We start from the raw sequence: 56,507 nt of genomic DNA, 5'->3' as shown, positions 1-56,507 counted from the left end.
CTTCCATCCCAAGGGCGGGATCATCCGCAAGGAGATGGAAGACTACATGCGGGCGCGGCAGGCCGAGGCGGGCTACGAGTTCGTCAACACGCCGCACATCACCAAGTCGTCGCTGTTCGAGACCTCCGGCCACCTGCCGTGGTATGCCGACGACATGTTCCCGGCCTTCGAGCTGGAGGGCGTCGAATACCGGGTCAAGCCGATGAACTGCCCGATGCACAACCTGATCTTCCGGGCGCGTGGGCGCTCCTACCGCGACCTGCCGCTGCGGCTGTGCGAGTTCGGCTCCGTCTACCGCTACGAGAAGTCCGGCGTGGTCCACGGCCTGACCCGGGTGCGCGGCATGACGCAGGACGACGCGCACATCTACACCACCCGCGAGCAGATGGCCGACGAGATCAAGTCGCTGCTGCGGTTCGTGCTGAGCGTGCTGCGCGACTTCGGCCTGTCCGACTTCTACCTGGAGCTGTCCACCCGTGACGACTCCGAGAAGTTCATCGGCGACCCCGCCGAGTGGGAGGAGGCCACCGAGGCGCTGCGCCAGGTGGCGACCGAGTCGGGGCTGACGCTCAAGGACGACCCGGGCGGTGCCGCCTTCTACGGGCCGAAGATCTCCGTGCAGGCCAAGGACGCCATCGGCCGCACCTGGCAGCTGTCCACCATTCAGCTCGACCTCAACCAGCCCAAGCGGTTCGGCCTCGAATACCAGGCCGCCGACGGCAGCCGCCAGACCCCGGTCATGATCCACCGGGCGCTGTTCGGCTCCGTCGAGCGCTTCCTCGGCGTGCTCACCGAGCACTACGCGGGCGCCTTCCCCCCGTGGCTGGCGCCGGTCCAGGTCGTGGGCATCCCGATCGCCGACGCGCACGTCCCCTACCTTCAGGACGTGGCCAAGAAGCTGCGCGAGCGCGGCGTCCGGGTCGACATCGACGCCTCCGACGACCGCATGCAGAAGAAGATCCGCAACGCGCAGAAGTCGAAGGTCCCGTACATGCTGCTCGCGGGCGACGACGACATCGCCAACGGCGCGGTGTCGTTCCGCTACCGCAGCGGGGAGCAGAAGAACGGCGTGGCGGTGGACGAGGCGATCGCCGAGATCGTCAACGCGGTCGAGAGTCGCGTCCAGGTCTGACCAGCCGCTGATCGGCCGCTGGCCGGCGGCCGACCGGTCAGCGGCTGAAGAGCCTGAACGGGATCGCCGGGCGGCCACCGAACCGCCCGGCCGTCTCGGCGGCGAACCCCTCGACGAGCGAGCGGGCGTAGTCCTGCGGCGGCTGGTCGGTGAGGGCCTCGATGTAGGCGCGGTGCTCGGCCAGCGACCGGACGCCCGCCTCGAGGCCCGCGGTGACGTCGACCGCGTGAGTGGGGTCGTCGTCGCCGGCCACGGCGACCCAGCGCACGCCGTCCCAGGGCTCGGCCTCGATGTCGGGGAAGATCCACCGGTTGCCCGCGTCGCCGGCGGCGTCGAGCGCGGCCCGGCCGACGGCCCGGTGGTCGGGGGTGTTCCAGGCGGTGCCGCCCCAGGTGTCGGCGAAGTTGAGCGTGATGAGCAGCTCGGGCCGGTGCCTGCGGATGGCCGCGGTGATGTCGCGGCGCAGCGCGACCCCGTACTCGATCACCTAGTCGGGGTGGTCGAGGAACTCCACGGACGTCACGCCGACGACGGCGGCGCCGGTCCGCTCCTCGCGCTCGCGCAGCGGGGCGGCCTCGGCCGGAGGTAGCGTGTCGATGCCCGCCTCGCCCCTGGTGGCCACCAGGTAGGAGACCTCCCGGCCTTCGCCGGTCCACGTCGCCACGGCCGCCGCGCAGCCGTACTCCAGGTCGTCGGGGTGCGCGACCACGGCGAGGGCGCGCCGCCAGTCGCCGGGCATGGGTTCCAGCTGCTCCATGAGCCCACCCTAGAACGTACGATGGCCCGCGGAGCGGAGGAGGCACGAGCATGGACGAGACGGCCAAGGCGATCGCGGCGGGTGACCAGGCGGCGTTCGCGCGGCTGGCCGAGCGCCACCGGCACGAGCTCCAGGTGCACTGCTATCGCATGCTCGGCTCCTACGCCGACGCCGAGGACATGGTGCAGGAGGCGCTGCTGAAGGCGTGGCGCAGGCGCGACACGTTCGAGGGCCGCTCGTCGCTGCGGGCGTGGCTCTACCGCATCGCCACGAACGTCTGCCTCGACGCGCTGTCCGGCCCGGCGCGCTCCCGCGAGGTCGTGGTCACGATGGGCGGCACGCCCGCCGAGGTGCCGTGGCTGCAGCCGTACCCGGACCGGATGCTCGACCTGGCCGGGCCGGGGGAGGGCGAGCCCGACGCGCTCGCCGTCGCCCGCGAGACGATCGAACTGGCCTACCTGGCGGCCATCCAGCACCTGCCGCCGCGCCAGCGGGCGGTGCTCATCCTGCGTGACGTGGCCGGCTGGCCGGCCGAGGAGACCGCGCAGGCGCTGGAGCTGAGCGTGGCCGCGGTCAAGAGCGCGTTGCAGCGCGCCCGCGCGACGCTGCGCACCCACCTGCCCGAGCGGCGCGCCGAATGGGGTCCCGCCACCGAGCCGAGCGCCGAGGAGCGGGCGGTGCTGCGCCGCTACATGCGCGCCTCGGAGACGGGCGACCTCACCGCGCTGGCCGAGCTGCTGCGCGAGGACGCCCGCCAGACGATGCCGCCCGCGACCCGCCTGTACGACGGCCGCGCCGCGATCCTCGGCCTGTGGGCCCCGGTCCTCGAAGGACCCGAGGCGTGGGGCGAGTGGCGCGCGCTGGCGGCGACGGCGAACCGGCAGCCCGCCGCCGCCAACTACGTGCGGCGGCCCGGCGAGACCGTCTTCACCGCGGTCAACCTCGACGTGCTGCGGGTGGAGGACGGGCGGATCGCCGAGATCATCACGTTCGGCCCGGAGGTGTTCGCCGCCTTCGGCCTGCCCGCCACCCTCTGAGAAATTTCTCCCGCCGGACCGATTCCTTTTCCCGCGCCGCGCCGTCATACGGGCATGACTGAAGACATGCAGCTCAAGGCCCTTGACCGGCTCGTCGGCACCTGGCACGTGACCGGTGGCGCGGAGGGCACCGTCACCTACCGCTGGCTCGACGGCGGCTTCTTCCTCGTCCAGGACGTCGACCTGGTCCAGGAGGGCCAGCCGGTCAAGGGCGTGGAGATGATCGGCCGCGAACGCCCGTTCGGCGCCGACAAGCCGAGCGAGGACATCAAGTCCCGCTACTACGACAGCAACGGCAACACCCTCGACTACGTCTATGAGCTGGAGGGCGACACGCTCACCATCTGGGGCCTGGAGAAGGGCTCGCCCGCCTACTACCGGGGCACGTTCTCCGCCGACGGCGACACCGTCACCGGCGCCTGGGTGTACCCGGGCGGGGGCGGCTACCAGTCGGACATGACCCGCGTGAAGTGAGGCCCCGGCCTGTGGTGAACTGGGCCCGTGCGCGTCGCCCTCGGAGCCCTTGTCGTCCTGGCCGTGCTCGCGCTGCTCACCGGGCTGCTCTGGCTGTTCCAGCGGAAGCTGGTCTACCTGCCCGACCGCGGCCCGGTGCCGCCGGCCGGGCAGGTCGTGCCGGGCGCCCGTGACGTCGTGCTGACCACCGGCGACGGGCTGCGGCTGGGCGCCTGGCACGTGCCCGGCGACCACCCGGTGACCGTGCTCGTCGCGGGCGGCAACGCGGGCAACCGGCTGCACCGGGCGCCGCTGGCCAGGGCGCTGGCCGCGCACGGTCTGCCGGTGCTGCTCATGGACTACCGGGGCTACGGCGGCAACCCGGGCAGCCCCGACGAGGAGGGGCTGCTGCGTGACGCGCTGGCGGCGCGCGAGTTCGCCGGCGACGGGCCGGTGATCTACTTCGGGGAGAGCCTGGGGGCGGCCGTGACCACCCGGCTGGCCACCGTCCGGCCGCCCGCCGGGATGGTGCTGCGCTCGCCGTTCACCGACCTGGCGGCGGCCGGGCAGGTCAGCTACCCGTTCCTGCCGGTGCGGGCGCTGCTGCGCGACAGCTTCCCGGTCAGCGGGCTCCTGGCCGGCGTGCGGGCGCCGGTCGTGGTCGTGTACGGCAGCGCCGACACGATCGTGCCGCCGGAGCAGAGCAGGGCGGTCGCCGGGGCGGCGGGCGGGCCGGTCACCGTCGTCGAGGTCCCCGGGGCCGGCCACAACGATCCGGCCCTGCTGACCGGGCCGGAGCTGATCGGCGCCGTCGTCGACCTGGCCGACCGGATCCGCGACACCTCCTGAGCCGGCCGGGCCTCCCGGCGCGCGGTCAGAACGGCTCGTCGCCGGCGGGGTCTGGCGCCGCGCGGCCCTCGCCCGGCAGGCGGACGTCGTCCACGGTCACGTTGACCTCCATGACGCGCATGCCCAGCATCCGGCTCACGCTCCGCGCCACGTTCGCCTTGACCTCGGCGGCGACCTCCATCACCACGTGGCCGTACTCGACCACGATCGTCAGGTCGATCGCCACCTGCCGGTCGTGGATCTCCGCGCTCACGCCCTGGTTGCCGCGCCGCGACCCGATGCCGACGCGGTCGCGTACGGACTCGAAGGCGCGGGCGAGGTCGCCGCCCATGTCGGCGACGCCCGCCACCTCCTGCGCCGCCAGCGCGGCCACCTTCTCCACCACCTCGTCCGCCACCGTGATGCGGCCCTTGACGACGGGCGCGGCGGGCGGCTGGACGGGGCCGGCGGCCTCGGCGGGTGCGGGAGGGTCGGCGTGCTCGGCGATGGCTTCGCTCATGGCTGCCTCCTAGACGGCGTGTCTGGATTGTGCCGGATGTACGCCTCGTTTGTCCGCCAAGTCGTGGCCCTATGCTGCTACGTATGCACGATCAGGCAGGGGCCGGGGCGCCCGACAACTTCCAGCGTCTGTGGACCCCGCATCGCATGGCCTACATCAAGGGCGAGAACAAGCCGACGGGGGAGGGGCCCGGCGACGGCTGCCCCTTCGACGCGATCCCCAAGATGAGCGACGAGGAGGGCCTGATCGTCGCCAGGGGCGAGACGGTCTACGCCGTGCTCAACCTCTACCCGTACAACTCCGGCCATCTCATGGTCGTGCCGTACCGTCACGTCTCCGACTACGCCGACCTCGGCGCGGCGGAGCTGACCGAGCTCGGCGACTTCACCCAGCGCTCGCTGCGCGCCCTGCGCGCGGCCAGCGGCGCGCAGGGCTTCAACGTCGGCATGAACCTGGGCCACGTGGCGGGCGCCGGCATCGCCGCCCACCTGCACCAGCACGTGGTGCCCCGGTGGGGCGGCGACACCAACTTCATGCCGGTCGTGGCCCAGACCAAGGTGCTGCCGCAGCTGCTGCGCGACACCCGCCAGATGCTGGCCGACGCCTGGGTCTGATCCCCGGGGCTAGACGGGGTCGACCTTGACCTTGACGGCCTTGCTCTCGTTGTGCAGGCGGTCGAGCGAGGTCACCAGGTAGGTGCCGGCCGAAGGGGCGGTGAACGACGGGCCGTTGACGACCGCGACCAGGTTGCGGGCGTCGGTGGTGTGGCAGTCGTCGCCCGACTTCGGCACCCGGTAGACGGCGTAGGAGCGCGCCCCGGGCGAGGCCGTCCAGGTGACGGCCGTGCCCGCGGCCTTGACCCCGGCGGGCTTGGCGGGCGCCTGGCCGCCGCGCTCCTTCATCAGGGGCAGCAGCGCCGGGCGGCGGTAGTGCGTCTTGGCGACCTGGTCGATCGCGCCGAGCGGGTTGGTGAGCAGCTGCTTGGCGCTGAAGTAGACGTCGCCCCTGATCTGCTCATGCCGGCGGTTGAGCGTCAGGTGCGCCGACAGCTCGCCGGGCTTGGTCCAGGCGGCCTCGTCGCGGGCGCCGACCCGGTAGAGGGCCTGGCCGATGTACAGGTGCACGCCGCTGCCCTCGACGGCGTCGGCCCACCACGGCGCCAGCGCCTTGTAGCCGGCCGTCTTGTGGCCGCGCGACCAGTAGAGCTGCGGCATCACGTAGTCGACGGTGCCCGCCTTGATCCAGGCGCGGGCGTCGGCGAAGATCGAGTCGTAGGCGGACATGCCGCCCGTCGCCGACCCGCTCGGGTCGTCGGACTTGTTGCGCCAGATGCCGAACGGGCTGACGCCGAACTTCACGTGCTGCTTGGTCGCGTGCACGGCCTCGTCGACCTGGGCGATGAGCTTGTTGACGTTCTGCCGCCGCCAGTCGGCGAGCTTCTTGCCCTTGCCATACTTTGTAAAGGCGGCGGCATCGTCGAACGTCCCGCCCTCACCCGGGTACGGGTAGAAGTAGTCGTCGAAGTGGACCCCGTCGACGTCGTAGCGCTTGACCACGTCGGTGACGACCTTGGTCACGTGCTCGCGGACCTGCGGCAGGCCGGGGTTGTAGTAGAGGCGGTCGCCGTACTTGACGGTCCAGCCGGGGTGGCGCTTGGCCGGGTGGCTCGCCGGCAGCTTGGACATGTCGGCGTCGTAGGAGGCCCGGTACGGGTTGAACCAGGCGTGGAACTCCATGCCCCGCTTGTGCGACTCCTCGATGAGCCACGGCAGCGGGTCCCAGCCCGGGTCCTTGCCCGCGGTGCCCGTCAGGAAGCGCGTCCACGGCTCGATCGACGACTTGTACAGCGCGTCGGAGGCGGGCCGCACCTGCACGAACACCGCGTTGAACTTGCGCTTGGCGGCGGCGTCGAGCAGCTTGACGTACTCGGCCTTCTGCCGCTCGGCGGACAGGCCGGTGCGGGAGGGCCAGTCGATGTTCTGCACGGTGGCGATCCACACGCCGCGCAGCTGGCGCTTGGGGTGGCGGGCGTCGGGCGTGCACGCGGCCGTCACGACGGTGTCGGCGGCCGGCTTCTTCTGGGCCTTGGCCTTGCCCTGGTCGGCCACGGCGCCTGGCCCGAAGGTGTAGGCGGCTCCGGTGGCGACGACTGCGAGGGCGGCTGCGGCTAGGAGGGGGCGTCCGGTTCGCATAGTGCCCACCAGTGTGGCATCCCCGCTGACGTGCTCTGACCGGAAAAACGAAATCGGGCCGTGACACTTCTGTTATCCCCGGGGCAGGTGGTTCCCGGGAGGGCCGTGCGCCCTCCCGGGACGCCGGTCAGTCGGCGGCCGCCACCTTGTCGGCCAGGTGCGACGGCAGCGGCTCGTAGCGCAGGAACGTGCGCTGGAAGGTGCCCGTGCCGTGCGACATCGAGCGCAGGTCGATCGCGTAACGGGTGATCTCCAGCTCGGGCACCTCGGCCTTGACCAGGGTGCGGCCGGTGCCGACGGGCTCGGTGCCGAGCACCCGGCCGCGCCGCGACGACAGGTCCGACATCACCGGGCCCACGTAGTCGTCGGCGACCAGCACCGACAGCTCGTCGACCGGCTCCAGCAGCAGCGTGGGCACCTTGGCCGCCGCCTCCTTGAGCGCGAGCTGGCCGGCGATCTGGAAGGCCATGTCGGAGGAGTCGACCGAGTGCGCCTTGCCGTCGTACAGGGTGACGCGCACGTCCACCATCGGGTAGCCGGCCACGACGCCGCGCTCCATCTGGGCCCGCACGCCCTTCTCGACCGACGGGATGAACTGGCGCGGCACCACACCGCCGACGATCTTGTCGACGAACTCGAACCCGCCCCCGGACGGCAGCGGCTCGACCTCCAGGTGGCAGATCGCGTACTGGCCGTGGCCGCCGGTCTGCTTGACGTTGCGCCCCATCGCCTGGCAGCGCCCGCCGAACGTCTCGCGCAGCGGCACCCGCAGCTCGATCCGCTCGACCTCGACGCCGTGCCGCCTGGCCAGGCGGTCGAGCAGCACGTCGGTGTGCGCCTCGCCCATGCACCACAGCACGAGCTGGCGGGTCTCGGCGTTGTTCTCCAGGCGCAGCGTCGGGTCCTCGGCGACCAGGCGGCCCAGGGCCTGGGCGAGCTTGTCCTCGTCGGCCTTGGACTTGGCGCGGATGGCGACCGGCAGCAGCGGCTCGGGCATCGCCCAGGAGGTCATCAGCAGCGGCCGGTCGACCTCCGACAGGGTGTCGCCGGTCTCGGCGCGCGACAGCTTGGCCACGGCCACGATGTCGCCCGCCATGCCCTTGGCCGCGGGGCGCTGCTGCTTGCCGAGCGGGCAGGTCAGGGTGCCGATGCGCTCGTCGACGTCGTGGTCCTCGTGGCCGCGCTCGGCCAGGCCGTGCCCGGAGACGTGCACGGTCATGTCGGGGCGCAGCGTGCCGGAGAAGACGCGCACCAGGCTGATGCGGCCCACGTACGGGTCGCTGGTGGTCTTGACGACCTCGGCGACCAGGGGGCCGTCGGGGTCGCAGGCGATGCCGGTGACGGGCTTGCCGTCGAGCGTGGTGATCTCGGGCATCGGGTGTTCGAGCGGGGAGGGGAAGCCCTGCGTGATGAGCTCCAGCAGCTCCTGGGCGCCGACGCCGAGCCCGGTGCAGAGCACGGGGTAGAAGCTGCCGCGGGCGACGGCCTTCTCCAGGTCGTCGACGAGCACGCCGGTGTCGATCGGGTCGCCCTCCAGGTAGCGCTCCATGAGCGACTCGTCCTCGCTCTCCTGGATGATGCCCTCGATCAGCGGGCCGCGGTACTCCTCGATGCGGGTCTCGTACTCGGGGCCGGGGGCGTTCTCGGTGCGCGAGCCGGTGGCGTAGTTGTAGAACTTCTGCGTCAGCAGCCCGATCAGGCCGTTGACGCGCCCGTTGGTGATCACGGGCAGGTAGAGGGGGGCGACGCCGTCGCCGAAGACGTCCTGGCAGGTGGCGAGCACCTCGTCGAAGTCGGCCCGCTGGTGGTCGATCTTGGTGATGACGACGGCCCTGGGCATGCCGACGCGCGAGCACTCCTCCCACAGCATCTGGGTGAGCCCGTCGACGCCGTCGCAGGCCGACACGACGAACAGCGCGGCGTCGGCGGCCCGCAGCCCGGCGCGCAGGTCGCCGACGAAGTCGGCGTAGCCGGGGGTGTCGAGCAGGTTGATCTTGATGCCGTTGTGCGTCAGCGGGGCCAGGGCCAGGTTGACCGAGCGCTGCTGGCGCACCTCGACCTCGTCGAAGTCGCTGACGGTGTTGCCGTCCTCCACGCGGCCGGCCCGCTGGATGGTGCCGGTGGCGGCCAGGAGCTGCTCGACGAGGGTCGTCTTGCCCGATCCGGAGTGGCCGACCAGGACGACATTGCGTATCGCGTCCGCCTTGTCGGCCGCTGGTGCCCTGCCCGCGGCTCCCATGGCCGCGTTCGCGTTCTTGTCCGCCACTTCGCCTCCCGCGTCGTCGGTGCGTGCCAACGCCGCGCCCGCGCGGAGGGGTTCTGGCAACCGCATGGACGCGGTGTGTTCACCAAATACCCCTGTGGCGAATATCACAAGGGGGACAGGGCAAAGAAAGTCGCCGCCCTCAGGATGGCCTACGATCGACAGCGCGATGCTGAAACTCCTGCGCCCGGCCATGACCCGGATACTCACCCCGCTGGGCAGGGCCCTGGTCCGCCGCGGGATCGGCCCCGACGCCGTCACGGCGATCGGCACCCTCGGCACTGTCGTGTCCGCCCTGCTGTTCTTCCCCCTGGGCCTGCTCACCGCGGGCGCTCTGGTGATCACCGTGTTCGTGCTGTTCGACCTGCTCGACGGCGTGGTGGCGCGGCTGGGCGGGGGAGGGGGCAGCACCTGGGGGGCCTTCCTCGACTCCACGCTCGACCGGGTCGCCGACGCGGCGATCTTCGCCGGGCTGATCCTCTACTTCATCTCCACGGGCGACGCGCTGATGGCGGCGGTGACGCTGTTCTGCCTGGTGGCGGGGGCGCTGGTGTCCTATGCGAAGGCGCGGGCCGAGGGCCTCGGGCTGACCTGCGACGTGGGGCTGGCCGAGCGGCCGGAGCGGCTCGTGGTCGCGCTGGTGGCGACCTGCTTCTCCGGGCTGGGGGTGCCCTACGTCCTGGAGGCCGGCATGTGGTTGCTCGCGGCGGCCAGTGCCGTCACCGTGGTACAGCGCGTGGTTCACGTCTACCGGCAGACGAGGGAGCGATGAGCGGCAAGCCGTCTTTCACCGATCGAGTCGTGGCCGCGGGGTTCGCGGCAGGCTGGACCGTGGTCCCGCTGCTGCCCGAGCGGCCCACGGCGGCGGTGTTCCGGTTCCTGGCGGACCGGGTGTGGGCCAGGGGCGGCCGGTCGGTGCGCCGGCTGGAGTCCAACCTGGCCAGGGTGACCGGGCTCGCGCCCGGCAGCGCGGAGCTGCGGGAGCTGACCCGGGCCGGGATGCGCTCCTATTTCCGCTACTTCCACGAGATCTTCCGGCTGCCGTCGATGACGACGGAGGAGATCGTGCGGCGCAGCCACACGGTCGGCGCCGAGCACGTGCACGACACGGTGGCGGCCGGGCGCGGCGTGGTGCTGGCGCTGCCGCACATGGGCAACTGGGACCAGGCGGGCGCCTGGCTGGTGGCGGTCGGCCACCCGTTCACCACGGTCGCCGAGCGGCTGCGGCCGGAGTCGCTGTTCCGCCGTTACGTGCGCTTCCGCGAGGGCCTGGGCATGGAGGTGCTGCCGCTCACCGGCGGCGACGGCCACAACTTCGGCACGCTGGCGACCCGGGTGCGCAAGGGCGGCGTGGTGTGCCTGCCGGCCGAGCGCGACCTGACCAAGAGCGGCGTCGAGGTGGAGTTCTTCGGCGCGACGACGAAGATGCCGGCCGGGCCGCCGCTGCTGGCGGTGCAGACGGGCGCGGCGCTGCTGCCGGCGATCCTGTCGTTCGAGGGCGACGACTGGCGCATCCACATCCACGAGGAGATCCCGGTCCCGGCCGAGGGCAGCCGCAAGGAGAAGGTGGCGGCGGTGGCGCAGAGCCTGGCCGCGGTGTTCGAGAAGGGCATCGCCGAGCATCCGGAGGACTGGCACATGCTGCAGCGGCTCTGGCTGGAGGACCTGCGGCCATGAGGGTCGGGATCGTGTGCCCGTATTCGTGGGACGTGCCCGGCGGGGTCAAGCAGCACGTCGACGACCTGGCGCAGGCGCTGATGGCGCAGGGGCACGAGGTGTCGGTGATCGCGCCGGCCAGTGACGACGACGAGCTCCCGCCGTACGTGACGGGCGCGGGCCGGGCGGTGCCGGTGCCCTACAACGGGTCGGTGGCGCGGATGTCGTTCGGGTTCATCTCGGCGGCGCGGGTGCGGCGCTGGGTGCGCACCGGCGGCTTCGACGTGCTGCACATCCACGAGCCGCTGATCCCCAGCCTGGGCGTGCTGGCCTGCTGGGCGGCCAGGGGGCCGATCGTGGCGACGTTCCACGCGTCCTTCACCCGCTCGCGGGCGATCGCGGTGGCCGAGCCGCTGCTGCGCAGCGCGCTGGAGAAGCTGAGCGGGCGCATCGCGGTCTCCGACGCGGCCCGCAAGAGCCTGGTGGAGCAGTTCGGCGGCGACACGGTGCTGATCCCCAACGGGGTGACCGTGGGCCGCTACACCGAGGCGGAGCCGCTCGACGGGTGGGGGCCCGACGGGGCGACGATCGGCTTCCTGGGGCGGATGGACGAGGAGCGCAAGGGGCTGCCGATCCTGCTGGAGGCGTTCAAGCTGCTGGCGGCCGAGCGGCCGGAGCTGAAGCTGCTGATCGCCGGGCCGGGCGACGCCAAGGACGTCTACGACAAGGTGCCGAAGGCGTTCCGCGACCGGGTGACGGTGCTGGGCATGGTGAGCGAGGCCGACAAGATCCGCGCCTACCATTCGGTCGACGTGTTCTGCGCGCCCAACACGCGCGGGGAGAGCTTCGGGATCGTGCTGGCCGAGGCGATGGCCTCCGGGGCGACGGTGCTGGCCAGCGACATCCCGGCGTTCCGGCGGGTGCTGGGCGAGGGGCAGGCGGGCGCGCTCTTCGCCAACGGCGACGCGGCCTCGCTCGCGCGGGAGGCGGCCGCGCTGCTCGACGCGCCGGAGCGGCGGGCCAAGCTGGCGGAGGAGGCGCTGGTCGCGGTCATGAAGTACGACTGGTCGACGGTGGCGCGTGACGTGGTGCGGGTGTACGAGACGGTGACGGCCGGCGGGGCGGGCCGGGTGGAGGAAGACCTGTGACATCCACCATGATCGTGCTGATCGTGGGCATCGTCGTGGTGCTCACGGCGGTCTACATCTCCTGGCGGGCGGGCCGCCTGGACCGGCTGCACATCCGGCTGGAGCTGGCCCGCGAGGCGCTGGAGGCGGCGCTGACGCGGCGGCGGGCGGTGGTGCTGGAGCTGGCCGGCTCGCGGCTGCTCGACCCGGCGACGTCGCTGGTGCTGGCGGCGGCGGCGCACGAGGCCAGGACGGCCGGGCCGGAGGAGCGCGAGCACGCCGAGAGCGACCTGTCGCGGGCGCTGCGGGCGGCGGTCGACCAGGAGCGCTTCCGGGAGAAGCTGGCCGAGGCTCCCGGCGGCGAGGACCTGCTGGAGGAGCTCGACGCGGCCGTGGCCAAGGTCGTCTACTCGCGCCGCTTCTACAACAACGCGGTCGGGGTGACGCGCACGGCGCAGCGCCGCTGGCTGGCGCGCACGCTGCGCCTGGCAGGGCACACCGAGTACCCCGACTTCTTCGAGATCGACGACGATCCGCCGGCAGCCATGGCAACTGAATGACCCGATTTTGGGTAGACCGGTAAGCTTCCTTCCGTTTCAGGCAAGAGCGGAGGAGATTTCAGGTGCGGCTACCCCGGATGATCACGGTGACGCTGGCCGGAGCGGCCGTCCTTCTCCCGCTGGCGGCCTGCTCGTCGGAGGAGCCCGCGCCCGGAAACGTGCCGCAGGCCGCCACGTCGCAGGCGCCGGTCGAGGAGCCGACGCCGGAGAACCTGCACCCGTTCACGGGCCTGCCGATGACGGGCGGGGCCAAGCCGGTGGTCGCCGTCAAGATCGAGAACACTGCCGCGGGCAAGCCCCAGATGGGGCTCAAGAGCGCGGACATCGTCTACATCGAGCAGGTCGAGGCGGGCCTGACGCGGCTCATGGCGATCTTCTCGTCGAAGATCCCGGCCAAGGTCGGCCCGGTCCGCAGCGCCCGCATCTCCGACCTGCACATCGCGCCCATGTTCGGCAAGCCCGCGTTCTCCTACTCGGGCGCGCAGACCAAGATGCTGCCGTTCATCGCCGAGGCGTCGCTGTTCGACGTCTCCGACAGCCGGGTGCCCGGCGCGTACTTCCGCCAGCCCGGCCGCTTCGCCCCCTACAACCTGTTCGCCCACACCAAGAAGCTGCTGGCCGCCGCGCCGAAGGCGAGCAAGGCCAAGGACGTCGGCTTCACCTTCGGCGACCCGCCCGCCGAGGGCGGCGTCGAGCGCAAGTCCTACACGGTCAGGTGGCCCGCGGCCCGCTTCACCTTCGCCTGGTCGGAGGCCAAGAAGCAGTGGCTGATCTGGCAGGACGGCAAGAAGGACATGGCGGCCGAGGGCGGCCAGCTCGGCGCCCCGACGATCGTCATCCAGTACACCAAGACCGAGCGCTCGCAGTTCCACGACAGCAACCAGAGCTACACGCCGCTGGTGCACACCACCGGCAAGGGCTCGGCGATCGTGCTGCGGGACGGCAAGGCGTACAAGGCGAAGTGGGAGCGGGAATCGGAGGACGGCGGCACGACGTTCACCACTCAGAGCGGCGAGCCGATGAACTTCGCGCCCGGGCAGGTCTGGGTGGCGCTCGCCAGCCGCAAGCCTGTGACTCCTTGACGTACAAAACTCCCCGCCGAAGCTGACATCGTGGCAGGCGGGGAAGTGCCACATCAGGACCTACCATGGGTTTGATAACTTACCGTTGCCCCCCAGAGCCTCGTGAGGATGACCGTGTCCAGCAGCACGCCCGAAGCCCAGAAGACCGCCGGCCCCGAGACCGGCACCGCCCGTGTGAAGCGCGGCATGGCCGAGATGCTCAAGGGCGGCGTCATCATGGACGTCGTCACCCCTGAGCAGGCCAAGATCGCCGAGGACGCCGGAGCGGTCGCCGTCATGGCCCTGGAGCGGGTGCCCGCCGACATCCGCGCGCAGGGTGGCGTCTCGCGGATGAGCGACCCCGACATGATCGACGGCATCATCGCCGCCGTGTCGATCCCCGTCATGGCCAAGGCCCGCATCGGCCACTTCGTCGAGGCCCGCGTGCTCCAGGCGCTGGGCGTCGACTACGTCGACGAGTCCGAGGTGCTCACCCCGGCCGACTACGCCAACCACATCGACAAGTGGCAGTTCACCGTGCCGTTCGTGTGCGGCGCGACCAACCTGGGCGAGGCGCTGCGCCGCATCACCGAGGGCGCGGCCATGATCCGCTCCAAGGGCGAGGCCGGCACCGGCGACGTGTCCAACGCCGTCACCCACATGCGCACGATCCGCGCCGAGATCAAGCGGCTGACCTCGCTGCCCGAGGACGAGCTGTACGTGGCGGCCAAGGAACTGCAGGCCCCGTACGAGCTGGTCGCCGAGGTGGCCAGGACGGGCAAGCTGCCGGTCGTGCTGTTCACCGCGGGCGGCATCGCCACCCCGGCCGACGCCGCGATGATGATGCAGCTCGGCGCCGAGGGCGTGTTCGTCGGCTCGGGCATCTTCAAGTCGGGCGACCCGGCAAAGCGCGCCGCGGCGATCGTCAAGGCGACCACCTTCTACGACGACCCGGACGTCATCGCCAAGGTGTCGCGCGGTCTGGGCGAGGCCATGGTCGGCATCAACGTGGACGAGATCCCGCAGCCGCACCGGCTCGCCGAGCGCGGCTGGTAAGGCGAAAACTTCCGTAAAAGGCGGCATCCGCGAAGGATGTCGCCTTTTACGTGTCGCATGGCGTTCACTCATGAGTCATGATCCTGAGTCAGGCTACGCTCGTCCCCGGCCTTGATCGTCTCAAGGAGCAGCCATGCCCGAGCTCAACCGACGGCACTTCCTCGTCACCGGACTGGCGGCGGGCGCCGCGGCGGCCGTTCCCGCCGGCGCCGCCCACGCCCAGCCCGATCCCGTGCCCGACCCCGCCGCCGAGTCCGCCCAGTCCCTCGCCTCCCGCGGCCTGCGCACCGACCCCTTCACGCTCGGCGTCGCCTCGGGCGACCCCGACCACGACGGCTTCGTGCTGTGGACCCGGCTCGCCCAGGAGCCGCTGGCCGAGGACGGCATGGGCGGCATGCCGAACCGCCCCTTCCCGGTGCTGTGGCAGGTGTACGCCGACGAGCGCTGCCGCCGCCTCGTGCGCGCCGGCGTGGCCGTGGCCGCGCCCGAATGGGGGCACAGCGTGCACGTCGAGGTGGGCCACCTCAGCTCCGGCCGCGAATACTGGTACCGCTTCCGCGTCGGCCCGTACGTCTCGCCCGTCGGCCGGGCGCTGACCGCGCCGCACCCGCTGTCGTACGGCGGCGCGCTCACGATGGCGTTCGCCTCCTGCGCCCAGTACGAGCACGGCTACTTCACCTCCTACCGCCGCATGGCCGAGGACCGCCCCGACATCGTCCTGCACCTGGGCGACTACCAGTACGAGTACAAGCGGGAGACGTACAACAGCCCCGGCGGCAACGTGCGCCACCACGAGGGCCCCGAGACCGAGACGCTGGCCGGCTACCGGCAGCGGCACGCCCAGTACAAGGCCGACCCCGACCTGCAGGCCGCGCACGCCGCCTCGCCGTGGCTGGTCGTGTGGGACGACCACGAGCTGGACAACAACTGGGCCGACGAGGTGCCGGAGAAGCCGGAGATCCCGCAGCCGGGCTTCCTGTCCCGGCGCGAGGCCGCCTTCCGCGCCTACTACGAGAACATGCCGCTGCGCCGCAGGTCCGTGCCGCGCGGCATCGACATGCAGCTCTACCGGCGCGTCCGGTGGGGCCGGATGGCCACCTTCCACATGCTCGACACCCGCCAGTACCGCGACGACCAGGGCTGCGGCGACGGCTACCGCGACTGCCCGGCCGCCGTCGACCCGGCCCGCTCGATCACCGGGGCCGAGCAGGAGGCGTGGCTGCTCGACGGCTTCCGCCACTCGCGCGCCCAGTGGGACATCCTCGGCCAGCAGGTGTTCTTCGCCCAGCGTGACAACAACGCCGGACCCGCCAAGATCACCAGCCAGGACGCCTGGGACGGCTACGTGGCCTCGCGCCGGCGCATCACCCAGGGCTGGATCGACGCCGGGGTGCGCAACCCGGTGGTGCTGACCGGCGACGTGCACGCGCACTGGGCCAGCGACCTCAAGCTCGACTACGACGACCCGACCGGCCCGTCGGTCGGCTCCGAGCTGGTGGCCAGCTCGATCTCCACGGGCGGCGACGGCGCCGACTCCGACCCGGCGGCGCACCCGTTCCTGAAGATCAACCCGCACCTGAAGTTCTACAACAACCAGCGCGGCTACGTGCTGACGCGCATCGAGCGCGACCTGCTCACCGCCGACTTCAAGGTGCTCCCGCAGGTGCGCGAGGCCGGCGCGGAGGCGTACACGCGGGCCACGTACGTGGTCGAGGACCGGGTGCCCGGCGTGCAGCAGACCTACCTGCGCCCGCTCGACCCGGCGCTGCGCAGCCGCACGATGACCGCCGAGGAGACGGTCCGCCTGGAGACCGAACGCCCGTAAGGAGAAGAAGGCGGCCTCCGTGCCGCCTTCTTTCGTTTGTCATACTTAGCTTAGCTAACTTAGACTAGCTAAGTATGAAGGACGCCGAACTCGCGCTCGCCGAACAGGTCTCCACCGTGCTGCGCCACCTGGTGCTGCTCCTGCGGCGCAGCGCCGCGGGCCAGCCGGTCACCAGCCAGCAGTACGCCGTGCTCGGCTCGCTGGAGCCCGGCCCGCGCCGCATGACGGAGCTGGCCGAGGAGCACGCCGTGCAGCTGCCGACCATGAGCGTGCAGATCAACCGGCTGGAGGAGGCCGGTCTCGTGGCCCGGGGCGCCGACCCGGCCGACGCCCGCGTCAGGACCGTCGAGCTCACCGGCGAGGGCCGCGAGCGCCTGCTCGCCGTGCGCCGCGCCAGGATCGCCGCCATCGCGGAGGAGCTGGCCGAGCTCACCGGCGACGAACGCGACACGCTCGCCGCCGCCCTCCCGGTGCTCGCGAAGTTCGGCAGGAAAAATCGGTAAGGAGCATCATTTGTCAGGCGGAATCCTCCGCCAGCCGATGTCCGTGTGGGCCACCGCGTTCGCCGCGGTCGTCGCCTTCATGGGCATCGGGCTGGTCGACCCCATCCTGCCCGCCATCGCCCAGGGCCTCGACGCCACCCCGAGCCAGGTGTCGCTGCTGTTCACCAGCTACTTCCTGGTGACCGCCGTCGCCATGCTCGTCACCGGCTGGGTCTCCAGCCGCATCGGCGGCAAGCGCACGCTGCTCGCCGGCCTCGCCCTCGTCGTCGTGTTCGCCGCCCTGGCCGGCACCTCCGGCAGCGTCGCCGAGCTCGTCGGCTTCCGCGCCGGCTGGGGCCTGGGCAACGCCCTGTTCGTCGCCACCGCCCTGGCCGTCATCGTCGGCGCCGCCACCGGCGGCGCCGAATCGGCCGTCATCCTGTACGAGGCCGCGCTCGGCCTGGGCATCTCCCTCGGCCCGCTGGCCGGGGCGCTGCTCGGCGACTGGAACTGGCGCGCCCCCTTCTTCGGCACCGCCACCCTCATGGCCGCCGGGTTCCTGCTCATCCTCACCCTGCTCAAGGCCACCCCGCCGCCCGCCACCAGGACCCGGCTGAGCGCCCCGCTGCGCGCCCTCGCCCACGGCGGCCTGTCCACCACCGCCTTCACCGCGCTGTTCTACAACTTCGCCTTCTTCACCGTGCTCGCCTTCACCCCGTTCATCCTCGGCATGAGCCCGTACGGCATCGGCGCCGTCTTCTTCGGCTGGGGCGTCTGCGTCGCCCTCGCCTCGGTGCTCGGCGCGCCCGCGCTGCGCCGCCGCCTCGGCCCGGTCGGCGTGCTCCACCTGGCGCTCGCGCTGCTGGCCGTGGGCCAGATCGGCATCGCCGTCACCGCCTCGGCCGGGCGGCACGCCGGAATCGTCGCCTTCACCGTGCTGACCGGCGTCCCGATCGGGCTCTGCAACACCGTCTTCACCGAATCGGCCATGGAGGTCTCCGACGCGCCCCGGCCCGTCGCCTCCGCCGGCTACAACTTCGTCCGCTGGATGGGCGGCGCCCTGGCCCCGTACCTCGCCACCAAGCTCGGCGAGGACCTCGGCACGCCCGTCCCGTACCTGCTCGGCGCGCTGTGCTGCGGCGTGGGCATGGCCGTGCTGTTCACCCGCAGGCACCACCTCGGCGCGCTCGCCCCCGCCGTCGTGTAGGAAGATGTCCGGGGCCCGTGACGTTGAAAGCGGTGTCGGCTCATCAGGCGGAAGGAAGAACGTGCCCTCGATCGGTGTACTCGCCCTGCAAGGAGACGTGCGCGAGCACGTGCGCATGCTCCAGGAAGCGGGCGCGACGGCCACAACCGTGCGCCGGCCCGCCGAGCTCGACGCCGTCGACGCGCTCGTCATCCCCGGCGGCGAGTCGACCACCATCTGGAAGCTCGCCGACACCTTCGACCTGCTCGAACCCCTGCGCCTGCGGATCAAGTCCGGCATGCCCGCCTACGGCTCCTGCGCCGGCATGATCATGCTGGCCGACCGCATCGAGGACGGCATCGCCGGTCAGCAGACGTTCGGCGGCATCGACATGGTCGTGCGCCGCAACGCCTTCGGCCGCCAGGTCGACTCCTTCGAGGCCGATCTCGACTTCGCGGGCGAGCCCGTGCACGCCATCTTCATCCGCGCGCCGTGGGTCGAATCCGTCGGATCGGGCGTCACAGTGCTGGGCAGGGCCGAGCCTGGGGATAGGATCGTCGCGGTCCGGCAAGGATCGCTGCTCGCGACCTCGTTCCACCCGGAGCTCACGGGTGACACGCGCGTGCACCGGTATTTCGTAGACATGGTTGTATCGACAGTGAGGGACTAGTAGCCGATGTCCGGCCACTCCAAATGGGCGACGACGAAGCACAAGAAGGCCGCACTCGACGCCAAGCGCGGCAAGCTGTTCGCCAAGCTCATCAAGAACATCGAGGTGGCGGCCAGGACCGGCGGCCCTGACCCGGACGCCAACCCGACGCTCTTCGACGCCATCTTCAAGGCGAAGAAGAACTCGGTGCCCAACGACAACATCGAACGGGCCCGCAAGCGCGGCGGCGGCCTGGAGGCGGGCGGCGCCGACTGGCAGACCATCATGTACGAGGGCTACGCGCCCGGCGGCGTCGCGGTGCTCATCGAGTGCCTCACCGACAACCGCAACCGCGCCGCCTCCGAGGTGCGCGTCGCGCTCACCCGCAACGGCGGCTCCCTGGCCGACCCCGGCTCGGTGTCCTACATGTTCAACCGCAAGGGCGTCGTGCTCGTCCCCAAGAACGGCCTCGACGAGGACACCGTCCTCATGGCCGTGCTGGAGGCGGGCGCCGAGGAGGTCAACGACCTCGGCGACTCCTTCGAGGTCGTCTCCGAGGCAGGTGACCTCGTCCCCGTCCGCAAGGCGCTCCAGGAGGCCGGGATCGACTACGACTCGGCCGAGTCGAGCTTCCTGCCGACGATGAGCGTGCCCCTCGACGAGGAGGGCGCCAAGAAGGTCTTCCGCCTCATCGAGGCGCTGGAGGACAGCGACGACGTGCAGAACGTCTTCGCCAACTTCGACGTCTCCGACGAGGTCATGGAGAAGCTCGACGCCTGACGCGCGCCCCCGCTCCGCGCGGGGGCCGGCGGGCGCTGTGACATTCGCCCGTCGCGTAGCCGCGCCGCCGCGAGTCGGCGTAAGGTCGGGCGTCGTGACCTCCCGCACCGCCACCGAACCCCCGCCGCGCGCACTGGGCTGGCTGCTCCTCATGCCCGCCGTCATCGGCATGCTGATCACGCTGGTCCTGCCCACCGTGCAGACGATCGCCTTCAGCTTCGAGAGGGGCGGGCTGACCGGGCCCAGCACGTTCGTCGGACTGGACAACTACGGCACGGTCCTCGACGCCGAAGGCCCGTTCTGGCCGGCCCTGGGCTTCACCCTGTCGATCACGCTCATGCCGCTCCTCGTGGCGCTCGTGGTCGCCCCGCTGCTGGCGCTCGCCCTGGACCGGGCCGGCACCTGGCCCCGGCGCGCCGGGCGCGTCGCGCTGTCGCTGGCCCTCGTGACGTTCTCGCCGACGGCCGTGGCCGCCTCCTGGCTGCGCGGCCTCGACCCGCGCACCGGCGGCCTGACCGCCGTGGCCCGCGAGCTGTCCCGGCCGGACACCGCCCCCGGGGCCTTCCGGCTGATCTTCGCGGCGGCCATGTTCGGCGTCGTGTGCGCGCTCGCCGTGATGGCGTTCCTGCCCGCGCTGCGCGGCGGGACCGTGACCCGCTCGATGCTCGCCGTCGGCGCCCTGGTCGCGCTCGCCGCCGTCGCCGCCGGGCTCCAGACGTTCACGATGAGCCTCACCCTCACGCAGGGCGGGCCGCTCGACTCGACCCAGACGCTCGCACTGCTGCAGCACACCTTCGCCTTCAAGACCATCCGGCTCGGCCTCGGCGCCTCCGTCGCGACCGTCCTGGGCGTCCTGCTCGGCGTCCTGGGCGTTGCCGCCGCCGTCATCGCCGCCGCGAGCGGCCTGCGCATCACCCTCACCCCCCGCCGCCCCCTGACCCCCGCCTCGGCCGCCGCCGGGCAGGGGCTCGGGCTCGGGAAGATCCCGAGCACCGTCCCGCCCTCCGCGTACGCACCCGCCCCCCGCCCGGGGGACACCCCAGCGGCCGCCGGGCCCGCGCCTGGCACCGGGCCGGGCAGCGCCCCCTCCGCCGGATACGCGCCCGGCGGCGGGCCGGGGAACGTCCCCTCCTTCGGGTACGCACCCGGCGCCGGCCAGGGGGGCGCCTCCGCCCCCGCAGGGCACGCGGCCGGGGGCGGGTTCTTCACGCCGGGCGGTGGCGCGTCCGCGCCCGGCGGCGGTTTCCCCGGTGGGCCTTCAGCTCCCCGCGACGGCTTCCCCGGTGGGCCTTCCGCTCCCGGTGGCGGCCCGTTCCCGTACGGCGCCGAGGCTTCCGGGCCCGGGGCGGGGGAGCGGCGGGCGTCGCCCGCGGCGGTGGCCGTGGGCGTGGCGGCGCTGGTCGTCGTCACCGCCGTGACGCTCTGGCTGACCTGGCCGTGGGTGGCGGCGCTGTTCGAGCCCGGGGAGGAGCGCGGCCTGCCGCCGGGGCTGCGCACGCACCTCAACACCTGGGTCCCCGCCCTGGTGGGCGCCGTGGTGTCGGTCGGCGTGGCGTACCTGGCCGCGCTCGGCATCGGCGGGCTGCGGCCGCTCGGCCGGGGCAGCGAGTGGCTGCTGCTGCCGTTCGCGCCGTGGCTGTTCGTCGGCGACGGCCCACTCAGCATCGCCAACTGGAACACCCTGCGCGGCCTCGGCCTCATCGACACGTTCGTCGCGCTGATCCCGCCGCTGCTCGTCAGCGTGCCCGCGCTGCTCGTGCTGACGCTGCTGTGCAAGGGCCTGGCCGCCGCGAACGAGCGCGACTTCCTCAGCGGCGTCCTGCTGCCCTCGCTGCCCATGGCGGGCATCCTGGTGCTGGCCGTCACGTTCGTGAACGCCCAGGACCTGCTGTGGCCCCTCCTGGCGGTCCAGGATCCGGCCCTGGCCACCGCCCCGGCCGTCCAGGCGATGGCGCTGTCCCAGTTCGCCGGCGGACCGGCCCCGGCCGGGCTCGCCACCCCGCTGGTCGTCGTCGTGCTCATGCTGGCCGCCGCCGTCGCCGCGCAACTGCTCTACCTGGACCGGCTGGCCGTCACCACCGGCCGCGAAACCCGTTCGCGGGGGAGTGCCCCGGCTGCGTAGGTTGGGGCACTGTGGAGATCCGTGACCTGACGGCCGACGACCTGGACGCCGCCCTCGACATCCGTAAGCGCTCCTTCGGGCTGCTGTCCGCCGCCGACGTGCGGAGCTGGCGCGCGACCGTGCTGCCCGGCCTGCCCGAAGGCCGCTACCTCGGCGCCTTCGACGGCGACCGGCTGACCGCCACCACCCGGCTGAGACCGTTCACCCAGTGGTGGCACGGCAGGCCGCAGTCACTGGCGGGGGTCGCCAGCGTCACGGTCAGCCCGGAGGACCGGGGCCGCGGCCTGGGCACCATGATCATGCGCGCGGCCCTGGACCGCGCCGTCACGCTCGGCGACGCCGTGGCCGCCCTCTACCCGGCCACGACGCCGATCTACCGCAAGCTCGGCTTCGAGCACGCCGGGGCGCGGCACATCGTGACGCTGCGCGCCGAGGATCTGCGCGTCCTCGCGCCGTCGCAGCAGGTCAAGCTGCGCCGCATGAGCCCCGACGACGCGGCCGAGGTGATCTCGGTCCTGCACCGGGTGCACGGCGCCGCCCGCTCCAGCGGCCCCATCTCCTGGGACGAGACGATCTGGCGGCAGTGGCTCGCCGAGGAGGACGACTTCCTCTACCTGGCCGCCGACGGCTTCCTCGTCTACCGCTGGAGCGGCGGCGACATGGAGGTCGACAACCTGGTGGCGGGCTCCGCCGACACCGCCGCCGCGCTGTGGTCGCTGGTGGGCACTGCCTCCTCGATCGCCAAACGGGTGGTCGCCACCGTCGCCCCCGACGACCCGGTGCTGTGGCTGCTGCGCGAGCGCGGCAAGGAGACGGTCGAGCAGACCCGGTGGATGTTCCGGGTGCTCGACCTGGCCGCCGCGATCGAGCGAAGGGGCTATCCGGCGGGCGTGTCGGCGGCCGCCGTGGTGCGGGTGGACGACCCGCTGCGCCCGGCCAACTCCGGCGTCTGGCGGCTGGAGTTCTCCGGCGGCTCCGGCGCGGCCACCCGGCTCGACCGCGACCCCGGGGACGGCGTCCCGCTGCTCGGGATCAACGCCCTGTCCGCCCTCTACTCCGGCGTCCCGGCCGCCACGCTGCGCCGCAGCGGCCTGATGTCCGGCGACGAACGCCACGACGAGGTGCTCGACACCGTCTTCGCCGCCAAGCCGTACATGCTGGACTACTTCTAACCCGCCCACCTCGCCGGGCTCGCCCACCCCGAGGGGTTGCCATCCCGGAGGGGCCCGCACTCCCGGAGGGGTTTGCCCGCCCGGAGGGGAGTTCGCCCCATCCTGAGGGGCTCGCCCACCCGAGCGGCCTGGCGGACCCGATGAACCCCCGGCGGCCCCGATAGGCCACGGCGGGCCACTCGACCGGACCCGGGGGCCTCGACCGGCCCCGGGGGCCACGGCGGGTCAGTCGATCAGCCCCCGGGGCCCCGACTGACTGGCCGGGCCACCCCCCGATGGGCCACGGCGGGCCACTCCCGATGGCCACGGACGGCCGCCAGTTCGGTGGACCGGGTGCTTCCGGCGGGCGTTTCCCGGTGCGCGACCGGGCCCGCCGGGGTAGAGTCTCGTGCCGAACAGGTGTTCGGCGAACGGAGGCAGACCGGTGCGGGTGTTGGGCGTCGATCCGGGGCTGACCCGGTGCGGCATCGGGGCCGTCGAGGGCCGCCCCGGCGCGCCGCTCGGGCTGGTCGCCGTCGGGGTGATCCGCACGGGCGCCGACGAGGAGCTGGGCGCGCGCCTGGTGGGCATCGAGGCGGGGATCGAGAGCTGGCTCGACGACGTACGCCCCGACGCGGTCGCCGTGGAGCGCGTCTTCAGCCAGCACAACGTGCGCACCGTGATGGGCACCGCCCAGGCCGCCGGCATCGCGGTGCTGTGCGCCGCCCGGCGCGGCCTCCCGGTGGCGCTGCACACGCCCTCCGAGGTCAAGGCCGCCATCACCGGGAGCGGCACGGCCGACAAGAAGCAGATCGGCGCCATGGTGACGCGGCTGCTGCGCCTCAAGGAGATGCCCAAGCCCGCCGACGCGGCCGACGCGCTGGCGCTGGCCATCTGCCACGTGTGGCGCGGCGGCCCGCAGCATCGCCTGGCCGAGGCCCTGGCCACCGCCCGCCGCCGCACCACCGCCCAGCCCGCCCCGGCACGGCAGCCCGTACGGCCCCGGCAGTCCGCCCCGACGCGGGAGCCCGCCCCGACACCAGAGTCCGCCGCGCCCCGGCAGTCCCGCCCACCCGTGCAGCTGGGCCAACCCGTAGAGCCCGGGAAGCACGTGCAGCCAGGGCAGCCCGTACAGCCTGGACAATCCGTACAGCCGAATCAGCCCGAACAGCCCGGACAGCCCGTCGTGGCGCGGCGGTCCGGTGGGCGTGGCGAGGGGAGCGCGTCGTGATCGCGTCGGTGGCCGGCCGGGTGGCCGCGATCGCTCCCGACGGGGCGGTCATCGAGGTCGGCGGCGTCGGCATCCTGACCCACTGCACCCCCGGCACGCTTGCCACGCTCCGTCTGGGCGAGGAGGCCCGGCTGGCCACCTCGCTGGTGGTGCGCGAGGAGTCGCTGACGCTGTACGGGTTCGCGACCGACGACGAGCGGGCCGTGTTCGAGCTGCTGCAGACGGCCAGCGGCGTCGGGCCCAAGCTGGCGCTGGCGATGCTCGCCGTCCACACGCCCAACGCGCTGCGGGTGGCCGTGGCCGCCGCCGATCTCAAGGCGCTCACGCAGGTCCCGGGCATCGGGCAGAAGGGCGCGCAGCGGATCGTGCTGGAGCTCAAGGACCGCCTCGGCACCCCGGAGGAGGCCGTCAACGCGGCGATCCGCGGCGAGCGGCGCGTGGCGCTGTGGCGCGACCAGGTGCACTCGGGCCTGGTCGGGCTGGGCTATTCGGCGCGCGACGCCGACGAGGCCGTCGCCGCGGTGGAGCCCGAGGCCGACGCCGAGGTGGCCGCCGGGCGCACCCCGCAGGTGGCCGCGCTGCTCAAGTCGGCGCTGCGCGCGCTGAGCGTGCGATGAAGCTTGGTGGCGCGGGCGGTCCCGGCGCGGTGGGATGCTGGAGGGCGACGCGGGAGGCGGGTGAGACGTGAGTTTCGAACGGGAGCTGGTGTCGCCCGACGCCGGCGGCGACGAGCTGCAGATCGAGGCCGCGCTGCGGCCCAAGCGGCTGGCGGAGTTCATCGGCCAGTCCCGGGTCAGGGAGCAGCTGTCGCTGGTGCTGGAGAGCGCGCTGCGCCGGCAGCGCCCGCCCGACCACGTGCTGATGAGCGGCTCGCCGGGGCTCGGCAAGACGACGCTCGCCATGATCATCGCGGCGGAGCTGGGCGCCCCGCTGCGCATCACCTCGGGCCCGGCGCTGGAGCGGGCCGGCGACCTGGCGGCGATCCTGTCGACGCTGGCCGAGGGCGAGGTGCTGTTCATCGACGAGATCCACCGGATGGCCAGGCCCGCCGAGGAGATGCTCTACCTGGCGATGGAGGACTTCCGGGTCGACATCGTGGTCGGCAAGGGGCCGGGCGCGACCGCGATCCCGCTGGAGATCGCGCCGTTCACGCTGGTCGGCGCCACGACCCGGGCGGGGCTGCTGCCCGCGCCGCTGCGTGACAGGTTCGGCTTCACCGCGCACATGGACTTCTACGAGCCCGAGGAGCTGGAGCTGGTGCTGCACCGCTCGGCCGGGCTGCTGGGCGTCGACCTGCCGGAGGAGGGCGCCCGCGAGATCGCCGGCCGCTCGCGCGGCACGCCCCGCATCGCCAACCGGCTGCTGCGCCGGGTGCGCGACTTCGCCGACGTGCGCGCCGGCGGGGTCATCGACCGGGAGATCGCGGCGGCGGCGCTCAATCTTTACGAAGTCGATGCCGAAGGGCTCGACCGGCTCGACCGGGCGGTGCTCGGCGCGCTGCTGCGCAAGTTCGGCGGCGGGCCCGTCGGGCTGTCGACGCTGGCCGTGGCCGTGGGCGAGGAGCCGGAGACCGTGGAGGTGGTGGCCGAGCCGTTCCTGGTGCGCCAGGGGCTGCTCGCGCGCACGCCGCGCGGCCGGGTGGCCACCGCCGCCGCCTGGACGCACCTAGGCATGACCCCCCCACCGCATGCATTCGGAGCGACATCTGTCGACTGATTACAGAACGGTTGCAACCGTTTCAAATTGGGAACTTCCCCGCGCGCCGAAACGCTGCTTCGTTGCCGCGTTTCGCAACAACCGCCTACACTCCGTGGCTTGGCTGGCTGTGTAGGCTGACGGGCTGAGCGGCGCGGCCCGAAGCAACGCACGGAATTTCCGGCGCGAGGCCGGTGTCAAACTTCTTTGTACGAGATGGAAGGTCGCCCCTGATGGACATGGGACAACTCGGAAGCATCCTGCCGCTGATCCTTCTGGTGGTGGTGTTCTACTTCCTGCTGATCCGCCCGCAGCGCAAGCGCCAGCAGGAGGCGATCAAGATGCAGAACTCCTTGACGCCCGGCACCCGCGTGATGACGACCACCGGCCTGTTCGCCACGGTCGTCGTGGTGGACAACGAGGACGTCGTCCTTGAGGTGGCCCCCGGCATCGAGACCCGCTGGGTCAAGGCCGCCATCGGCCGCGTCGTGACGCCGGGTGAGCCGGTGGCCGACGAGCCCGCCGCGGATGAGAGCGATGACACCGTCACAGGTGAGAGCGGCACCGCCGACGGTGAGGACTCCAAGAAGTCCTGAGAAGGCTCAGCCACCAACCCCTATCCGAAAGAACTGACGACCAGTGGCCCGACCGACCAGCAGCCACAGCAAGCCGGGGCGCACGCTCCTGCTGCTCCTGGCGCTCATCCTCGCCCTGGCCGGGACGATGTTCTTGCAGAAGGCGTACACGCCCAAGCTGGGACTCGACCTCGCCGGCGGCACGACGGTGACGCTGTCACCCGTCACCCAGACCGGTGCGGCTCCGCCTGAGGAGATCCTTGACCGCGCGGTCAACATCATCCGCGACCGGGTCAACGGCACCGGCATCTCCGACGCAGAGGTCGCCAAGTCCGGCGACAACATCATCATCTCGATCCCGGGCGTCGGGCAGAGCGAGGCCATCAAGCTGGTCGCCACCACCGCGGAGCTGCGGTTCCGGCAGGTGCTCTGGATGGAGATGACGCAGCTCGGCCAGGAGCAGCTCGCCACCGAGGCCCCGACGCCCAGCGGCTCCGCGTCGCCGGGCGTCTCCTCCTCGCCCGGCGCCTCCCCCGACGCCACCCCGGCCTCGCCGGACGCCTCCCCCGACGCCACCCCGACCACCACGGTGCAGCCCCGGTCGATGCCCTCGCGCTCGCCGGGCGGCAACCAGCCCAGCGCGTCCCCGACGGGCAAGGCCCTGTCGTCGGCGCTGACCTCGCCCGTCCCGAGCCCGTCGCAGACGGCGAGACAGGGCGACGACCGTCAGGGCGACGACAAGCAGGGTGACAAGCAAGGCGACCAAAAGGGTGACCAGAAGGGTGACCAGAAGGCCGCGACGCCGACCCCGGAGCCCTCTCAGGACCCCAACGCCGGCATCAACACCGATGGCGTCGACCCGGCGGTGCTCAAGCAGTTCCACGCGCTCGACTGCACCGACCCGAAGAACCGGGGCCAGGGCGTCCAGGACGACCCGAACAAGCAGTACGCCGCCTGTGAGTCGGACGGCAGCTTCAAGTACATTCTCGACGTCGCCAAGGTCGTCGGCACCGACATCGACACCGCGACCTCCGGCGTCCAGCAGGGCAGCACCGAGTGGGTCGTCCAGCTCGACTTCAAGAGCAAGGGCGCGACGGAGTGGAGCAAGCTCACCTCGGCCGCCTTCAACTCCCAGGAGCCGCGCAACAAGGTCGCGGTCGTCCTCGACGGCGTGGTCATCACCGCCCCCAACATCATCAGCCCGATTCCCGGCGGACGCGCCGAGATCACCGGCGGCTTCGATCAGCAGAGCGCCGGTGAGCTGGCCGAGCAGCTCAAGTACGGCGCGCTCCCGCTGAAGTTCGAGCGCAGCTCCATCGACACCGTCTCCTCGACGCTGGGCCAGGACCAGCTCGAAGGCGGCCTCGTCTCCGGCATCATCGGCCTGGCGCTGGTCGTCGTCTACTGCCTCCTCTACTACCGCGGCCTGGGCATCGTCGCCGTGCTGAGCCTCGTGGTGGCCTCGATCCTCACCTACACCGCGGTCGTCGTGCTCGGCCACAACGCCGGCTTCCGGCTGTCGCTGCCGCACATCATCGGCCTGGTGGTCTCGATCGGCATCACGGCCGACTCCTTCATCGTGTACTTCGAACGCATCCGTGACGAGATGAAGGAAGGCAGGCGGTCGCTGCGCGCGGCCGTCGAGGTGGCCTGGGTCCGCGCGCGGCGCACGATCCTGATCGCCGACGCCGTCATGTTCATCGCAGCGGTCGTGCTCTACCTGCTGGCGGTCGGCGGTGTGGCGGGATTCGCGTTCGCGATGGGCCTGACCACGCTGATCGACATCGTGGTGGTGTTCATGTTCACGAAGCCGTTCATCGCGTTGCTGGCGAGGGTGAAGTTCTTCGCCAAGGGGCACCCGCTGTCCGGTCTGGACGCCGAGCGCATGAGCCTCGACTCCTCCACCGGCTCCGGCCACAAGACCACCCCGCAGGAGGCCTGAGATGGGACTGGGGCGTCGCCTCTATCGGGGCGAGATCGACGTCGACTTCGTCGGCAAGTGGCGGCTGTGGTACAGCCTGTCGGGCATCCTGCTGGCGATCTCCATCGCCGGTCTGCTGATCAACGGGCTCAACCTGGGCGTCGAGTTCAAGGGCGGATCGGTCTTCTCCTGGCAGCCGAAGACGACGGTCGGCATCGAGCAGGTCCGCGAGACGTTCCTGGACGAGGGCGTGCACCAGCCGATCGTGCAGACGGCCGGCGAGCGCTACCGGGTCACGACCGAGACGCTGCCCGAGAGCAAGACCCTCGAGCTGCAGAGCGTCATCGCCAAGGAGTACGGCGTCACGGTCGACGACGTCAACATCCAGTCGATCGGCGCCTCGTGGGGCGGTGAGGTGTCCACCAAGGCCTGGTGGGGCCTGGCCGTCTTCATGGTGGCGATCATCCTGTACCTGTCGATGGCGTTCGAGCCGAAGATGGCGCTGGCGGCGATCGTCGCGCTCATCCACGACCTGGTCATCACGGCCGGCATCTACGCCTGGTCGGGCTTCGAGGTCACGCCGGCGACGCTGCTGGGCTTCCTGACGATCCTCGGCTACTCGCTGTACGACGCGGTCGTGGTGTTCGACATGATCAAGGAGGTCACGGCCAAGCTGGGCGCGACGTCGAAGCAGACCTACTCGATGGCGGCCAACGACGCCCTGAACCACACGCTGATCCGCTCGCTCAACACCTCGCTGGTGGCGATCCTGCCGGTGGCGGCGATCCTGTTCATCGGCACCACGGTGCTGGGCGCGGGCACGCTGAAGGACCTGTCGCTGGCCCTGTTCGTCGGCATGATCGTCGGCACCTACTCCTCGATCTGCGTGGCCACGCCGCTGCTGGTGACGCTCAAGGAGCGGGAGCCGCGCTACCAGGCCATCGCCCGCCGGCTGGCCTCCACCGGGGGCGGCAAGGGCGCCAAGGGGTCGAAGGGCTCCAGGAGCGCGGCCACGGCCAAGGGCTGACCGCTTCGCCGACGCCCCCGCCCATGCGACCGGGCGGGGGCGTCCGCGCGTCTGAACGCCCCCGTGAGTGCGTCTGAACGCCCCCTGAGCGCTCGCGGGGCCGCGGGTGGGCTCCGGGGGCGCTGGTCGGATTACCGCCCGTCATGGGCCATCATGGAGCCCGCAAGCGTGGACAGCCCCCGAGGAGTGACGTGAAGACCGAGCTGAGCACGATGATCCTGGAGCGCATCCGGGACATCCCCGACTATCCGCAGCCCGGGGTGCTGTTCAAGGACATCACCCCGCTGCTGGACGACCCGGTGGCGTTCGCGGCCGTGGTGGACGAGCTGGCGGGGCTGCACGAGGTCGACAAGATCGTCGGCATCGAGGCGCGCGGCTTCATCCTGGCCGCCCCGGTCGCCTACCGGGCCGCCGCGGGATTCGTGCCGGTCAGGAAGAAGGGCAAACTGCCTGCCGCCACGCTGGAGGCGTCCTACGATCTGGAGTACGGTTCCGCGACCATCGAGGTGCACGCCGACGCGTTCCAGCCCGGCGACCGCGTCCTCATCGTCGACGACGTGCTGGCCACCGGCGGCACGGCGGAGGCGACGGTCGAGCTGGTGCGCAGGGCCGGAGCCGAGGTCGTCGGCGTGGCCGTCCTCATGGAGCTCGCCTTCCTCAAGGGGCGCGAGCGCCTGACGGGGGTGGAGACCCACGCCCTGGTGATCGTCTGAGCAGGACCCGCGGCGGCCCAGGTTCGCCGCCTGGATACACTGGGGGACCTGGACTCGAAAGTGAGGAGTCTGAGTGCCCCGTGATGTGGTCGCGCCCGACGTAGCGGACGCAGGCAGCGCCGAGACCGTGCCCGGCGCGCCCGCGGCACGTCGACGGCGATTTGGGGGTGGTGGCATGAACCCGGTGCTGGAGCCGCTGTTCCGGACCGTCCGCGCCACCCATCCCAAGGCCGACCTGCGGCTGATCGAGCGCGCCTACGACGTGGCCGCCTATCACCACCGCGATCAGAAGCGCAAGAGCGGCGACCCGTACATCACGCACCCGCTGGCCGTGGCGACGATCCTGGCCGAGCTCGGCACCGACGACGAGACGCTCTGCGCCGCCCTGCTGCACGACACGGTCGAGGACACCGCCTACAGCCTGGACGAGCTGCGCGGCGACTTCGGCGACACGATCGGCTCGCTGGTCGACGGCGTCACCAAGCTCGACAAGGTCAAGTTCGGTGACGCCGCCCAGGCCGAGACCGTGCGCAAGATGGTCGTCGCCATGTCGCGCGACATCCGGGTGCTCATCATCAAGCTGGCCGACCGGCTCCACAACATGCGCACGATGCGCTACCTGCCCGAGCACAAGCGCCACCAGAAGTCCCGCGAGACCCTGGAGATCTTCGCCCCGCTGGCCCACCGCCTGGGCATGAACACGATCAAGTGGGAGCTGGAGGACCTGGCGTTCGCCATGCTCTACCCCAAGCGCTACGACGAGATCGCGCGCATGGTGTCGGAGCGGGCGCCGCGTCGCGACCTGTTCCTGCAGGAGGTCATCGAGAAGGTCTCCGGCGACCTGCGCGACGCCAAGATCCGCGCCGTGGTCAAGGGCCGGCCGAAGCACTACTACTCGGTCTACCAGAAGATGATCGCCCGCGACGTGGCCTTCGACGACATCTACGACCTGGTGGGCATCCGGGTCCTCGTCGACAGCGTGCGCGACTGCTATGCGGCGCTCGGAACGATCCACGCGCGCTGGAACCCGGTCCCTGGCCGGTTCAAGGACTACATCGCGATGCCCAAGTTCAACATGTACCAGTCGCTGCACACGACGGTGATCGGCCCCGAGGGCAAGCCGGTGGAGCTGCAGATCCGCACCCACGGCATGCACCACAGGGCCGAATACGGCGTGGCCGCGCACTGGAAGTACAAGGAGGAGGTCGGCGGCCCCGGCCCCGCCGGCAAGGTCAAGCCGGGCAGCGACATGGCCTGGCTGCGCCAGCTCCTCGACTGGCAGAAGGAGACGGCCGACCCGGGCGAGTTCCTGGAGTCGCTGCGCTTCGACCTGTCGGTGTCGGAGGTCTACGTCTTCACCCCCAAGGGCCAGGTCATCCCGCTGCCCGAAGGGGGCACGCCGGTCGACTTCGCCTACGCCGTGCACACCGAGGTGGGCCACCGGTGCATCGGCGCCCGGGTCAACGGCCGGCTGGTGCCGCTGGAGTCGCGGCTGGGCAACGGCGACACCGTCGAGATCTTCACCTCCAAGTCGCCCGACGCCGGGCCGTCGCGCGACTGGCTCAAGTTCGTCAAGTCCGGCCGCGCCCGTAACAAGATCCGGCAGTGGTTTTCCAAGGAGCGCCGCGAGACCGCGATCGAGGCGGGCAAGGAGGCCATCGGGCGGGCGATGCGCAAGCAGGGCCTGCCGCTGCAGCGGCTGATGTCCGGTGAGGCGCTGCTGGCCCTGGCCCGCGACCTGCGCTACCCGGACGTCTCGGCCCTGTACGCGGCCGTGGGCGAAGGCCACACGGCCGCGCAGACGGTCGTGCAGAAGCTCGTGGCGTCCATCGGCGGGGTGGAGAGCGCCGAGGAGGACATCGCCGAGACGTCGCTGCCCACGCGCCTGCGCGGCCGTCCCAGGGGCGGCGGGGCCGGCGTGGTCGTGGCGGGCGACGCCGACGTGTGGGTGCGGCTGTCCAAGTGCTGCACGCCGGTGCCCGGTGACGAGATCGTCGGGTTCGTCACCCGCGGCCACGGCGTCTCGGTGCACCGCGCCGACTGCACCAACGTCCAGCAGCTGCGCACTCAGCCCGACCGGCTGGTCGAGGTGAGCTGGTCGCCGGGCGACGACAGCGTGTTCCTGGTGGCGATCCAGGTGGAGGCGCTCGACCGGCCGCGCCTGCTGTCCGACGTCACCCGTACGCTGTCCGACCAGCACGTCAACATCCTCAGCGCCTCCGTCACCACCTCGCGCGACCGGGTGGCGGTCAGCAAGTTCACCTTCGAGATGGGCGATCCCAAGCACCTGGGCCACGTGCTCAAGGCCGTCAGGAGCATCCAGGGCGTCTTCGACGTCTACCGGGTGAGCGGCGCGGGCAGCTAGCGGGGCCGCAGGTCGGGCAGGTTGACGACGATCGCCTCCTGGGTGCTGCGCGCGATGACGACGACGGCCTCCCGCGAGGGGTCGGGGTTCTCCTCGCGGTGCGGCACGTACGGGGGCACGAAGACGTAGTCGCCGGGCCCGGTGTCGACGCGCCGCTCCCGCCCGTCCTCCAGGAAGACGAACGACGGGGTGCCGCTGACCACGTAGATGGCGGTCTCCGAGGCGCCGTGGTGGTGGTCGGCCGAGCGGGTGGCGGGGGAGACGTGCGTCTGGCCCATCCACAGCCGCCGCGACCCGGTCGTGCCGTCGCTGATCGCGGCCAGTCGCCGCATGCCGGGCGTCTGCGCGGTGCCGCCGGACAGGCCGGAGGACGGCACGTGGCGCAGCGGCTGGTGGAACGGGTCGGCCTCGATGCGGTGGCCCTCCCACAGGCGGCCGCCGGCGCGGTCGAGGACGCCGGTCGCGGCGGCGGTCAGCCGGGCCGGGTCGTCGCGGGCGGCCAGCAGCTCGGCGGCCAGCTCGGGGTCCTGGGCGCGCAGCTCGCGCAGCAGCCACTTGCCGCTGCCGTGCCAGCGGCCCGCCAGCGACAGCGCCAGCCGGGCGGTCTCCTCGACGACGTGCCAGGAGGTGAAGGCGCGCTCGCCGGGGTCGCCGCCGCCGGCCAGGTCGTCCAGCAGGTCCGACAGCACGTAGCGGGCCCGGTCGAGCCGGGGCGCGGGCAGCGGGCCGGGACCGGCGTCGAGGCGGGCGCGCAGCTCGCGCTGGAGCTCGGCGGCCTGGCCGTCCGAGCGGTCCACGAGCAGGACGCCGTCGGCGCACAGGCGCATCAGCGTGGGCCGGTCGCGCGCGACGTCCTGCTCGACGAAGGCGAGCAGGCTGGTGCGGCTGTGCACGAGCAGCTCCACCGGCCACTCCCGCCACCGGCGCGACTCCTTCACCGGCCGGGCCAGGCCGTCGATCACCACGACGACGTCGAGGTCGGAGGTGGGCGTGCGCCGCCCGGTCACCGAGCTGCCGCCGAGGAAGGCGTACAGGGCGCCGGGAAAGAGCTCCTCGACGAGGGTGCGCGCGGCCGTCACGGGATCCATGACGGCCAGCATAGGTCTCAGAGCCGCCGGGAGAACGTGACCAGGTCGTTACCGGGGCCGTTGTAGCCGGGCACCGGCGGGCTCACCTCGAATCCCAGACGCCGGTGGAAGGCGATCGACGCCGTGTTGACGGGGGAGGTGATCGCCCTGACCACGTGGCAGCCGTGCTCACGGGCCAGGTCGAAGAAGCGCCCGTACAGGCGCCTGCCCAGGCCGGCCGCCCGCTCGTGCGGGCTGACGCCGACGAAGTGGATGTACGCCTCGCCGGGCAGCGACGGCGAGACGAGGCCGACGAGGAAGCCGGCCAGCCCGGCCGGCCCCTCGGCGACGAAGCTCGTGCGGTGGAAGTGGTCGAGGTAGAGCCGGGGGAGCACGGGCAGTATCGGCCGCCCCCACCACTCGTCGACCACCGCCGCGATCGCGTCATAGTCGCCGGGGACGGCGGACCGGATCTCGTCCACGCGCGTCAGCTGAACTCGGCCAGCGTGCGCTCGGCCTCCTCCAGCCAGGAGCGGCGCGCGATGATCGCCTCCTCGGCCTCCTTGGCGTCCTTGGCCCGGCCGTTGGCCTGGGCCTTGGCCAGCCGCTTCTCCAGCTGCTCGATCGAGGTGCGGAGCTGGTCGACCGTGCTCTGCGCGCGGGCGCGGGCCTCGGGGTTGGAGCGCTTCCACTCGGCGTCCTCGGCCTTGCGCACGGCGTCGTCGACCTTGCGCAGCCCGCCCTCCAGCCGGTCGCGCTGCTCGCGCGGCACCGGGCCGGCGGCCTCCCAGCGCTCCAGCAGGTTGCGCAGCGCCGCCCGGGCCGCGCGCACGTCGGTGACCGGGAGCAGCTTCTCGGCCTCGATCAGCAGCTCCTGCTTCACCTCCGCGTTGGCGGCCAGCGAGGCGTCACGCTCGGCGAAGACGGCCGAACGCGCCTGGAAGAACTGGTCCTGGGCGCCCTTGAAGCGCGCCCACAGCTCGTCCTCGACCTCGCGGGAGGCGCGGCCGGCGCTCTTCCAGCGCTGCATCAGGTCGCGGTAGACGGCCGCGGTCTCGCCCCAGTCGGTCGAGCCGGCGATCGCCTCCGCCTCGGCCACGATGGCCTCCTTGGCGGCGCGCACGCCCTCACGCTGCTCGTCGAGCCCGGCGAAGTACTGCTTGCGCCGCTTGGCGAAGGCCGTGCGGGCGGCCGAGAGCCGCTTCCACAGCTGCGCCTCGGTGACCCGGTCGATGCGGTCGGCGGCCTTCCACTCCTCGACGAGCTGGCGCAGCCGCTCGCCGCCGGACTTCCAGTGAGTGGTCTCGTCGGCGATGCGCTCGGCCTCGGCGACGATCCGCTCCTTGACGCCCCTGGCCTCGACCCGGGCCTGCTCACGCGCCGCCTTGACCTCCTCGCGGCGCTGGGCGACCAGCTCCGAGAGGGTGTCGAGGCGGGCCGTCAGCGCGCCCAGGTCGCCGACGGCGTGCGCGTCGGAGACCGCCTCACGCAGCTTGACGATGCTGGCCTCGGCCTGCGCCGGAGCCAGGTCGGTGCCGCGCACGCGCTGCTCCAGGAGCTGGACCTGGCCGGCCAGTTCGTCGTACTTGCGATGGAAGTAGGCCAGTGCCTCTTCGGGCTCGCCGGCCTGCCAGGACCCGACGGCCCGCTCTCCCTCAGCCGTACGCACGTAGACGGTGCCGTCGTCGTCTACCCGGCCCCACGGGTCGGTGCTCACCGTGTCCTCCCGCACTTTCCATCAGACCCTTCGGGACTCTTCGTCCCTAGTTTGTATTACGTCAGCTCTTGCCACTGATTGTCACGTCTTTGATTTCGACGGTTTCCTTGGGAGCTCCGGTCCCATCACCCGAATCGCCGATGACGCCCGCCTTGTTCACCTTGTCCAGGATGTCGAGCCCCTTCGTGATCGTACCCACCGGTGTGTAATCGGGGGTGAGACCGATGTCGCCGTACACGAGGAAGAACTGGCTCCCCGTCGAGCCCGGCGCCTGCGTCTTGGCCATCGCCATCACGCCGCGCTTGTAGGTGGCGCCCTCCAGGTTCTCCTCGACCATCACGTAGCCGGGCCCGCCCGAGCCGTCGCCCTGGGCCTTGCCGTCGGCCTTGGCCTTCGGGTCGCCGCACTGCAGCATCGGGAACTTGTCGTTGCCGAGCCGGTGGCACTTGCTGCGGTCGTAGAAGTTCTTGCTCGCCAGGTGGTCCAGCGAGTTGACGGTGCACGGCGCCTTGGCGTTGTCCAGCGTCACCACGATGTCGCCGAGATTGGTCTCCAGCGTCATCGTCTTGGTGGCCGGCTTGAGCTTCACCTCCGCCGGCGGCATGCCGACGTCCTTGACCTGTCCGCCCGCCGTGTCGGCGACGTAGCCGCACGTGCCGGTCGCCGGATCGTACGGCTTGGGCTGCGCGGCCGCGGAGGCGGTCTCCTGCGGCGCGGAGGCGGTCGGGGTGCTGGCTGCCTCCGTCGCGGAGTCGCCACCGCCCAGCATCGCCACCGCGGCGACGATGCCGCCCACCACGACGACCACGCCCACCGTGGAGCCGATGATCGCGGTGCGCTTGTTGCGCTGCTCACGCTCCAGGCGGCGCTGCATCTGCCGCTCGTAGTGCTCGCGTGCCAGCTGCTTCTGCCGGTCCTTCCCCGTGGCCACCGCTTTGCCTCCCATAGTCAATCAACTGAGGTGGGCGAATCGTATCGGCCAACGGGTAATGATTCGCAGCCCGGCGACCCGCACCGGTACCCTTCGGTTACATTCCCATTGGCATTTTTGACGAGATCAGCTGAGGCAGATGCTCATCGCCGGCTTCCCCGCAGGGGCCTTCCAGGCCAATTGTTACGCCGTCGCGCCCGCTGCGGGCGAGGAGTGCGTCATCATCGACCCAGGTCAGGACGCCACCGAGGGAGTCGAGGAGCTGCTGCGCGAGCACCGCCTCAAGCCGGTCGCGGTCCTGCTCACCCACGGCCACCTCGACCACGTGTGGTCGGTGGCCCCTGTCTGCGGCGCGCGCGACGTCCCCGCCTGGATCCACCCCGAGGACCGGCACCTGCTGAGCGACCCGGCGGCCGGCTGGTCGCCGACGAGCGCGTCGCTGTTCGGCGGCATCACGCTGAGCGAGCCCGACGACGTCCGCGAGCTGTCCGACGGCGCCGTGCTGGAGCTGGCCGGCATGGAGTTCACCGTCGACCACACGCCCGGCCATACCAGGGGGTCGGTGAGCTTCAGGCTGCCCGCTGACGAGATCATGTTCGCGGGTGACCTGCTGTTCGCCGGCTCCATCGGCCGCACCGACCTGCCGGGCGGTGACTATCCGACGATCCTGCGCAGCCTCGCTGCCAAGTGCCTGACGCTGCCTGACGATACGGTCGTCCTGCCGGGCCACGGACCACAGACCACGATCGGCCACGAGCGCGCCACCAATCCTTATCTCAAGGAGGCCGCGCCGCACGCCGGTCCCACACGAGGAATCTGATGACTTTCCAAGCACCGAAGGGCACGTTCGACTGGCTGCCACCCCGCTCCGAGCAGGTTCTCGCCGTCCGCGAGGCGCTCGTCGCCCCGGTACGGCTGGCGGGCTACGGCTATGTCGAGACGCCCGTCTTCGAAGACACGCAGCTGTTCGCCAGGGGCGTAGGCGAGTCGACCGACATCGTCTCCAAGGAGATGTACACCTTCCCCGACAAGGCCGGCCGCTCGCTGACCCTGCGGCCCGAGGGCACCGCGTCCGTGGTGCGCGCCGTCCTGCAGCACAACCTGCAGGCCGGGCAGCTCCCGGTCAAGCTGTGGTACTCCGGCAGCCAGTTCCGCTACGAGAACGTGCAGAAGGGCCGCTACCGGCACTTCTGGCAGGTCGGCGCGGAGGCGCTCGGCACCGAGGACCCCGCGCTCGACACCGAGCTGATCGTGCTGGCCGCCCGGGGCTTCGCCGCGCTGGGGCTGCGCAACGTCCGGCTGCTGCTCAACTCGCTGGGTGACAAGACCTGCCGGCCCGTCTACCGGGCGGCGCTGCAGGACTTCCTGCGCGGCCTCGACCTCGACGACGACACCCGCGCCCGGATCGAGATCAACCCGTTGCGCGTGCTGGACGACAAGCGGCCCGAGGTGCAGGCCCAGCTCACCGGCGCGCCGCTGATCGTCGACCACCTGTGCGAGGGCTGCAAGGCCTACCACGAGGAGGTCCGGTCCCTGCTGACCGCCTCCGGCATCGCCTTCGAGGACGACCCCAAGCTCGTGCGCGGCCTCGACTACTACACCCGCACCACGTTCGAGTTCGTGCACGGCGGGCTCGGCTCGCAGTCGGCCATCGGCGGCGGCGGACGCTACGACGGCCTCAGCGAGATGCTCGGCGGCCCGCCGCTGCCCAGCGTCGGCTGGGCGCTCGGCGTCGACCGCACGTTCCTGGCGATGGAGGCCGAGGGCCTGCTGCCCGAGACCGCGCCAGGCCGCGTCCAGGTGTACGGTGTCGCGCTGGGCGACGACGCCCGCCGCCGGATGTTCCACCTCGTCGCGGAGCTGCGCGGGGCGGGCGTCAGCGCCGACATGGCCTTCGGCGGCAAGGGGCTCAAGGGCGCGATGAAGGGCGCCGACCGCTCGGGCGCCCGGTTCGCGCTCATCCTGGGCGAGCGTGACCTGGCCGCCGGGGCCGCGCAAGTGAAAGACCTGACCACCGCTGAGCAGACCGAGGTGCCGCTGGCCCAGGTCGTCGACGTCTTGAAGGGGAAAGTGCAGTGATCCGCACGCATAAGGCCGGGGAGCTCCGCGAGGAGCACGCCGGGCAGCAGGTGACGCTCGCAGGATGGGTGGCCCGCCGCCGTGATCACGGCGGCGTGGTCTTCATCGACCTGCGCGACGCCTCCGGCTCGGCGCAGGTGGTCTTCCGCGAGGAGGACCACGCCCACGACCTGCGCGCCGAATACTGCGTGCAGGTGTCCGGCCTGGTACGGGTGCGGCCCGAGGGCAACGAGAACCCCGAGCTGCCCACCGGCGCGATCGAGGTCGTGGCCGAGACGGTCGAGGTGCTCAGCGAGTCGGCGCCGCTGCCGTTCCCCATCGAGGGCAACGTGGGGGTGTCGGAGGAGGCGCGGCTGAAGTACCGCTACCTCGACATCCGCCGCCAGCAGGTCGCCGCCGCGATGCGCACCCGCTCCAAGGCCACCTACCTGGCCAACGAGGTGATGAACGAGCTCGGCTTCGTCTACGTCGAGACGCCGACGCTCACCCGCTCCACGCCCGAGGGCGCGCGCGACTTCCTGGTGCCGGTGCGCCTGCAGCCGGGCAACTGGTACGCGCTGCCGCAGTCGCCGCAGCTGTTCAAGCAGCTGCTCCAGGTGGCCGGGCTGGAGCGCTACTACCAGCTCGCCAAGTGCTACCGCGACGAGGACCTGCGCGCCGACCGTCAGCCGGAGTTCACCCAGATCGACGTCGAGATGTCCTTCGTCGACCAGGAGGACGTCATCGAGGTCGGCGAGAAGCTGATCGGCAGGCTGTGGCGGGAGATCCTCGGCTACGAGATCCCCATGCCGCTGCCCCGCATGACCTACGCCGACGCGATGGCCCGCTACGGCTCCGACAAGCCCGACCTGCGCTTCGGCCAGGAGCTCGTCGAGATGACGGACTACTTCGCCGGCACGTCGTTCCGCGTCTTCCAGGCCGACTACGTCGGCGCGGTCGTCATGCCCGGCGGCGCCTCGCAGACGCGCAAGGAGCTCGACGGCTGGCAGGAGTGGGCGCGCAGCCGCGGCGCCAAGGGCCTGGCGTACGTGCTCGTCCAGGAGGACGGCACGCTCGGCGGCCCGGTGGCCAAGAACCTGTCGGAGTCCGAGACCTCGGGCCTGGCGGCGAAGGTCGGCGCGCAGCCGGGCGACGCCGTCTTCTTCGCGGCCGGCGCCCGCGGCGCCTCGCGCGACCTGCTCGGCGCGGCCCGGCTGGAGATCGGCCGCCGCTGCGGGCTCATCGACGAGTCGCAGTGGTCGTTCCTGTGGGTCGTGGACGCGCCCATGTTCGAGGAGGACGGCGAGGGCGGCTGGACGGCCGTGCACCACCCGTTCACCGGCCCCAAGCCCGAGTGGGCCGACAACTTCCAGGACCACCCGGCCGAGGCGCTGGCCTACGCCTACGACATGGTCTGCAACGGCATGGAGATCGGCGGCGGCTCCATCCGTATCCACCGCGCCGAGATGCAGCAGCGCGTCTTCGACGTGCTCGGCATCTCCAAGGAGGAGGCGGAGAGCAAGTTCGGCTTCCTGCTGGAGGCGTTCAAGTACGGCCCGCCGCCGCACGGCGGCATCGCCTACGGCTGGGACCGGATCTGCATGCTGCTGTCGGGCGGCGACTCGATCCGCGACGTGATCGCGTTCCCGAAGACCGCCTCCGGCTTCGACCCGCTCACCGGCGCGCCCACGCCCATCACCGGCGTCCAGCGCAAGGAGGCGGGCGTCGACGCCCAGCCCAAGGAGGGCTGAGCCTCCGGCGCGCATGACAACGGCAGGCGTCCGACGGGACGCCTGCCGTTGCCGTCGCCGCTCGTCAGGTGAGGGTGACCTTCTTGATGATGATCGGCGTCTTGGGGGCCGTGGAGCCGCCGTCGCCGGTGATGTCGTTCTCGTTGACGATGACGCCGTCCTTGGCGACCTTCTCGATGATCTCCAGGCCCGACTGGACCATGCCGAGCACCGAGTAGACCGGGTCGATCTGGGCGTTCTCGTCCGAGAGCGAGATGGCGAACTGGCTGCTGTTCTGCCCGGCGGCGTCCTGCGGCTGGGTGAGGAACACCACGCCCTTCGTGTACGGCACCAGGCCCGCGGCCTCGTCACGGAAGACGTAGCCGGCCGTGCCCTGGCCGTCGGTCGGGTTCTTGCCGTCGGCCTTGGCCTTCGGGTCGCCGCACTGCAGCAGGAACAGGCCGGACGTCTCCGGGGTCACCAGGCGGTGGCACTTGGTGTTGTCGTAGAAGCCCTTCTTGGCCAGGAAGGCCATCGAGTTGACCGAGCACGGCGTGACCGCCGGGTCGACCTGGATGACGATGTCGCCGTGGTTGGTGGTGATCGTCATCTTTGAGAGCTTCATGTTGGGCTTCTTGCCCGGCATGCCCACGTACTTGACCGGGACACCGGAGGTGTCCTTCTTGTAGTCGCAGGTGACGGGGCCGGTCGGCGTCGCCGTGGGCGACGGCATCTCGGTCACCGGCGGCGAGGGCGTGGCGGAGGCCGTGGGCGTGGTCGCCGCCGCGACCGTCTGCTTGTCGTCGCCGCCGACGAGGGTGGTCACCGCGAAGATGCCGCCCGCCACCACGGCCACGGCCACGCCGGCGCCGATGAAGGTGTTGCGCCTGGCCTTGGACGCCTGGCCCGCCGCGCGCTGCGCCTGCCGCTCCTTGTGCTCGCGAGCCAGCTGGCTCTGGCGGTCGTCGTCGTCGCCGCTCACCGGTATGTCCTCCATCTTTGCTGACACATGACCAAATAACTCCGCGAATGCTACCGGCCCCGCGATGTGCCGGACGTAAGTGACGAAAACTCACCGCAGTGACTCGGTGGCGCTGGCCACGGACGCGACCCGGGACGACCGGTGGCGCCGGGCACGTAAACTCGCGATGTGGAGAGTCTGTTCGATTCAGCGGCTGAGGAGGCCACGCCGCAGCCCCTGGCGGTCCGCATGCGGCCCCGCACGCTCGACGAGGTGATCGGCCAGCGCCACCTGCTCGGCGCCGGGACGCCCCTGCGCCGGCTGGTCGAGAGCGAGGCGCCGATGTCGCTGTTCCTGTGGGGACCGCCCGGCACCGGCAAGACCACGCTCGCCTACGTGGTCTCCAACGTCACCAAGCGGCGCTTCGTGGAGATCTCCGCCGTCTCGGCCGGGGTCAAGGACGTCCGGGCCGCCATCGACGACGCCCGCCGCCAGCTCGGCATGTCCGGCCGCCAGACCGTGCTGTTCGTCGACGAGGTCCACCGCTTCAACAAGGCCCAGCAGGACGCGCTGCTGCCCGCCGTGGAGAACCGCTGGGTCACCTTCATCGGCGCCACCACCGAGAACCCCGCCTTCTCCGTCATCTCGCCGCTGCTGTCGCGCTCGCTGCTGCTCACGCTGGAGTCGCTGACCGACGACGACATCGCCGCCGTGCTGCGGCGCGCGGTCTCCGACGAGCGCGGGCTCGGCGGGCGCGCCACGCTCGCCGACGAGGCGCTGGAGCACCTGGTCCGGCTGGCCGGCGGCGACGCCCGCCGCTCGCTGACCTACCTGGAGGCGGCCGCGCTGCTCGACGACGAGATCACGGTCGAGGTCGTGGAGAAGGCCGCCGACAAGGCCGCCGTCCGCTACGACCGGCAGGGCGACCAGCACTACGACGTCATCAGCGCCTTCATCAAGTCGATGCGCGGCTCCGACGCCGACGCCGCGCTGCACTACCTGGCCCGGATGATCGAGGCCGGCGAGGACCCCCGGTTCATCGCCCGCCGCCTGGTCATCTTCGCCTCCGAGGACGTCGGCCTGGCCGACCCCACCTGCCTGCAGACCGCCGTCGCCGCCGCCCAGGCCGTGCAGCTCATCGGCCTGCCCGAGGGCCAGATCAACCTGGCGCACGCCGTCATCCACTGCGCGCTGGCGCCCAAGTCCAACGCCGTGGTCAAGGCCATCGGCGCGGCCGTCGGCGACGTGCGGCGCGGCCTCATCGGCCAGGTCCCCGGCCACCTGCGCGACGCCCACTACCCGGGCGCCGCCAAGCTGGGCCACGGCGAGGGCTACAAGTACCCGCACGACTTCGAGCACGGCCTGGTCCGCCAGCACTACGCGCCCGAGCAGGTGCGCGAGCGCCGCTACTACGAGCCGACCACGCACGGAGCCGAGGCGCCGGTCGCCGGACGCTGGGGAAAGATCCGCGAGTTCCTCAGGGGATCGGACCCGTCCTGACATGTCCTCACCGACCTCGTCCCCGGGACGCGATAGGGTCTTGGCGTTCCGGCCCAGCGTACGAGGGAGATGAGCGGATGCTTACCGCTGGAGAGGTCGCCGGGCTGATCGCCGCCACGGGATGGATCGTCCTGGTCTGCGTTCTCGCCATGGTGCTCGTCAAGCTCGCCAGGCTGCTCACCGAGACCACCAAGGCGGTCTCCGAGCTCAACGCGCGCCTGACGCCGCTGCTCGACGACATGAGCGTCACGGTCAACGAGACCAACCGGCAGCTCGTCGCGGTCGAGGCCATCGCCAGGGACGTCAAGCAGGTCAGCGGGCACGCCGCCAAGCTGAGCGCGGTGACCCAGACCGTCTTCACCGGGCCGCTGATCAAGGTGTCGTCGCTGAGCTACGGCGTCCGCAGGGCCATCGAGGCCCGCAGGCCGCGCAAGGCCGGGCGGCGGTGATCACGGCGATGATCAGACGGCTGTTCTACCTGTCGCTCGGCGCGCTCATCACGCTGTGGGTGATGCGCAGGCTGCAGGCGCTGCACCCCAACCACATCGCCCGCCGCACCGCCGACGGCGCCGCGGGCATGCTCGTGCGGGTGAGAGACTTTACCTCCGACGCGCTCGGCGAGGCCGCCGGACGCGAAATCGAGTTGCGGGCCCGCTTCGGTCTCGACAACGCTGAAGACAACCACTAAAGCAAAGGATGGCCACCATGGAGTCGGCAGAGATCGCGCGCCGCTTCCTGCGCTTCTTCGAGGAGCGTGGGCACAAAGTAGTGCCCTCGGCCAGCCTGATCGCAGAGGACCCCACGCTTCTCCTGGTTCCGGCCGGTATGGTGCCGTTCAAGCCGTACTTCCTGGGGCAGCGCAAGCCTCCGGCGTCCCGGCTGGCCACCGCCCAGAAGTGCGTGCGCACCCCCGACATCGACGAGGTCGGCAAGACCACCCGTCACGCCACGTTCTTCCAGATGCTCGGCAACTTCTCCTTCGGCGACTACTTCAAGGCCGAGGCGATCCCGTTCGCCTGGGAGCTGCTGACGCGCTCGGAGTCCGACGGCGGCTTCGGCTTCCCCGAGGAGAAGCTCTGGGCGACCGTCTACCTGGACGACGACGAGGCCTACGACCTCTGGCGCAACAAGGTCGGGCTGCCGGACGAGCGCATCCAGCGCCGCGGCCTGGAGGACAACTACTGGCACATGGGCGTCGCCGGCCCCGGCGGCCCCTGCTCGGAGATCTACTACGACCGCGGCCCCGAGTACGGCAAGGAAGGCGGGCCGGTCGCCGACGAGGACCGCTACCTCGAGGTGTGGAACCTCGTCTTCATGCAGTACCAGCTCAGCCAGGTCCGCACCAAGGTCGACTTCGACGTGGCGGGCGAGCTGCCGGCGAAGAACATCGACACCGGCATGGGCCTGGAGCGCATGGCGGCGATCCTGCAGGGCGTCGACAACATCTACGAGATCGACACCACGTACAAGATCCTCGACAAGGCGGCCGAGCTCACCAAGAGCCGCTACGGCAGCGACCCGCGCACCGACGTGAGCCTGCGCGTGATCGCCGACCACGTCCGCACCGGCACCATGCTGGTCGCCGACGGCGTGCTGCCCAGCAACGAGGGCCGCGGCTACGTGCTGCGCCGCATCCTGCGCCGCTCGGTGCGCAACCTGCGGCTGCTCGGCTCCGGTGACGAGCGCTACATGCACACCCTCACCGACGTGGCGATCAACGTCATGGGCGAGCAGTATCCCGAGCTCAAGGTCGACGCGCCGCAGATCCACGGGGTCATCGACGCCGAGGAGGCGTCGTTCCTCGGCACGCTGCGCACCGGCACGGCGATCTTCGACGTGGCCGTCGAGGAGACCAAGCGCAAGTCCGCAACGACGCTCTCCGGCGACCAGGCGTTCCAGCTTCACGACACCTACGGCTTCCCCATCGACCTCACCCTGGAGATGGCGGCCGAGCAGGGGCTCAAGGTCGACGAAGAGGGCTTCCGCCGGCTGATGAAGGAGCAGCGCGAGCGCGCCAAGGCCGACGCGGCGGCGAAGAAGACCGGCAACGCCGACATCTCCGTCTTCGGGCAGCTCCTGGAGAGCGCGGGCAAGGTCGAGTTCCTCGGCTACGACGAGACCGAGGCCGACACCACCGTCATCGGCATCCTGTCGGGCGGCGTCTCGGTCCCGGCGGCGGGCGCGGGCACCGAGGTCGAGGTCGTCCTCGGCCGCACCCCCTTCTACGCCGAGGGCGGCGGCCAGCTCGCCGACCAGGGCGTCATCCGCACCGCGGGCGCCGAGGTGGAGATCCACGACGTCCAGACGCCGGTCGCCGGCCTGGTCGTGCACCGCGGCAAGGTCCGCTCCGGCGAGCTGCGCGCGGGCGACGAGGCGCACGCGGAGATCGATCTGGAGCGCCGCCGCGCGATCTCGCGCAGCCACAGCGCCACCCACCTGGTCCACCGCGGCTTCAAGAACGCGCTCGGCGAGTCGGCGGCCCAGGCCGGCTCGGAGAACTCGCCCGGCCGCTTCCGCTTCGACTTCACCGCGGCCGGGGCGGTCCCGCCGAGCGTGCTGCGCGACGTCGAGGACGAGGTCAACGCCGTCCTGATCAACGACCTCAAGGTCAACGCCTTCTACACCTCGCAGGCCGAGGCGCGGGCGATGGGCGCGCTGGCGATGTTCGGCGAGAAGTACGGCGACGAGGTCCGGGTGGTCGAGATCGGCGACTACTCGCGCGAGCTGTGCGGCGGCACCCACGTGCACAGCTCCGGCCAGCTCGGCCTGGTCAAGGTGCTCGGCGAGCAGTCGGTCGGCGCGGGCGTGCGCCGCGTCGAGGCGCTGGTCGGCATCGACGCCTTCCGCTTCCTGGCGCGCGAGAGCCTGCTGGTCGCCCAGCTCACCGAGCAGCTCAAGGCGCGCCGCGAGGAGCTGCCCGAGCGCATCGAGGGCATCGTCACCCGGCTGCGCACCGCCGAGAAGGACCTGGAGAAGCTGCGCTCCGCCCAGGTGCTCCAGGTGGCGGGCGAGCTCGCCGCGCAGGCGGCCGACCTGCGCGGAGTCTCCGTGGTGACACACCGCGCGCCTGATGGCACCAGCGCCGACGATCTGCGTAAGCTCGCGCTTGACGTGCGCGGGAGGTTCCCGGCCGACCGTCCGGTGGTCATCGTGATCGCCGGAGTCCCCTCCGACCGGCCCGTGGTGGTTGCCGCGGTGAACGAGGCGGGACGCGAGCGCGGGCTCAAGGCCGGGAGACTGGTCGGCGTCGCCGCCAAGGCGCTTGGGGGTGGCGGTGGCGGCAAGGACGACGTCGCGCAGGGCGGTGGCACCAGGCCCGACGCGATCGACGACGCGTTGCGGCTGGTCGAGCAGGCCGTCGGCGAGCAGCTCGGCTGAGATGAGGTTCGGCACGCGGCTCGGCGTCGACGTCGGGTCCGTACGCATCGGCGTGGCGCGCAGCGACCCTTCGGGGATGCTCGCCACGCCGGTGGAGACCGTCAGGCGGGGCGAGGGCGACCTCGACCGCATCGCCGCGATCGCGGCAGAGCACGAGGCCGTCGAGGTGGTGGTGGGGCTGCCCACCTCGCTGTCCGGCCGACAGGGCCAGGCGGCCCAGCTGGCGCGCGAGTTCGCCGCGCGGCTGGCCGCCCGGCTTGCCCCCACGCCCGTCCGGCTCTTCGACGAGCGGCTCACCACGGTGGCCGCCCAGCAGGGGCTGCGGGCCAGCGGCGTGCGCGCCAAGAAGCAGCGCGGCGTCATCGACCAGGCGGCGGCCGTGGTGCTGCTGCAGGACGCGCTCGACGCCGAGCGCGCGACCCGCAGGCCGCCGGGCCGGCCGGTCGACCCGCCTTCCGCGACAGGCGACGGCCCGTCCGCATGACGGCCGTGCTCCACCGCTCGAAGATCGCTAAAGTGATCGTCGGCCGGTGCCGCCGCGTGGAAATCGTTACCCAGCGTGACGACAAGGTGCGCGTGGCGTGTCCGGCGACGCGTGATCCGCACCGGTTTAACGCGACGAATCCGGTGCATAGAATCACGAAATTCACCGACAAAGAGAGCGGGTTCGTGAGATACCGGAAAGAGCCGAACGACAACCTCGGGACGAACTGATGCTCGCCGGGCTGCATCCCACCCCGCGGGAGCGCGCCGGTGTCACCGCGCGAAGCTCCCGACCCGGGACACACACGCTCTTTCCGTCCTCTAGCATGGCTACTCACAGTGACCCCTGCCGGCCGTCGCAGCGTGTCCGGCACATCCCCCTCGTCCGCTCGGTGACCCCCCACCGCCGGGTGTCACCGAGTGACCCCGGGCCAGCAGTTCCGGGAGATTGGCCGGCTCACCTATGAACGATCTCGACATGGACTTCCTCCTCGGCGCCGAGGACGACGACGGCCGGGGCGGGCGTCGCGCCAGGGGCTCGGGCAGACGCGGCGGGCGCAGAAGGCGCAGGCGCCGCAGCCGGGGCCGCTTCCTGGCCCCGCTGCTCGCGTTCATCGTGCTGGCGGGCATCATCGGCGGTGGCGGCTACTACGGCTACCTGTGGGTCAGCGACGCCATCGTTCCCGACGACTACGCCGGCAAGGGCAGCGGCGAGGTCGTGATCGAGATCAAGGACGGCCAGAGCGCCTCCGAGGTGGCCCAGGAGCTGGAGCGGCAGGGGGTCGTCGCTAGCGCCAGGGCGTTCACCAACGCGGTCGACAGCGCGGGCAAGAGCTCGTCGCTGCAGCCCGGCTCGTACAAGCTCCGCAAGCAGATGGCCGCCGCCGAGGCCGTCAAGCTGCTCCACCCCGACGCGCGGCTGCGCCTGACGGTGACGCTCAAGGAGGGCCTGCGCCTGTCCGACACCTTCACCCAGCTCGCCGAGGCGACCGGCAGGAACGTGAAGGAGTTCGAGACCGCGGCCAAGAAGCCCGACGAGCTCGGCCTGCCCAGCTACGCCAAGGGCAAGCTGGAGGGCTACGCCTTCCCCGCCACCTATGAATTCCAGCCCAAGGCCACCGCGTCCGAGATGCTGGGCCAGATGGTCGAGCGGTTCAACCAGTCGGCCGAGAAGCACGACCTCAAGGCCGCCGCGAGGAAGCGCGGCTTCACCGCCCACCAGATGCTCACGATCGCCAGCATCGTCCAGGCCGAGGCGGGCCGGCACGAGGACATGGCCAAGATCGCCCGGGTCATCTACAACCGGCTCGACCACCAGCCGGAGATGCACCTGCGCATGGACAGCACGGTGATGTACGCCTGGAAGCGCTACAAGACCGCGGCCACGCACGCCGAGCTGGAGATCGATTCGCCGTACAACACCTACAAGCACCTCGGCCTGCCGCCGGGCCCGATCGCCAACCCCGGCGACCACGCGATCGAGGCGGCGCTGAATCCCGCCAAGGGCTCCTGGCTGTACTTCGTGGCCACCGATCCCAGCAGGAGCAGCGTGACCAAGTTCGCCACCACCGAGGCCGAGTTCGAGGCGCTGCTCGCCGAATACAGACGGAACGGCGGCTGAGCCGGGGATGAGGGCCGCGGTCCTGGGCTCGCCCATCAGCCACTCGCTCTCGCCGTTCCTGCACCGGGCGGCGTACCGGGAGATGGGCCTGACCGGCTGGAGCTACGAGGCGTTCGAGTGCGACGAGGCGCGGCTGCCCGCGAAGCTGCGCGAGCTGCGCCCGGTGCGCGGCGAGCGCGCCGGTGACGCGAGCGCGTGGGCGGGGCTGTCGCTCACGATGCCGCTCAAGCGCGCCGTGCTGCCCCTGCTCGACACCGTCTCGGAGCTGGCCGTCGAGGTGGGCGGCGCCAACACCGTGGTGTTCTCCGATGGCGCCGCGCACGGCGACAACACCGACGTGTACGGGATCACCCAGGCGCTGGCGGAGGTCGGGGTGCCCGCGCCGCGCTCGGCCACCGTGCTCGGCGGCGGCGCCACGGCCGGGTCGGCGCTCGCGGCGCTGCGCGAGCTGGGGCTGTTCGCGGTGACGCTGATCGTGCGCGATCCGGCCCGGGCGGGGGAGACCGCGGCCGTGGCCGAACGGCTCGGAGTGACGCTCTCGGTGCGGACGTTCGACAAGCTCGACGCCGCGCTGGAGGCCGACCTGGTCGTCTCGACGCTGCCCGGCGGTGCCGCCGACGCCTACGCCGACCGGCTGGCGCGGGTGCCGGCGCTCTTCGACGTGGTCTACGCGCCCTGGCCGACCGTCGCGGCGGCGGCCGTGCGCGCGGCGGGCGGCACCGTGGTCGGCGGGTTCGCCATGCTGCTGCACCAGGCGGTGCGGCAGGTGGAGCTCATGACCGGCCGCACGGACGTGCCGGTGGACGCCATGCGCGCGGCCGGCGAGGCGGAGATCCTCAGGCGATCCAGCGAGCGGGCATGACCAGCGCGGATGACCAGCGGGGATGATTCGAGGAAGCTCCGTGGTTGTGGTAATGTAGCTCTCTGATCGGTCCGGCATGACTTGCTGGACGCGCAAGCGGAGGTCTCCCTCCCACCCGAGTCGCCGCGAGGTGGCCGGGTAAAGGATCACGCCGGACTACTCCGGGGAGCTTGAGGCCACGAAGCCGAAAAGCTCAGTGGCCCCGCATGCGCGACGTGCGGGGCTTTTCGCGTTGCGGCGAAGAGCTGCCCGGCACGACGAGCACGTAGGGATCGCAAACCTAGGAGGCCCCATCAGCACTGAGCCCCGCATCAACGAGCGTATCCGAGTTCCCGAGGTCCGCCTCGTGGGCCCGAACGGCGAGCAGGTGGGCATCGTGTCCATTCACGACGCCCTGAAGCTCGCCCAGGAAGCCGACCTGGACCTCGTCGAGGTCGCGGCGACGGCTCGACCGCCCGTGTGCAAGCTCATGGACTACGGCAAGTTCAAGTACGAGTCCGCGATGAAGGCGCGCGAAGCGCGCAAGAATCAGGCGCACACGATCATCAAGGAGATCAAGCTCCGGCCGAAGATCGACCCGCACGACTACGAGACCAAGAAGGGTCACGTGGTGCGGTTCCTCAAGGCGGGAGACAAGGTCAAAGTCACGATCATGTTCCGCGGCCGTGAGCAGTCCCGGCCGGAGCTCGGCTTCCGGCTGCTGCAGCGGCTCGCCGAGGACGTCCAGGAGCTCGGGTTCGTCGAGTCCCAGCCCAAGCAGGACGGCCGAAACATGATCATGGTGATCGGTCCGCACAAGAAGAAGGCCGAGGCCAAGGCCGAGAAGGCCGCCGCCAAGGCACAGCGTGGCAGCGAGGAGCCTTCCGTAGAGGAAGTGTGACCCGCGGTTCGGGTTTAGCCTTACTGGACACCCGAGCAGGCCACCCCGCCACACGAAGACGCCGCGACCGGGCCGGCCAGCACCGGCCCGGCCACCGGCACGACCGAATGAGGAGAGACGGCGACATGCCGAAGATGAAGACGCACAGCGGTGCGAAGAAGCGGTTCCGGCTCACCGGCACCGGCAAGGTCAAGCGCCGCCGCGCCAACCGCGCGCACTACAACGAGTGGAAGTCGTCCACGCTGACGCGCCGTCTCAAGAACGAGGTCGTCCTTTCCGACGCCGATTCCAAGAAGATCAAGAAGCTGCTCGCCAAGTAGCGCGAACTTTCCCCGGGGAGAAGAAACATGGCACGCGTGAAGCGGGCGCTCAACGCCAAGAAGAAGCGCAAGGTCGTCCTCGAGCGGGCGAGCGGTTACCGTGGCCAGCGGTCGCGGCTCTACCGCAAGGCCAAGGAGCAGATGCTCCACTCGATGACGTACGCCTACCGGGACCGCAAGGACCGTAAGGGCACGTTCCGTCGTCTCTGGATCCAGCGGATCAACGCCGCCGCCCGCCAGAACGGCATCACCTACAACCGCCTGATCCAGGGTCTGCGTCTGGCCAACATCGAGGTCGACCGCAAGATCCTCGCCGACCTCGCGGTGAACGACAGCCAGACCTTCGCCACGCTCGTCGAGGCCGCCAAGAAGGCGCTCCCGGCGAACGTGAACGCGCCGGCCGCGAGCTGAGCCGTACCGAGCTGAGCCAAGGGCCCGCCTGACGGTGGGCCCTTTGCCGTGCCCGGGACCGGTTCGCCCGAAGCCGGTCGTCCGGGCCGACCGTTGTGAGAGCCAGGGGGATGAGATGGCCGGGACCGAGCTGACCAACCTGAGGTCGCCGCGCGTGAAGGCGGCCCGCAGGCTCACCAAGCGCGCCTTCCGCGAACAGGACCGCAAGTTCCTGGCCGAGGGCCCGCAGGCGGTGCGCGAGGCGCTCAAGCTCGACGGCGTGACGCTGGAGCTGTTCACCACCGCCGAGGCCGAGCTGCGCCATCCCGAGCTCGTCACCCAGGCCACCCTCCAGGGCCTGCCGGTCCACCGGGCCAGCGGCGAGGTCATGGCCGAGCTGTCGCAGACCGTCACCCCGCAGGGGCTGCTGGCCGTCTGCCGCCACGTCCACGTGCCGCTCGGCGAGGCGCTGCCCGCCGAGCCGAAGCTGGTCGCCCTGCTCGCCCACGTACGCGACCCGGGCAACGCCGGCACCGTGATGCGGGCCGCCGACGCCGTCGGGGCCGACGCCGTGGTCTTCACCGACGCCTCCGTCGACCCGTACAACGGCAAGTGCGTGCGCGCCAGCGCCGGGAGCCTGTTCCACCTGCCGGTCGTCATCGGCGAGCCGGTGGCGGCGGCCGTGGCGCGGCTCAAGGAGCGCGGGCTGCGCGTGCTGGCGGCCGACGGCGCGGGCAAGCACACCCTCGACGACGTCGACCTGTCCGGGCCGGCCGCGTGGATCTTCGGCAACGAGGCGTGGGGGCTGCCCGACGACGTGCTCGCGCTCGCCGACGACGTGGTCCGGGTGCCCATCTACGGGCAGGCGGAAAGCCTCAACCTGGCGACCGCCGCGGCGGTCTGCCTTTACTCGTCCGCGAGGGCTCAGCGAGTGCCCTAGGCGGCGGGAAACCCGCTATTGTCGGCCTTGTAGGCGGAGGAGGCGAGGTCGTGCACGGCGCAGACACCGACGGGCGGGTGGTGGCCGCCGCGTGTTCGATCGCCATCGACGACCTGCCCGACGGGCTCATCGTGACCGACCGGTTCGGCCGTGTCCTCGCCGTCAACCGGGCCGCCGCCCGTCTCACCTCCGTGACGGCCGAGCGCGCCGTCGGCCGCGACATGAGCGAGGTCTTCCCCTTCCGCGACAACGACGGGCGCGAGTGGTGGAAGGCCCTCGACCCCGAGGGCGGCCTGCGCACCCGCAGCCGCGTCCCCGAGCGCCCGCTCCACCTGCCCGGCGGCCAGGAGCTGTACGTGGCGGCCAGGCTCGTGCGCGAGCCCGAGCGGTGCGGCGACGTCGAGCGCGTCACGATCACCCTGCGCGACGGCGGCGCCCGCGCCCGGCTGGAGCGCAGCCGCGCCGACCTGGTCTCCACCGTCGCCCACGAGCTGCGCTCCCCGCTGACCAGCGTCAAGGGCTTCACCGCCACGCTGCTCGCCAAGTGGACGCGCTTCACCGACGAGCAGAAGCGCGTCATGCTGGAGACCGTCAACAACGACGCCGACCGCGTCACCCGGCTCATCACCGAGCTGCTCGACGTCTCCCGCATCGAGTCGGGCCGGCTGGAGCTGCACCGCCAGGTCGTCGACCTGCCCGCGCGGGCGCGCCGGGTCATCGCCGGCCGGGTCGCCGCGGGCGAGCAGGAGGACCGCTTCCGCCTCGTCGTCGGCGACGACCTGCCCGAGATGTGGCTCGACCAGGACAAGGTTGACCAGATCCTGGCTAACCTGGTGGAAAACGGAGTGCGTCACGGGCGCGGAACTGTGACGATCGAGATCGAGTCCGTCGAATGGGGAGTGGCCGTGTCGGTGCGCGACGAGGGCGAGGGCGTCAAGCCCGAGCTGGCTCCGCGCGTCTTCAGGCAGTTCTGGCGCGGCGGCAACAGCCGCCGGCGGGGCGGCACCGGCCTGGGCCTGTTCATCGTCAAGGGCCTGGTCGAGGCGCACGGCGGCACCATCATCGTGCAGCGCGCCCCTGAGGGCGGCGCGGAGTTCCGATTTACCATGCCCACCGGCACTCCTGACTTCGCATAAACAGGACCGGTGGGCCGGGCCACTAGACTTTTCCCGCTCAAGCCCTGGATACGGAGCTCACTCTTGTCTGACTACGACCCCGTCGAGGTCACCCCGCTGCACGCCGACGAGGTGGCGCGCATGGAGGCCGGCGCCCTGGAGGCGATCAAGGCGGCCGACACGCTCGACGCACTCAAGCAGGCCAGGCTGGCGCACGCCGGCGACCGCTCGCCCATCGCCCTGGCCAACCGCGAGATCGGCGCCCTGCCTCCGGCCGCCCGCGCCGAGGCCGGCAAGCGCGTCGGCGCCGCCCGCAGGGCCATCGGCGAGGCGCTGGCCGCCCGCCAGGCCGAGCTGGAGGCCGAACGCGACGCCCGCGTGCTCGTCGAGGAGACCGTCGACGTCACCCTGCCCTGGGACCGGCGCCCGCGCGGCGCCCGCCACCCGCTGACCACGATGCAGGAGCGCATCGCCGACACCTTCGTCGCCATGGGCTACGAGGTCGTCGAAGGCCCCGAGCTCGAAGGCGAATGGTTCAACTTCGAGGCGCTCAACATCGCCAAGGACCACCCGGCCCGCTCCGAGCACGACACGTTCTTCGTCGGCTCCGCCGACTCGGGCATGGTGCTGCGCACCCAGACCTCGCCGCTGCAGATCCGCGCGCTGCTGGAGCGCGGCGTGCCCTGCTACGCGATCGCGCCCGGCAAGACGTTCCGCACCGACGAGCTCGACGCCACCCACACCCCGGTCTTCCACCAGACCGAGGGCCTGGCCGTCGACAAGGGCCTGACGATGGCCCACCTCAAGGGCACGCTCGACCGGTTCGCCGAGGTCATGTTCGGCGAGGGCATCACGACCCGGTTCCGGCCCAACTACTTCCCGTTCACCGAGCCGTCGGCCGAGCTGGACCTGAAGTGCTTCGTGTGCCGCGGCGCCTCCGCGGTGCCCGGCAACCCGCCCTGCCGCACCTGCAAGAGCGAGGGCTGGATCGAGTGGGGCGGCTGCGGCATGGTCAACCCGCGGGTGCTCGTCGCCTGCGGGGTCGACCCGTCGGTCTACTCCGGGTTCGCCTTCGGAATGGGCATCGAGCGGACGCTGATGTTCCGCCACAACGCCGAGGACATGCGCGACATGATCGAGGGAGACGTGCGCTTCACGCTCCCGTTCGGAATGGAGATCTGATGAGGGTCCCGCTTTCCTGGCTGCGGGAGTGTGTCGATCTCCCGGCGGCGGTCACCGCGCAAGAGGTGGCCGACCAGCTCACCGCGGCAGGGCTCAAGCTGGAGTCCATCACCTCGCACGGCCACGACGTCAAGAACGTCGTCGTCGGCGAGGTGCTGGAGATCGAGGAGCTGACCGGCTTCAAGAAGCCGATCCGCCACTGCAAGGTCGAGGTCGGCGAGGCCGCGCCCCGCGAGATCGTCTGCGGCGCCACCAACTTCGCCGCCGGCGACCGCGTCCCGGTCGTCCTGCCGGGCGGCGTGCTGCCCGGCGGGTTCGAGGTCGGCGCCCGCAAGACCTACGGCCGCATGTCCGAGGGCATGATCTGCTCCGAGCGCGAGCTGGGCCTGGGCGACGACCACGGCGGCATCATGGTGCTACCCGAGGGCACGCCCATCGGCGCCGACGTGGTCGAGCTGCTCGGCCTGCGCGACGACGTGCTGGAGCTGGAGATCACCCCCGACATCGGCTACGCGCTGTCGATCCGGGGCGTGGCCCGCGAGGTCGCCACCGCCTTCGGCGTGCCCTTCCGCGACCCCGCCGCCGTCGAGCCGCCCGCCGAGACCGAGCAGTCCTGGCCAGCGTCCATCGCCGACGAGACCGCCTGCGACCGGTTCGTGCTGCGCCGCGTCACCGGCTTCGACCCGGCCGCGCAGAGCCCGCTGTGGATGCGCGTACGCCTCACCCGCGCCGGCATGCGGCCCGTGTCGCTCGCCGTCGACATCACCAACTACCTCATGCTGGAGCTCGGCCAGCCGCTGCACGCCTTCGACGGCGCCAAGCTCACCGGCCCCGTCGTGGTGCGCCGGGCGCGCGCGGGCGAGCGGCTGGAGACGCTCGACCACGTCGTACGCGACCTCGACCCCGACGACATCCTCATCACCGACGAGTCCGGGCCGATCTCGATGGCCGGCACCATGGGCGGCCTGCAGACCGAGATCTCCGAGGGCTCGACCGACATCGTCATCGAGGCCGCGCACTTCTCCGCGACCGGCATCTCCCGCGAGTCCCGCAGGCACAACCTCGTCTCCGAGGCGTCCAAGCGGTTCGAGCGGGGCGTCGACCGCGAGCTGCCGCTCGTCGCCTCCTGGCGGGCCGTGTCGCTGCTGGCCGAGCTCGGCGGCGCCACCGTCCAGCCGGGCGTCACGCACGCCGAGGTGGACGTGACGCCCGCCCGCATCGCCATCCCGGCGAGCCACCCCGGCGACATCGCGGGCCTGCCCTACTCCAAGGAGACCGTCGTCCACCGCCTGGAGCAGGTCGGCTGCGTCGTCACCGACGGCGCCGACCCGACGGTGCGCAGCGGCGGCGTCGACCCGACCGGCGTCGTCACCGGCGGCGAGCTGGCCGCCCGGCTGGCCGTCACCGGCGACGACATGATCACGGTGACGCCGCCGTCGTGGCGCCCCGACCTCACCGACCCCAACGACCTGGCCGAAGAGGTCATCCGGCTGGAGGGCTACGAGAAGCTGCCCTCCGTGCTGCCCAAGGCCCCGGCCGGCGCCGGGCTCACCGAAGGGCAGCGGCTGCGCAGGCGCGTCGGCCGGGCGCTCGCCGAGGCGGGCTACGTCGAGGTGCTGGCCTACCCGTTCATCAGCGCCGACGACTTCGACCGGCTCCAGCTGCCCGCCGACGACGCGCGCCGCCGGGCCATGCGGCTGTCCAACCCGCTGGCCGAGGACGAGCCGCTGATGCGCACCACGCTGCTGCCGGGGCTGCTCAAGGTCCTGGTCCGCAACGCCGGGCGCGGCTTCGCCGACGTGGCGCTGTTCGAGACCGGCGCGGTCTACCGGCCGCGCGAGGGCGCCCCCTCGGTCGCGCCGGTGCTCGGCGTCGAACGCCGCCCCACGGCCGACGAGCTCGCCTCCATCGAGGAGGCGCTGCCCGACCAGCCGATCCGGGTCGCGGCCGTGCTCGCCGGCGAGTTCGAGCGCTCCGGCTGGTGGGGCGCCGGCCGCCAGGCCTCCTGGGCCGACGCCGTCCAGGCCGCCCGCCTGATCGCGGGCGAGGCCGGGCTGGAGCTGTCGATCACCGCCGACCAGCACGAGCCGTGGCACCCGGGCCGCTGCGCCGCCCTCTACCTGGGCGACACGCTCATCGGCCACGCCGGCGAGCTGCACCCGCGCGTGGTCGAGGCGTACGGGCTGCCGCCGCGCACCGCCGCGCTGGAGCTGGAGCTGACCCGCCTGGAGGCGGCGCTGACCGGCCCCGTCGACGCCCCGGCCATCTCGTCCTACCCGATCGCCACCCAGGACGTGGCGCTCGTCGTCCCCGACTTCACCCCGGTCGCGGACGTCGAGGCCGCGCTGCGTGACGGGGCGGGCGAGCTGCTGGAGTCGGTGCGGCTGTTCGACGTCTACGCGGGCGAGCAGGTGGGCGAAGGCAACAAGTCGCTCGCCTACAGCCTGCGCTTCCGCGCCCCGGACCGCACGCTGACGGTGGAGGAGACGACGGCCGCCCGCGACGCCGCGGTCGCCCTCGCCGCCGACCGCGTCGGTGCCCACCTGCGCACCTCCTGACCCCGACCCCCAGGGCCGGTACGGACTCCCGTACCGGCCCTCGCCATGCCTAGAAGGTGTCGATCTCGGTGAGGTCGAGGTCGATGTCGAAGGGGACGGTGACCTTGAGGCGGTCGTGGTAGATGCCGGTGGGCACGTAGGAGCGGGTGGGCGGGTCGAGCTCGTGGACGTAGACGACGGGTCTGCCGGAGTCGCTTTCGACGCGCCAGAAGTGGGGGATGCCGGCTTCGGCGTAGAGGACGGGCTTGCGGTCGCGGTCGCGTGTCCTGGACTCGGGGGAGACCACCTCGACGACGAGCGTGACGTCCTGGGCGCGGTAGAAGGTCTGCTCCGGGCCGGTGTCCGCCTCGGCCCTGATGACGCACACGTCGGGCTCCGGCCGCTGGTCCCGGCCGAGGACGACGCTCATCTCCCGCCGCACCCGGAGGTCACGCGGGACACTGCGGCGCA

Annotated in this window: 54 protein-coding genes and 1 pseudogene (1 of these 55 only partly in view); 44 read left to right on the top strand and 11 right to left on the bottom strand. The window is 71.7% G+C overall.

Features of this window, described 5'->3' with window-relative positions:
* A protein-coding gene (thrS, locus tag ACBI99_RS29945; RefSeq protein ID WP_375074028.1) for a threonine--tRNA ligase crosses the window boundary here: on the top strand, positions 1-1,132 show its 3' portion. It extends 833 nt beyond the left edge of the window; the window shows 1,132 of its 1,965 coding nt (coding positions 834-1,965); its start codon lies off the left edge, out of view; the stop codon is at positions 1,130-1,132.
* A 37-nt stretch (positions 1,133-1,169) separates the two neighbouring features.
* On the opposite strand, the gene ACBI99_RS29940 is transcribed toward thrS, so the two are convergent.
* Together ACBI99_RS29940 and ACBI99_RS29935 are read right to left on the bottom strand one after the other, a co-directional pair.
* On the bottom strand, positions 1,170-1,619 hold the full coding sequence (locus ACBI99_RS29940; RefSeq protein ID WP_375074027.1) for a PIG-L deacetylase family protein: 450 nt from the start codon (positions 1,617-1,619) through the stop codon (positions 1,170-1,172).
* Positions 1,620-1,889 carry a PIG-L deacetylase family protein gene (locus ACBI99_RS29935; protein WP_375074026.1) on the bottom strand — a complete coding sequence of 90 codons (270 nt, stop codon included), beginning with the start codon at positions 1,887-1,889 and terminating at the stop codon, positions 1,620-1,622.
* A gap of 50 nt (positions 1,890-1,939) precedes the next feature.
* Between ACBI99_RS29935 and ACBI99_RS29930 the strand changes: the two genes are divergently transcribed.
* Genes ACBI99_RS29930 through ACBI99_RS29920 form a run of 3 tightly spaced genes read left to right on the top strand, consistent with a single transcriptional unit; the run spans position 1,940 to position 4,228 of the window.
* A complete protein-coding gene (locus ACBI99_RS29930) occupies positions 1,940-2,926 on the top strand; it encodes an RNA polymerase subunit sigma-70 (RefSeq protein WP_219502143.1) in 987 nt (328 codons plus the stop codon).
* 54 nt (positions 2,927-2,980) lie between these two features.
* Complete coding sequence (locus ACBI99_RS29925; protein ID WP_219502145.1) at positions 2,981-3,400, top strand: DUF1579 domain-containing protein; 420 nt, start codon at positions 2,981-2,983, stop codon at positions 3,398-3,400.
* A gap of 27 nt (positions 3,401-3,427) precedes the next feature.
* The gene (locus ACBI99_RS29920; RefSeq protein ID WP_375074025.1) at positions 3,428-4,228 is read left to right on the top strand and encodes an alpha/beta hydrolase; all 801 of its coding nucleotides are present in this window, start codon (positions 3,428-3,430) and stop codon (positions 4,226-4,228) included.
* 25 nt (positions 4,229-4,253) lie between these two features.
* Here the strand turns inward: ACBI99_RS29920 and ACBI99_RS29915 are convergent, their stop codons facing one another.
* On the bottom strand, positions 4,254-4,727 hold the full coding sequence (locus ACBI99_RS29915; protein WP_219502147.1) for an Asp23/Gls24 family envelope stress response protein: 474 nt from the start codon (positions 4,725-4,727) through the stop codon (positions 4,254-4,256).
* 83 nt (positions 4,728-4,810) lie between these two features.
* On the opposite strand from ACBI99_RS29915, the gene ACBI99_RS29910 reads away from it, so the two are divergent.
* Positions 4,811-5,341, top strand: coding sequence for an HIT domain-containing protein (locus tag ACBI99_RS29910; protein ID WP_246644316.1), 531 nt, complete (start codon positions 4,811-4,813; stop codon positions 5,339-5,341).
* A gap of 9 nt (positions 5,342-5,350) precedes the next feature.
* Here the strand turns inward: ACBI99_RS29910 and ACBI99_RS29905 are convergent, their stop codons facing one another.
* Positions 5,351-6,919, bottom strand: coding sequence for a family 10 glycosylhydrolase (locus tag ACBI99_RS29905; protein WP_357587491.1), 1,569 nt, complete (start codon positions 6,917-6,919; stop codon positions 5,351-5,353).
* Between the two features lie 127 nt (positions 6,920-7,046).
* A complete protein-coding gene (locus tag ACBI99_RS29900) occupies positions 7,047-9,185 on the bottom strand; it encodes an elongation factor G-like protein EF-G2 (protein ID WP_219502154.1) in 2,139 nt (712 codons plus the stop codon).
* Positions 9,186-9,351: 166 nt separating this feature from the next.
* Here ACBI99_RS29900 and pgsA point away from each other — a divergent pair, with 166 nt between their 5' ends.
* The 21 genes and pseudogenes from pgsA to ACBI99_RS29795 all read left to right on the top strand — a co-directional run bounded on the left by pgsA (position 9,352) and on the right by ACBI99_RS29795 (position 32,364).
* The gene (gene pgsA, locus ACBI99_RS29895) at positions 9,352-9,954 is read left to right on the top strand and encodes a phosphatidylinositol phosphate synthase (RefSeq protein WP_219502156.1); all 603 of its coding nucleotides are present in this window, start codon (positions 9,352-9,354) and stop codon (positions 9,952-9,954) included.
* Positions 9,951-10,859, top strand: coding sequence for a phosphatidylinositol mannoside acyltransferase (locus ACBI99_RS29890; RefSeq protein ID WP_219502159.1), 909 nt, complete (start codon positions 9,951-9,953; stop codon positions 10,857-10,859). The genes pgsA and ACBI99_RS29890 overlap by 4 nt, the downstream gene beginning before the upstream one ends.
* Entirely contained in the window at positions 10,856-11,986 is a 1,131-nt protein-coding gene (locus tag ACBI99_RS29885; protein ID WP_219502161.1) for a glycosyltransferase family 4 protein, read from the top strand. Before ACBI99_RS29890 ends, ACBI99_RS29885 begins: the two co-directional genes overlap by 4 nt.
* On the top strand, positions 11,983-12,525 hold the full coding sequence (locus ACBI99_RS29880; RefSeq protein WP_308125656.1) for a hypothetical protein: 543 nt from the start codon (positions 11,983-11,985) through the stop codon (positions 12,523-12,525). Before ACBI99_RS29885 ends, ACBI99_RS29880 begins: the two co-directional genes overlap by 4 nt.
* 62 nt (positions 12,526-12,587) lie before the next feature.
* The gene (locus tag ACBI99_RS29875) at positions 12,588-13,607 is read left to right on the top strand and encodes a DUF3048 domain-containing protein (RefSeq protein WP_357587487.1); all 1,020 of its coding nucleotides are present in this window, start codon (positions 12,588-12,590) and stop codon (positions 13,605-13,607) included.
* Positions 13,608-13,715: 108 nt separating this feature from the next.
* Positions 13,716-14,642: a pyridoxal 5'-phosphate synthase lyase subunit PdxS gene (gene pdxS / locus ACBI99_RS29870; protein ID WP_219502163.1), complete on the top strand. Its 927-nt coding sequence runs from the start codon at positions 13,716-13,718 to the stop codon at positions 14,640-14,642.
* Between the two features lie 133 nt (positions 14,643-14,775).
* A complete protein-coding gene (locus ACBI99_RS29865) occupies positions 14,776-16,467 on the top strand; it encodes an alkaline phosphatase D family protein (RefSeq protein ID WP_357587485.1) in 1,692 nt (563 codons plus the stop codon).
* 74 nt (positions 16,468-16,541) lie between these two features.
* On the top strand, positions 16,542-16,970 hold the full coding sequence (locus tag ACBI99_RS29860) for a MarR family winged helix-turn-helix transcriptional regulator (protein ID WP_375074024.1): 429 nt from the start codon (positions 16,542-16,544) through the stop codon (positions 16,968-16,970).
* Between the two features lie 10 nt (positions 16,971-16,980).
* A complete protein-coding gene (locus ACBI99_RS29855; RefSeq protein ID WP_375074023.1) occupies positions 16,981-18,156 on the top strand; it encodes an MFS transporter in 1,176 nt (391 codons plus the stop codon).
* Between the two features lie 4 nt (positions 18,157-18,160).
* Positions 18,161-18,805, top strand: a complete 645-nt coding sequence (gene pdxT, locus ACBI99_RS29850) for a pyridoxal 5'-phosphate synthase glutaminase subunit PdxT (RefSeq protein ID WP_375074022.1) — start codon at positions 18,161-18,163, stop codon at positions 18,803-18,805.
* A 6-nt stretch (positions 18,806-18,811) separates the two neighbouring features.
* Positions 18,812-19,564 (top strand): YebC/PmpR family DNA-binding transcriptional regulator, encoded by a 753-nt coding sequence (locus tag ACBI99_RS29845; protein WP_219502167.1) that lies wholly within the window; start codon positions 18,812-18,814, stop codon positions 19,562-19,564.
* A gap of 94 nt (positions 19,565-19,658) precedes the next feature.
* Positions 19,659-21,686, top strand: coding sequence for a carbohydrate ABC transporter permease (locus ACBI99_RS29840; RefSeq protein WP_375074021.1), 2,028 nt, complete (start codon positions 19,659-19,661; stop codon positions 21,684-21,686).
* A gap of 11 nt (positions 21,687-21,697) precedes the next feature.
* Positions 21,698-22,858, top strand: a complete 1,161-nt coding sequence (eis, locus tag ACBI99_RS29835) for an enhanced intracellular survival protein Eis (protein WP_375074020.1) — start codon at positions 21,698-21,700, stop codon at positions 22,856-22,858.
* Between the two features lie 424 nt (positions 22,859-23,282).
* Positions 23,283-23,777 (top strand): annotated as a pseudogene (ruvC, locus tag ACBI99_RS29830) (crossover junction endodeoxyribonuclease RuvC); the annotation flags it as partial.
* Between the two features lie 287 nt (positions 23,778-24,064).
* Positions 24,065-24,685 carry a Holliday junction branch migration protein RuvA gene (gene ruvA / locus ACBI99_RS29825; protein WP_219502169.1) on the top strand — a complete coding sequence of 207 codons (621 nt, stop codon included), beginning with the start codon at positions 24,065-24,067 and terminating at the stop codon, positions 24,683-24,685.
* A 67-nt stretch (positions 24,686-24,752) separates the two neighbouring features.
* Positions 24,753-25,784 carry a Holliday junction branch migration DNA helicase RuvB gene (ruvB, locus tag ACBI99_RS29820; RefSeq protein WP_375074019.1) on the top strand — a complete coding sequence of 344 codons (1,032 nt, stop codon included), beginning with the start codon at positions 24,753-24,755 and terminating at the stop codon, positions 25,782-25,784.
* Between the two features lie 218 nt (positions 25,785-26,002).
* The gene (gene yajC / locus ACBI99_RS29815) at positions 26,003-26,359 is read left to right on the top strand and encodes a preprotein translocase subunit YajC (RefSeq protein WP_246644319.1); all 357 of its coding nucleotides are present in this window, start codon (positions 26,003-26,005) and stop codon (positions 26,357-26,359) included.
* A gap of 43 nt (positions 26,360-26,402) precedes the next feature.
* On the top strand, positions 26,403-28,280 hold the full coding sequence (gene secD, locus ACBI99_RS29810) for a protein translocase subunit SecD (RefSeq protein WP_357587477.1): 1,878 nt from the start codon (positions 26,403-26,405) through the stop codon (positions 28,278-28,280).
* Between the two features lies 1 nt (position 28,281).
* On the top strand, positions 28,282-29,286 hold the full coding sequence (gene secF, locus ACBI99_RS29805) for a protein translocase subunit SecF (RefSeq protein ID WP_219502172.1): 1,005 nt from the start codon (positions 28,282-28,284) through the stop codon (positions 29,284-29,286).
* Between the two features lie 191 nt (positions 29,287-29,477).
* Entirely contained in the window at positions 29,478-29,999 is a 522-nt protein-coding gene (locus ACBI99_RS29800) for an adenine phosphoribosyltransferase (RefSeq protein ID WP_219502173.1), read from the top strand.
* A 175-nt stretch (positions 30,000-30,174) separates the two neighbouring features.
* A complete protein-coding gene (locus ACBI99_RS29795; RefSeq protein WP_219502174.1) occupies positions 30,175-32,364 on the top strand; it encodes a bifunctional (p)ppGpp synthetase/guanosine-3',5'-bis(diphosphate) 3'-pyrophosphohydrolase in 2,190 nt (729 codons plus the stop codon).
* Here ACBI99_RS29795 and ACBI99_RS29790 read toward each other — a convergent pair.
* From ACBI99_RS29790 to ACBI99_RS29775, 4 genes are all read right to left on the bottom strand, one after another.
* Positions 32,361-33,452: a cupin domain-containing protein gene (locus ACBI99_RS29790; RefSeq protein ID WP_375074018.1), complete on the bottom strand. Its 1,092-nt coding sequence runs from the start codon at positions 33,450-33,452 to the stop codon at positions 32,361-32,363. The genes ACBI99_RS29795 and ACBI99_RS29790 overlap by 4 nt on opposite strands.
* Before the next feature lie 17 nt (positions 33,453-33,469).
* Entirely contained in the window at positions 33,470-33,922 is a 453-nt protein-coding gene (locus ACBI99_RS29785; protein WP_375074106.1) for a GNAT family N-acetyltransferase, read from the bottom strand.
* A complete protein-coding gene (locus ACBI99_RS29780; RefSeq protein WP_219502179.1) occupies positions 33,919-35,148 on the bottom strand; it encodes a DUF349 domain-containing protein in 1,230 nt (409 codons plus the stop codon). Before ACBI99_RS29780 ends, ACBI99_RS29785 begins: the two co-directional genes overlap by 4 nt.
* 61 nt (positions 35,149-35,209) lie before the next feature.
* A complete protein-coding gene (locus tag ACBI99_RS29775; protein WP_375074017.1) occupies positions 35,210-36,079 on the bottom strand; it encodes a peptidylprolyl isomerase in 870 nt (289 codons plus the stop codon).
* A gap of 139 nt (positions 36,080-36,218) precedes the next feature.
* Between ACBI99_RS29775 and ACBI99_RS29770 the strand changes: the two genes are divergently transcribed.
* The 3 genes from ACBI99_RS29770 to aspS are packed head-to-tail and all read left to right on the top strand — an operon-like array spanning position 36,219 to position 39,888.
* The gene (locus ACBI99_RS29770) at positions 36,219-36,899 is read left to right on the top strand and encodes an MBL fold metallo-hydrolase (protein WP_219502183.1); all 681 of its coding nucleotides are present in this window, start codon (positions 36,219-36,221) and stop codon (positions 36,897-36,899) included.
* On the top strand, positions 36,899-38,158 hold the full coding sequence (gene hisS, locus ACBI99_RS29765) for a histidine--tRNA ligase (protein WP_219502190.1): 1,260 nt from the start codon (positions 36,899-36,901) through the stop codon (positions 38,156-38,158). The genes ACBI99_RS29770 and hisS overlap by 1 nt, the downstream gene beginning before the upstream one ends.
* Complete coding sequence (aspS, locus tag ACBI99_RS29760) at positions 38,155-39,888, top strand: aspartate--tRNA ligase (RefSeq protein ID WP_375074016.1); 1,734 nt, start codon at positions 38,155-38,157, stop codon at positions 39,886-39,888. Before hisS ends, aspS begins: the two co-directional genes overlap by 4 nt.
* Positions 39,889-39,952: 64 nt before the next feature.
* Here the strand turns inward: aspS and ACBI99_RS29755 are convergent, their stop codons facing one another.
* Positions 39,953-40,849: a peptidylprolyl isomerase gene (locus ACBI99_RS29755; RefSeq protein WP_219502192.1), complete on the bottom strand. Its 897-nt coding sequence runs from the start codon at positions 40,847-40,849 to the stop codon at positions 39,953-39,955.
* Between the two features lie 228 nt (positions 40,850-41,077).
* Between ACBI99_RS29755 and ACBI99_RS29750 the strand changes: the two genes are divergently transcribed.
* The 15 genes from ACBI99_RS29750 (at position 41,078) to ACBI99_RS29680 (ending at position 56,057) form a co-directional block, all read left to right on the top strand.
* On the top strand, positions 41,078-42,328 hold the full coding sequence (locus tag ACBI99_RS29750) for a replication-associated recombination protein A (RefSeq protein WP_246644345.1): 1,251 nt from the start codon (positions 41,078-41,080) through the stop codon (positions 42,326-42,328).
* Between the two features lie 77 nt (positions 42,329-42,405).
* The gene (locus ACBI99_RS29745) at positions 42,406-42,777 is read left to right on the top strand and encodes a DUF948 domain-containing protein (RefSeq protein ID WP_049568533.1); all 372 of its coding nucleotides are present in this window, start codon (positions 42,406-42,408) and stop codon (positions 42,775-42,777) included.
* Between the two features lie 8 nt (positions 42,778-42,785).
* Complete coding sequence (locus ACBI99_RS29740; RefSeq protein WP_219502194.1) at positions 42,786-43,016, top strand: hypothetical protein; 231 nt, start codon at positions 42,786-42,788, stop codon at positions 43,014-43,016.
* Positions 43,017-43,033: 17 nt separating this feature from the next.
* Positions 43,034-45,706 carry an alanine--tRNA ligase gene (gene alaS / locus ACBI99_RS29735; protein WP_375074015.1) on the top strand — a complete coding sequence of 891 codons (2,673 nt, stop codon included), beginning with the start codon at positions 43,034-43,036 and terminating at the stop codon, positions 45,704-45,706.
* A 1-nt stretch (position 45,707) separates the two neighbouring features.
* Positions 45,708-46,190 carry a Holliday junction resolvase RuvX gene (gene ruvX, locus ACBI99_RS29730; RefSeq protein ID WP_219502196.1) on the top strand — a complete coding sequence of 161 codons (483 nt, stop codon included), beginning with the start codon at positions 45,708-45,710 and terminating at the stop codon, positions 46,188-46,190.
* Positions 46,187-46,420 carry a hypothetical protein gene (locus ACBI99_RS29725; RefSeq protein WP_375074014.1) on the top strand — a complete coding sequence of 78 codons (234 nt, stop codon included), beginning with the start codon at positions 46,187-46,189 and terminating at the stop codon, positions 46,418-46,420. Before ruvX ends, ACBI99_RS29725 begins: the two co-directional genes overlap by 4 nt.
* Positions 46,421-46,667: 247 nt before the next feature.
* Entirely contained in the window at positions 46,668-47,810 is a 1,143-nt protein-coding gene (gene mltG / locus ACBI99_RS29720; protein ID WP_246644321.1) for an endolytic transglycosylase MltG, read from the top strand.
* Between the two features lie 7 nt (positions 47,811-47,817).
* Positions 47,818-48,672, top strand: a complete 855-nt coding sequence (locus ACBI99_RS29715) for a shikimate dehydrogenase (protein ID WP_375074013.1) — start codon at positions 47,818-47,820, stop codon at positions 48,670-48,672.
* Positions 48,673-48,964: 292 nt separating this feature from the next.
* The gene (infC, locus tag ACBI99_RS29710) at positions 48,965-49,552 is read left to right on the top strand and encodes a translation initiation factor IF-3 (protein WP_219502280.1); all 588 of its coding nucleotides are present in this window, start codon (positions 48,965-48,967) and stop codon (positions 49,550-49,552) included.
* A gap of 125 nt (positions 49,553-49,677) precedes the next feature.
* Entirely contained in the window at positions 49,678-49,872 is a 195-nt protein-coding gene (gene rpmI / locus ACBI99_RS29705; protein ID WP_219502200.1) for a 50S ribosomal protein L35, read from the top strand.
* 27 nt (positions 49,873-49,899) lie between these two features.
* Positions 49,900-50,283 carry a 50S ribosomal protein L20 gene (gene rplT / locus ACBI99_RS29700; RefSeq protein WP_049568547.1) on the top strand — a complete coding sequence of 128 codons (384 nt, stop codon included), beginning with the start codon at positions 49,900-49,902 and terminating at the stop codon, positions 50,281-50,283.
* Positions 50,284-50,398: 115 nt separating this feature from the next.
* Positions 50,399-51,202, top strand: a complete 804-nt coding sequence (locus ACBI99_RS29695; RefSeq protein WP_357587467.1) for an RNA methyltransferase — start codon at positions 50,399-50,401, stop codon at positions 51,200-51,202.
* 50 nt (positions 51,203-51,252) lie between these two features.
* A complete protein-coding gene (locus ACBI99_RS29690) occupies positions 51,253-52,338 on the top strand; it encodes an ATP-binding protein (RefSeq protein WP_308125661.1) in 1,086 nt (361 codons plus the stop codon).
* A gap of 120 nt (positions 52,339-52,458) precedes the next feature.
* The gene (gene pheS, locus ACBI99_RS29685) at positions 52,459-53,499 is read left to right on the top strand and encodes a phenylalanine--tRNA ligase subunit alpha (protein ID WP_246644347.1); all 1,041 of its coding nucleotides are present in this window, start codon (positions 52,459-52,461) and stop codon (positions 53,497-53,499) included.
* Positions 53,499-56,057 carry a phenylalanine--tRNA ligase subunit beta gene (locus ACBI99_RS29680; protein WP_375074012.1) on the top strand — a complete coding sequence of 853 codons (2,559 nt, stop codon included), beginning with the start codon at positions 53,499-53,501 and terminating at the stop codon, positions 56,055-56,057. Before pheS ends, ACBI99_RS29680 begins: the two co-directional genes overlap by 1 nt.
* Positions 56,058-56,106: 49 nt before the next feature.
* On the opposite strand, the gene ACBI99_RS29675 is transcribed toward ACBI99_RS29680, so the two are convergent.
* Positions 56,107-56,507 (bottom strand): Uma2 family endonuclease (locus ACBI99_RS29675; protein WP_375074011.1); only part of this gene is annotated, 401 nt, incomplete at its 5' end.

Source organism: Nonomuraea sp. ATR24 (assembly GCF_041950485.1).
GTDB classification, from domain to species: domain Bacteria; phylum Actinomycetota; class Actinomycetes; order Streptosporangiales; family Streptosporangiaceae; genus Nonomuraea; species Nonomuraea ceibae.
Note: the sequence above shows the minus strand (reverse complement) of the source record. Positions and strands in the feature narration are given on the sequence as shown.

Bases quoted from the DNA above. Each gene is read 5' to 3' on its own strand.
- mltG (WP_246644321.1), top strand. From the start codon at position 46,668: ATGGACTTCCTCCTCGGCGCCGAGGACGACGACGGCCGGGGCGGGCGT.
- ACBI99_RS29935 (WP_375074026.1), bottom strand. From the start codon at position 1,889: ATGGAGCAGCTGGAACCCATGCCCGGCGACTGGCGGCGCGCCCTCGCC.
- ACBI99_RS29885 (WP_219502161.1), top strand. From the start codon at position 10,856: ATGAGGGTCGGGATCGTGTGCCCGTATTCGTGGGACGTGCCCGGCGGG.
- ACBI99_RS29680 (WP_375074012.1), top strand. From the start codon at position 53,499: ATGAGGGTCCCGCTTTCCTGGCTGCGGGAGTGTGTCGATCTCCCGGCG.
- ACBI99_RS29905 (WP_357587491.1), bottom strand. From the start codon at position 6,919: ATGCGAACCGGACGCCCCCTCCTAGCCGCAGCCGCCCTCGCAGTCGTC.
- ACBI99_RS29750 (WP_246644345.1), top strand. From the start codon at position 41,078: ATGCGGCCCCGCACGCTCGACGAGGTGATCGGCCAGCGCCACCTGCTC.
- ACBI99_RS29925 (WP_219502145.1), top strand. From the start codon at position 2,981: ATGACTGAAGACATGCAGCTCAAGGCCCTTGACCGGCTCGTCGGCACC.
- ACBI99_RS29910 (WP_246644316.1), top strand. From the start codon at position 4,811: ATGCACGATCAGGCAGGGGCCGGGGCGCCCGACAACTTCCAGCGTCTG.
- hisS (WP_219502190.1), top strand. From the start codon at position 36,899: ATGACTTTCCAAGCACCGAAGGGCACGTTCGACTGGCTGCCACCCCGC.
- ACBI99_RS29795 (WP_219502174.1), top strand. From the start codon at position 30,175: ATGAACCCGGTGCTGGAGCCGCTGTTCCGGACCGTCCGCGCCACCCAT.
- ACBI99_RS29890 (WP_219502159.1), top strand. From the start codon at position 9,951: ATGAGCGGCAAGCCGTCTTTCACCGATCGAGTCGTGGCCGCGGGGTTC.
- ACBI99_RS29790 (WP_375074018.1), bottom strand. From the start codon at position 33,452: ATGGATCCCGTGACGGCCGCGCGCACCCTCGTCGAGGAGCTCTTTCCC.
- pgsA (WP_219502156.1), top strand. From the start codon at position 9,352: ATGCTGAAACTCCTGCGCCCGGCCATGACCCGGATACTCACCCCGCTG.
- ACBI99_RS29915 (WP_219502147.1), bottom strand. From the start codon at position 4,727: ATGAGCGAAGCCATCGCCGAGCACGCCGACCCTCCCGCACCCGCCGAG.
- ruvX (WP_219502196.1), top strand. From the start codon at position 45,708: ATGAGGTTCGGCACGCGGCTCGGCGTCGACGTCGGGTCCGTACGCATC.
- ACBI99_RS29860 (WP_375074024.1), top strand. From the start codon at position 16,542: ATGAAGGACGCCGAACTCGCGCTCGCCGAACAGGTCTCCACCGTGCTG.
- pdxT (WP_375074022.1), top strand. From the start codon at position 18,161: ATGTCCGGGGCCCGTGACGTTGAAAGCGGTGTCGGCTCATCAGGCGGA.
- ACBI99_RS29770 (WP_219502183.1), top strand. From the start codon at position 36,219: ATGCTCATCGCCGGCTTCCCCGCAGGGGCCTTCCAGGCCAATTGTTAC.
- rpmI (WP_219502200.1), top strand. From the start codon at position 49,678: ATGCCGAAGATGAAGACGCACAGCGGTGCGAAGAAGCGGTTCCGGCTC.
- alaS (WP_375074015.1), top strand. From the start codon at position 43,034: ATGGAGTCGGCAGAGATCGCGCGCCGCTTCCTGCGCTTCTTCGAGGAG.
- ACBI99_RS29865 (WP_357587485.1), top strand. From the start codon at position 14,776: ATGCCCGAGCTCAACCGACGGCACTTCCTCGTCACCGGACTGGCGGCG.
- ACBI99_RS29745 (WP_049568533.1), top strand. From the start codon at position 42,406: ATGCTTACCGCTGGAGAGGTCGCCGGGCTGATCGCCGCCACGGGATGG.
- secF (WP_219502172.1), top strand. From the start codon at position 28,282: ATGGGACTGGGGCGTCGCCTCTATCGGGGCGAGATCGACGTCGACTTC.
- ACBI99_RS29725 (WP_375074014.1), top strand. From the start codon at position 46,187: ATGACGGCCGTGCTCCACCGCTCGAAGATCGCTAAAGTGATCGTCGGC.
- pheS (WP_246644347.1), top strand. From the start codon at position 52,459: ATGGAGGCCGGCGCCCTGGAGGCGATCAAGGCGGCCGACACGCTCGAC.
- ACBI99_RS29695 (WP_357587467.1), top strand. From the start codon at position 50,399: ATGGCCGGGACCGAGCTGACCAACCTGAGGTCGCCGCGCGTGAAGGCG.
- yajC (WP_246644319.1), top strand. From the start codon at position 26,003: ATGGGACAACTCGGAAGCATCCTGCCGCTGATCCTTCTGGTGGTGGTG.
- rplT (WP_049568547.1), top strand. From the start codon at position 49,900: ATGGCACGCGTGAAGCGGGCGCTCAACGCCAAGAAGAAGCGCAAGGTC.
- ACBI99_RS29740 (WP_219502194.1), top strand. From the start codon at position 42,786: ATGATCAGACGGCTGTTCTACCTGTCGCTCGGCGCGCTCATCACGCTG.
- ACBI99_RS29715 (WP_375074013.1), top strand. From the start codon at position 47,818: ATGAGGGCCGCGGTCCTGGGCTCGCCCATCAGCCACTCGCTCTCGCCG.
- ACBI99_RS29930 (WP_219502143.1), top strand. From the start codon at position 1,940: ATGGACGAGACGGCCAAGGCGATCGCGGCGGGTGACCAGGCGGCGTTC.
- pdxS (WP_219502163.1), top strand. From the start codon at position 13,716: ATGACCGTGTCCAGCAGCACGCCCGAAGCCCAGAAGACCGCCGGCCCC.
- ACBI99_RS29845 (WP_219502167.1), top strand. From the start codon at position 18,812: ATGTCCGGCCACTCCAAATGGGCGACGACGAAGCACAAGAAGGCCGCA.